The following is a 54,925-nucleotide window of genomic DNA, read 5'->3' on the forward strand; positions in this document are numbered from 1 at the left end:
CATAAATGGCCCCAAGCGATAGGCCGTTGATCAATTGCTGTAGAAAATAATCCATCGCGTCACCCCACCTTCAGCGAGTCGCAAAGGCAGGGCGCCACGACACGGGCACACGCGGCACACCGATCACGCAACAGCAGCCCCCTGTCTGGTCCACCCGCCTATTGAATTGACGGGCCATGATTTTTCGCGTTCGGGACATCCCTCTCACCCCGCCTTGGGCGGAACGGAGGCAAACCCGCGCCTTGTTTCGGTAGTACCAGTCCGGTGGATTTTTGCAAGACAGATTTGTGTGTTGCGCATGCGTCCCGCATTGGCAAAAACGACGAAGGCCCCATCCGCTGGTTGCGGATGGGGCCTTCGTCATCAACAAAAACCTATGAAGAACCCTGATGTCAGCGAACCGCGACGGTCTGCGACGCCGGAATTGCGGCGACCTTTGGCTTTGCCGGAGCCTTGGCGGCGGGCTTGGCCTTCGCCTTGGCCGGCTTCACGGGCTTGGCCGCCGTCGAGGTCCGCGCCTGCGCCACCTGGAACGGGCTGGTGTCGGGAACGCTGACCACCTTCACATCGCACAACGGCTTGCTCGCCAGAAGCATCAGCCCGGCGTTTTTCTCGTCGCTGGTCAGAACGCGCAGATCGTCGGGGGTCAGATCCTTGGCCGCTTGGGAACGGTCAACGAAGGTCTCGCAATATTGCGGAATGCCGATGGTCGCGGCGCGACGGCTGATTTCATTCGCCAGTTCCGTGCGAAACGTGTCGAAATTCTTCGTCGCGCTGGAACCGTTGGTCTTTCTATAATGACCGATCATCGTCGCTTCCGAACCGGACAGCAGAGCGCGATTCTTGACCGAGAAATCCTGATACACGCCGAACGGATTCTTTTCCGGCACGACGTTTTTGCACGTCAGCCCGACGATCATCATCTCGGTGTGCATGCGAATCAATTGCTCCGCCGCGTGCTCGCTGCGGGTGTAGCAGCTTTGCGGCTTGGAGACGGCGGGCTTTGCCCCAGCCGCCATAGCCGCCCCCGACAGGACAAGCGGGGCTGCCAGCGCCACGCCCAGCAGGGCCATGCGGCGCAATGGGGAAGACGACGGGATAAGGGCGGCGCGCAGGCTACTCATCATGTGCTCCGGTGGCGCGGTTCGTTTGAACAGGCGAGCTGGTGAAGAAACAGCCTTTCACGCAGCCAAGGCGACGTTCTACCGCATCGCCCCAGCCGCTCCAAGCGATTTGCCCGGCCCGCGCCATTTGTCCCAACCGCATCGCCTCTCTTGTCACAGGACGGCTTGATGCAAAGCGGCTTCACCGCTATTGCTGCGGTTATGCATCGCATCGGCATTGATCTTGGCGGCACGAAGACCGAGGGCATCGTCCTCGACCGCCACGGCGGCGCGTTGCTCCGGCGGCGGGTTCCGTCGGCGCGCGACGATTACGCAGGCACGATCGCCACCATCACCGCTCTCGTCCAGTCGCTGGAAAGCGAAATCGGCGAACGGGCGACGGTCGGCGTCGGCATTCCAGGGGCCATCTCCCCCGCCACCGGGCTGGTGAAGAACGCGAATTCGACGTGGTTGATCGGGCATCCGCTCGACCGCGACCTGAGCGACGCCCTGAACCGTCCGGTGCGGGTCGAGAACGACGCCAATTGTCTGGCGGTGTCGGAAGCGGCGGATGGGGCTGGCGCCGGGTGCGGCGTGGTCTTCGCCGCCATTCTCGGGACCGGCTGCGGCGCCGGAATCGTCGCCCATGGCCGCCCTTTGTCGGGGCGCAACGCCATCGGCGGCGAGTGGGGACACAACCCGCTGCCCTGGCCAACCGACGCGGAGCGCCCCGGTCCGGCCTGCTATTGCGGGCGTCGCGGCTGCCTGGAAACCCACCTGTCCGGCCCGGCGATGGCCGCCGACCATGCCGCCATGACCGGCGAAACGCTGACCGCCCACGCGATCATCACCCGCGCAAGCGAAGGCGACGCGGCCTGCGCCGCCAGCGTCGACCGGCTGGTGGACCGGCTGGGTCGTGGTTTCGCCAGCGTGGTCAATCTGTTGGATCCCGACGTCATCGTGCTGGGCGGCGGCCTGTCGAACGCCGCCATTCTGTATGAGCGGTTGCCGACGGCCATCGCCCGCTGGGTCTTCAGCGACCGTTTCGACACGCCGGTGCGTCAAGCCTTGCACGGCGATTCAAGCGGCGTGCGCGGCGCCGCCTGGCTGTGGCGGCCCGAGGAACATCCCGACGCCGGGTGATCCGCCGTTGCGCCTGTCGCCCGTCCGTCAGTTCCCCGGACGGGCGTACAGGGTCAAGTGAACCCGCTTGCCGGTGTTGTAGTTGATGCCGGAAATCTCGGCCAGATGGGATGGGCCGTGCAGGCCGAAGGCCGAATCGGCGACGGCGCGGAACGCCGCCTCCTCGCGATCCTCAACCAACGCCAGAGCGCAAGCCGGATCGACCGCCAAATGCGCCGCCGCCGCGCCGCCGCCGCCCAACTTGGTGGATGTGCCGAGCAGAAAGACAAGACTCGGTTCGGAATAGCCCGCCGAGGCGACCACGCTGTTCGGGCAGGGCCGCACCGCCGCCACCGCCTGCGCCGCCTGTCGGCTGATCCAGATTCCGTTGATGGCGGGCAACACCACGCCATAGGTTCCGGCGTAGAGCAGCCCCGCCGCCGCCAGCCCGGCCAGAATGCCGGAACGGTGTTGGCCGTGGAGCAAGCCGCGCGCCGACAGGGCGAACAGCCCGGCCACCGCCGGAACCAGCGCCAAACCAACCGGATCGATGCGTCCATCCACCAGATAGGGAAGCGCCGCCACCGCCAAGGTTAAAGCGCCAAATCCCAAGCCCCCCAAACCAACCGCCATCGCCGTCAGGATCCGGCGGGGATGGTCCTGTTTGCGGCCAAAATGATCCAACAGGGCCGCCGCCGCCAGCGCGGCGATGGCCGGAAAAACCGGCAACGTGTAGTGCAGCAGCTTGGTCGGCACAGCCTCGAACACCAGCCAGCTTGGCGCGATCCAGGCGACGCAGAAGCGCACGGCGTCGCTCCGACGCTTCGCCCACACCCAGGGAACCGCCAGCAGAGCCAGAAACGACCAGGGCGCGAACGTGATCCAGAAGCTGCCCAGATAATAACCCGGCGGCAGCCCCTTGCCCTCCTGCCCGCCCGCGACCTTGCCCAGCATGTCATGCCCGACGGATTCGGCGAAGAAGGCGCCGTTGGTCTTGATGGCGATGGCGACGAGCCAGGGCGCGGCGATGGCCAGCACGATTCCAAGACCGGCCAACGGCTTCAGCCGTTTCATCCAGGCCGCCTCGCGATCCCACAGCGCCAGCGCCAACAACGTGCTGCCCGACACCAGCAAGACAATCGGCCCTTTGATGAGAATGCCCAACCCCGCTGAAACCCAGAAGAGCAGCGGCAGCGTCCAGGCCGCGCGTCCCATCGGCGCGTCCTGGCCGCGCGTCACATAGAGCTGCGCCAACGCCGCCTGCCCGATCACCACGGTGGCGAGCAGCACCGCGTCGGTTTTGGCCATGCGGGCTTCAACGCCCAGAACGACGCAGGACGCCATCATCAGCCCGGTGAGAAACCCGACGGGACCGCCAAACAGCCGCGCTCCGGTCCAGGCGCTGGCCAGAACGGCGAGAACCGCGCCCAGAAAGGACGGGATCCGATACGTCCAGATCACCTTGGAATCGCCGACGACCGCCGACGCAAGGGCGGTGGAGGCGCTTTGCAGCCAGTAAATCCCGACCGGTTTTTTGTAGCGCGTCTCCTCCTGAAACCGGATGTCGACGTAATTGCCGCTGTCGAGCATTTGCGAAGAGGCTTGCGCGAAACGCGCCTCGTCCCGGTCAAAGGGCGGCAGACTGGAAAATCCGGGCAGGAACAGCCCGGCGCTCAGCAGCGCCAGAAGAAGATAGGCGTAGAGCGGCAGGCGGCCCGTCACGCCTCTCCCCCGTTCTTTTTGTTGTTCCAGACAAAATAGAGATTGCGCAGATAAATGATAAGCCCCAACCCCTGGCCAAACATATAAACCGGGTCAACCCGGTAGATGGAGTAGGCCAACAGCAAAACGCCACCGCCGATGGAAAAATACCAGAAAACCTCTGGCATGACGCTTCGCTTCGCGCGCTCACTGGCGATCCATTGAACGACAAAGCGCATCATGAAGAGAAACTGAGCAAAAAAACCCAACCCAATCCAGATCAGATCGGTCGTGCTCTGGTCTTGGAACCAGGCGATGGCGCGTTCGAGCATGTTGGAGTTCCGTGATCGACGATTTTACAAATCTTCAGAAACAGGCGAGCGCTTGGTTCGCCGTTTCAGCCAATAGACCCCCAAAAGATCGACCACGCCGATCAGCCCGCGCCGCCAATTGTTGTATTTCGACACCCCACGTTCGCGCGGGCGATGATTGACCGGAACATAGGCCACCGGGTGGCCGTGCGCCCGGAACAAGGCGGGCAGGAAGCGGTGAATGGCGCCGAAAAACGGCAAATCCAGAAAGGCGTCGCGCCGGAACAGCTTCAGCCCGCAACCGCTGTCGGCGCAGCCATCCTGAAGAAAGGCTTGGCGAACGGCGTTGGCCACGCGCGAGGCCAAGCGCTTGGACAGCGTGTCTTGCCGCTTTTGTCGAATTCCGCCGACCAGAACCGGGGATCCCGCCTGACCATCGGACACCAGGGCGAACAAGGCCGGAATGTCGGCGGGGTCGTTTTGTCCGTCGCCGTCCAACGTCACCACCCACTCGCCGCGCGCCGCCTTCACGCCGGTGCGCACGGCGGCGCTCTGCCCTGACCGGCTGTGATGCCGCAGAACGCGCAAACGTCCCGCCGCGATCGCCGGAGCAAGGCGCGCTTGGGTGTCGTCGTCGGATTGATCGTCAACAAAGATCACCTCGAAGCCGCCAAGCGGCGCCAACGCCCGCTCGATCTCGTCGAGCAGCGGCAGCACATTGTCGGCTTCGTTGAAAACCGGAACGACGACCGACAACCGCACTGGCGGTCGGCCTTCCGAAAAAATGCTCACTGCGGTCATCCCATTCATCGAACGGGCGGCAAAATACTCTCGCGGCGCGGTGAGCGGTAGAGGAAAAGGATGCTGGAATGAGGAGGCCAGACCCGCCCGAACCGCAACGTCGGGCGCGGCGGCTTGCGCGGCCCCGTTTGTCAGGACGCCGCCAGCCCACGCATCTCTGTTTGTTTTCAAATCGCTCTCACCATTGGTGGTTTTTAAATCCATTCACCCGCCATCTGGTGGTGGACCGCAACAAATTCGTGATTCCACGCAAAGTTATGCTGGCGTTTTTGACAAGAGTTTCCGATAGTCATCCGTACCGAAAACATCGCCCGCCAGCGTGAAGCCCGATGATGTTGTCGCACGCGCCCGCGTGTTCCTAACGTCAAAAGCGTGCGATCCGGCGAAACATGCTGACGAATGACTCAAAATTCACTTTGGCAACCGAGCGACATAATGAACGCAGATACCGGGAGCGAACCGGAGTCTCCCAAGAAGCGCGGCCGTATTCCTCAATCGGCCTGGCCGGAAATTCTTGAACGCTACAACGGTGGCGCGACGTTGTCGGCCATCGCGCGTGAGTTTGAATGCACGCCCAGCGCGATTTCTTACATCATCAAAAAGGCGGAAGCCGCCAGCGGTCAGGGTGAATTGAACGTCAGCGACAGCGGCGCGGTCGCGCCGCCCGCGACAGCGGCGGAACCTCAGACCACTCCCGCTCCGGTTTCCCCAGTGGTCGAAGCCGCTCCGGCGGGTGAGGCCGCGCCCTCGACGGCGACGGAAAGCGACGCCTCGGCTGACCGCGCGGCGGGCAACCGACTTCGCCCCCGTCTGACTCGGCCAGAGGCGCGAACCGACGACGCCGGGCCAACTCCAGCGGCTCCGGCCCCTACGGAGACCCTGCGTTTGAGCCGCCCGGAACCCCCGCCGGTGGCCGCGCCGCCCGCCGCCGCCCCGGCGCCGGTTGCGCCGGAGGCCCCCCGTCCAGCGGCGTCGGCCACCGGCCCGGCGCCGCCGGTCGATGCGGTGGAAGGGCGTCTGCGCGACACCGCCAAGGCCTGCATCACCGCCTATCGCGGTTGGCGTCAGCAGCCCAACGAAGCCACGATCCAATCCCTGTCTGAGACCGTGCACGAACTGCGCAAAGCGTTGTCGCGCATTGAAATCGACATGTCGGCCAGCCGCCGGGAGGAGCAGGCCATTCGCCCGATCCCGATCCCGGCTCATCGCGCGTCGCGCCGTCCACAATAACCGTTGGTTCCTTGCGGCCAATGGTCCTTGCAAAGCCCCCGTTCCGTTCGTTCGGATCGGGGGTTTTCTTTGGCTCACGCTTGTGTTGACTCAGGCCAATCCCCGCGCCCATGTGATCTCACGGGGAAAACGCAAAGTGAAACTCGTCCCCATTCCCGATCCGCTGTCCAGACGCACCGTGCCGCGCAGGGTGCGCGTGACCAGGGTGTGGAGAATGTTCAAGCCAAGACCGCTTCCGCCACGATCACGGCAGGTGGTGAAGAAAGGCTCGAACACCCGCGCTTGAATCGTCTCGGGAATTCCTTTTCCATCATCGGCATAGATCAACTCCACAACATCGCCGTCGCAGCGCGCCTCGATGTTCAGATGGCCCGTTTCCTCAGGATCATAGCCGTGAATGATCGAGTTCATCACCAGATTGGTTAGGATCTGGCTGATCGCGCCCGGATAGCTGTCGAGCGTTAAATTCTCCGGGCAGTTCACACGGACAGCGTGGCCAGAGCGACGGATGCGCATGCCAAGACTGCGCAGCACCTCGTGGATGTAATCGTTCAGATCAAAGACCCGGCGCTCCTCGCTGGCTTGATCGACGGCGATCTGTTTGAAACTTTGCATCAAACGAGCCGCCCGCTCGATGTTCAGCAGCATCAGGTGGGTCGCCTCGTCCACGGTCTTCATGAAATCAACAAAATCGCCCCGACGCATCGTTCCAGCGTCGAACAACAGCCGCAGATCGCGCGCCTTGTCGGCCAGCAAGGACGCCCCGCTCAGCGCGATGCCAATGGGCGTGTTGATTTCATGAGTCACCCCGGCGACCAGCGATCCCAGCGCCGCCATCTTCTCCGCCTGGATCAAATGCACCTGGGCCTCTTTCAAATCCTGCAACGCCCGTTCGGCCTCGTCCTTGGCGGCGCGGACCGCTTCGGCGGCGCGAACCCTCTCCGTCACATCCGTGTGGGAGCCGACGATGCGGAAGGGTCGCCCATCCGGGCCGGGAACAGCGATCGACCGTGTGTCGAGATGGATGATGGCGCCTGATTTGTGGAAATAGCGCTGCACCCCCTGGCTTTCCCCCTGCCGTCCCGCCCTCGCATCGCCCAGCAGGGCCAAGGCGGCGGCGCGGTCATCCGGGTGAATCAGTTTTTCCCAACAGGCGCGGCTGTCGCCGTTTTCCACCGCGTCATAACCCAGCAACGCCCACCATTGCGCCGAAAGCCACAGCGTGTCATTGCGCAAATCCCATTGCGAGATCCCTTCGCGCGCGGCTCGGATGGCCAACTCGAACAGTTCGCGACTGGCGGCGAGTTCGCGTTCGGCCTGTTTGCGTTCGGTGATGTCGGTGTAGGTGGTGACGAATCCGCCGCCCGACAGCGCCAGCGTCACCGTTTCGATCACCAGACCATCAGGGTGCATGCGTTCGTTGTAAAAAGGCCAAGAGGCGCCGCGAATGTAGGCCAACCGTTGCCGCACCAGCGTTTCAACATCGCCCGGTCCATAGCCGCCGCGCGTGGCGATGTGACGAACCACCTCCTCATAAGGCTGCCGGTAACGCGGAAAGTTCGGGTCAATCGACAACAAGTCCAGAACCCGGCGATTCCAGGCCACCAACTCCAGATTGCTGTCAAACGCCATCACGCCCTGGCTCATGCATTCCAGAACCAGGCTGGTTTTTTCCCACAACGCGACCGGATCCCCTGTCCCGTTTGGTTGAGGCGCAGGGTGTTGGGGCGCAGGATCGACAGGGCGCGCCGACAGCCAAAGCTCCTCCGCTTCGCCCTGTCCCGCCGACAACCGCGCACGCCCGCCGCCACGCAATGGGTGATCGACAAAGCCGCCTTGGCGCAGCCCACGCGCGCCAACGGCGCCCAGCAACCCGGTGATGGTGACGCCGGAGGACGAAGCGCCGGGCGGCACGCCAAACAATGCGGCGAAGGCCGGATTGCACCAGACCAACCGATCATCGGCGCCAAAACGGGCAAACCCAGTGTCCGTCATGCGCCTGCGCCGCTCCCTCACAGATTCCTGACGTTTCTGTCATCATACGCCAAATCCAGCGCGCGACGTCAGACTTTAACACGTTAAGAGCATTTCTGCGCATTCTTATCCCTCATGGGTTGTTGAGCAAGCGAGATTCGTCGTGTCGTCCAGGGAGCGACGTTTCGTTTTCTCTTGTCTGGGTCCATCTTCCTCGGCTTATGGGGCCGGACCGCCGCAGGATTGAAAAGGCTCCCAACACATGCCGGACGTCGCCGCCTATGTCGGCCTGTTTCTTGCCGCTCTGGTCGCGGCGACCCTGTTGCCCGCGCAATCGGAACTGTTGCTCGTCAGCTTGCATCGGGCAGGCGGTTACAACGACGTCCTGTTGATCGCCGCCGCGACGTTGGGAAACGTCGCCGGATCGGCGTCCAACTGGGCGTTGGGCCGCTTTTTGCTGCGCTTTCAAGACCGCCGCTGGTTTCCGGCGTCTCCGGCGATGGTGGCGCGCGCCACCCGGTGGTTTCAGCGTTTTGGCGTGTGGTCGTTGTTGATGGCGTGGCTGCCGGTGATTGGCGACCCGCTGACGCTGGTGGCGGGAATCCTGCGGGTGGACTGGCGGCTCTTCCTGATTCTGGTCACGGTGGGGAAGGCTGGGCGTTACATAGCGCTGATTGCCGCGTCCAACCACTATCAGTAATACGGCATATTGCGGTGCAATAAGACGCTTGAGGACGGCGGCGCACCGGCGTATCACCTCTGGCTTAAACGCGGATTGTCCGCACACCCCAAAGAAACCGCAACATGATTGTGGTTTTTCTCTTGCGTCCCACTTGATCGTGGTCAATGGGAACGGGATGGCGTGCGCCTATGGTCCGTTTCGCTCATTGACCCGGAATCCAGGCGCCTCGACATGCCAGACGGTAGCATCGTTCAGCCGACGAAGGCCAAGCCGACCCTCAAATCGGCCGCCACGCCCGCCCCAACCGACAAGGTCGTTCTGTTTGAAAGCCAGAAAAAGATCCATCCAAAGGCGGTGAAGGGCGTTTTTCGGCGGTTGAAAACCGCGACCTTCGCGGTTCTTCTGGCGCTGTTCTACCTCGCACCCTGGATAAGGTGGGAGCGTGGCGGCGACGCCCCGGCCCAGGCCGTGCTGTTCGATCTGAACACCCCGCGCTTTTTCATCTTCTGGATCGAGATTTGGCCGCAGGAGATTTACTATCTGACCGGCCTTTTGATCGTCGCCGCGCTTGGGCTGTTTCTCGCCACCGCGCTGGCCGGGCGGGTGTGGTGCGGTTTCGCCTGCCCGCACACGGTGTGGACCGATCTGTTCATCGGAATCGAGCGTTTCTTTGAAGGCGACCGGGCGGAGCGCATCCGGAACGACCGGGCGCCGTGGAGCCTGCGCAAGCTGGCGCGCAAATCCGGCACGCACGCCGGTTGGCTGACTTTGAGCGTCGTCACCGGCTTCGGCTTCGTTTCGTACTTCGCCGACGCGCCGACCCTGGCCCATGAACTGGTCACGTTCAACGCCTCGTATGAGGCCACCAGCTTCTTCGCCCTGTTCACCGGCATGACCTATTTGATGGCCGGTTGGACGCGCGAGCAGATGTGCATGTACATGTGCCCCTGGCCGCGCATCCAAAGCGCGATGCTGGACGAACACAGCCTGGTCGTCACCTACCGCGCCGACCGGGGCGACAATCGCGGGCCGAAGCGCAAGTCGGAAAGCTGGGACGAGCGCCGGGAAAAGGGCTTTGGCGACTGCATAGACTGCGGCCAATGCGTGCAGGTCTGCCCGATCGGCATCGACGTGCGCACCGGCGAGCAGGCCGACTGCATCAATTGCGGCCTGTGCGTGGACGCCTGCGACAGCATCATGATCGCCCAAGGGCTGCCGCCCAAGCTGATCGACTTTGATTCGCTGGCGGCCCACGAAACCCGCGCCAGCGGCAAGACCTATCAGTGGCGCCTGATCCGTCCGCGCACGATCATTTACAGCCTGCTGATGCTGGTGATCGGCGGGGCGATGGCCTGGAGCTTCGCGTTGCGCCCGCGTCTGGACATCACCGTTCTGCGCGACCGCGCCCCCCTGTTCGTCACCCTGTCGGATGGCGGCATCCGCAACGCCTACACCTTCAAGGTCGCCAACAAAACCCGGCAATCGCGCGCCTACGCCCTGACCGTCAGCGGCCTGAACGGCGCTGACATCAAGGTGATCGGCGAGGCCGATGACGCGGAGAGCAAGGACCACGCGGCCACCATCTCCGCCTCCCCCGACAGCGTGGCGACCTACCGCGTTTATGTCACCGCGCCGCGCGGCAACGTGACGGCGGCCTCCACCCCGCTGACCTTCCATCTGTCGGACACCGCCAACGCCGACAAGGACAGCCACGCCAGCGTCTTCCTCGGCCCCGCCACCGGGAACTGACGGGGCGGGAACTGACGGGACGGGACCTGACGGCCAAGCGCGGGCAAGAGCGGATCAAAGGCGGGGAGCTTCGGCCCCCGCCTTTTTCTTGTCCATCGGATGACGAAATCCCTGCCGATGACACGGTTCCGCAATCAAGCGGAGACGAAAACTGTCACACGCCTGCGTCATGGTCGCGTGATTGGATAGGAGCCTGAGACCTGCGACCCCCGACCACGCTTTCACCTTGAGGATGAGCCGGACCATGCGCACGACCATCACCGCCCGCTGCACCTCTCTGATTGGCCGCGCCCGCGCCGCTCTGCGCCGCCCGCTGCGTCGTCCCTTCGCCCGCAACGTCGCCGGTCAGCGCCGCATGCGCATGGAGCATTTGGATCTGGAGCTGTTCCGCAACGATATTGGCGGTTGAGTGCTGAGGCGGCGGGGATCCGTCACCCCCGCTGGGCGGACGAATCGCGGGCCAGCAGATCCCGGATGGCGTTGACCAGCGGTTTCATGTGAAAGGTCGATTCCGGCGACACGGCGACGGTTCCGCCCAGCGCCACGACCGTTTCGGCCACCACCGGACCGACGGCGGCGATGCGGGTGTTGCGGAACCCGGCGCGGAATTCCTCGGCCAGCCCGCAAGCCTCGGCCACCTCATGCAGGCGGCGGACCTGAGGGGAGGCGGTGAAGGCGACGAAATCAACGCGTCCCGCCGCCATGGCGCGAATCGCCGCCTCAACCGCGCCGGTTTCCGAATCCGACGCGTAACGATACGGCGTCACCGCAACCGGCGCCCCGCCGCGCGCCCGCACGGCGTCGAGCAGAATGTCATTCGGATTGCCGGGGTAAAGCTGCACCCCGACCGTGCGCCCGTTCAAATCCTCCTCGGCCAGCGCTTCGATCACGCCGTCGGTGGTCGGCGCCGGAGCGGTTCGATAGGGGCTGAGGCCGATTTCGCGCAACGCCTTCACCGGCTTCGGACCGCGCACGAAAACACGGGTCCGCCCCAACGCGGCGGCGACCTCGGTTTCCCGTCCGTCGGCGCGGGCGACGCTCATCAGGCGCCGCAGCCCCTCGCCGGTCAGCAGGATGACGTCGTTGAAGGCTCCGGCGATCAATTGGTCGAGCCAGTCACGGGCCGGAGCGGGATCGTCGAGATCAAGGATCTTGACCATCGGGCAGCGGATGGTTTCCGCGCCATGCTGCTCCATCATCCCGGCGAACAGATCCAAATCCCGGCTTTCCGGCACCAGAATCCGCCGCCCTGAAAGATCGCCGCCGCCCATGATCTGCTCCCGTCGTTCGCCGCGCGCTGTTGCGCTGGCCCCCTCCCCAGCCCTCCCCCGCTTGACGGCGGGAGAGGGAGCCTTGCCCAATCCCGCGTCATGTTCCCTCTCCCGCGAAGCGGGGGAGGGTTAGGGAGGGGGCAAAACTTGTGCTTGAGGTCAGTCTACCACAACACACGAAACCGTCAGGCCCCTTGGCGACGGCAATGCAGCAGGCTGAACAGGCCAAAGGGCGGCACCGTCTCGACGCTTTGCACCGCCAGGGGCGATCCGTGAAGCAGCGACTCCAGCGTGAAGTCGGGTCGCCAGCCCAACTTCTTCGACAAGGGCGCCAACCAGTTTTCCACCGTGCGGCGGATGCCGGGCCGGGGGGCGGCGAAATGATTGACGATGACGATGTCGCCGCCGGGTTTGCAGACGCGTTCCAGCTCCGCCATCGTGCCTTGCGGGTCGGGCACCACGGTCATCACATACATGGCGACCACCACGTCGAAACTGCCGTCGGCGAAGGCCAGCTTGCCCGCGTCCATCTCCAGCAGCCCTTCAACATGGGCCAGATTTTCCCGCGCCACGCGCTCTTGCGCGACCTTCAGCATGTCGGTGGACAAATCGATGCCGACGACGCTGTTGTCCTTGCGGTAGTCGGACAGCGACAGGCCGGTGCCGACGCCGACCTCCAGAATGCGCAAACCGCCGCGCCGATTGAGCCACGCCACGGCGGCGTGACGGCCCGAAGCCAGCAAGGTTCCGAACACGCGGTCATAAAAACCGGCGTAACGCCGGTAAGCGGCGCGGATGGAAACGGCGTCCATGGCGAAATCCCCTCAGCAACCCGTTGCGGACGGGACCATAGCGGGCTTTGCCCCGTCATGAAAGTGACGCGGAGTCCCGATTGAGCGACGGCGCTGGACAGCGCCCCGCCCGGAACCCTAGGAAAGAGGGCATGCCCCAACCGCCCCGCCCCCACGCCAACAGGCGAGCCAACCGGCTCCGCAGGATTGGCCTTCTCACCCTGGTCTTGATCGTCGTCACCGGGCTGACCGCTTGGGGCGCCCATCGCTGGGCGGAAGCGCTGGCGCTTGATGAATTGACCGTCAATGGCGAGCAGCGCCTGGGCCTCTACGCCAGCAGCATCCGCAACGCGGTCGGACGGTATGATTACCTGCCCGCCCTGACCACCCGCGACCATGATGTGCTCGCCCTGCTGGCCGCCCCGTCGGAAGTTCAGCGCGACGTCGTCAACCGCCGGTTGGAGGAGGCGAACGCCACCGCCGGATCGGCCGCGCTCTACGTCGTCGACGGCGACGGGCTGGCCCTGGCGTCGAGCAACTGGCGCGACCCGGCGCAAAGCTTCGTCGGCCAGCGTTACAACTTCCGCCCCTATGTCCGGCAGGGGATGGAGACCGGCAGCGGGCGCTATTTCGGCATCGGCGTGACGACGGGCCAGCCCGGCTATTTCCTGTCCCACGCCGCCCAGACCGAGCGGGGGGTGATCGGGCTGGCCGTGGTCAAGATCGATCTGGAGCCGTTGCAACGGGATTGGGCGGCGGGCGGCGAACGGGTGCTCGTCACCGACGACAACGGCGTCGTTTTCCTGGCCAGCCACGCCGCCTGGAAATACCGCGCCCTGCGCCCCTTGCCCGCCGAGGTCCGCGCCCGGCTGGCCGAAACCCGCCAGTATGACCGCAGCGATCTGGACGCGCTGGGACTCCGCGAAGGCCCTCTGATGAGCGGCGGCGCCCGGCTGGTCAGCCTGCCCAACCCGGACGGGCCGCGTCACGCCTATCTGATGCAGGACCTCATCCTGCCCGAATTCGGTTGGACCATCCGCTTCCTGTCCGATCTGGAGCCGACGCGAACCCAAGCCAACGCCGCCGCCCTGCTGGCGGCGCTGGCCGTGCTGCTGCTGGCGACCGGCGCGGCGCTGGGCCAGCAACGGCGGCAAACCCTGCGCCTGCAACGCGAATCACACGCCCTGCTGGAACGCCGGGTGGCCGAACGCACCGCCGAACTGGTCGCCGCCAACCGTGTCCTGCGCGAGGCGCAGGAGGAGCTGGTGCAGGCGGGCAAGCTGGCCGCCTTGGGCCAGATGTCGGCGGCCCTGGCGCACGAGATCAACCAGCCGCTGGCGGCGATCCGCACCTTCGTCGCCTCCACCCGCGTTCTGGCCGAACGCGGGGAGGCCGCGCTGGTGCAAAGCAACCTCGCCATGATCGGCGATCTGGCCGAGCGGATGGCGGTGATTTCCGGCCATTTGAAGGATTTCGCCCGCAAGGGTCCGGCGCGGGTCGAAGCGGTGTCGGTCGCCCGCGCGATGAACCACGCGCTGACCCTGCTGGCCCCCCGCCTGCGCGAGGAAGACATCGCGCTGGACATCGACATCCCGCGCGACGCCCTGGTGCGCGGCGACGCGGTGCGGTTGGAGCAGGTCTTCGTCAATCTGCTGCGCAACGCCGCCGACGCCATGGCCGACGCGGAGGACCGCCGTTTGAGCCTGTCCGCCGCGCCGGTCACGGACAACGGCGCGGCGACGTGGGAGATTCGCATCCGCGACCGGGGAACCGGCATCGCCGACGCCGACCAGTTCCGCCTGTTCGACCCCTTTTTCACCACCAAGGAGGTTGGCCAGGGGCTTGGCCTGGGGCTGTCGCTGTCCTATGGAATCGTCCGTGACTTTGGCGGCGCCTTGCGGGCGGAAAACAACCCCGACGGCGGCGCCTGCTTCGTCATCCGCCTGCCGGACGCCAAGGAGCTTTCCTCGCCATGACCACGCCCACCCCCGTCCTGTTCATCGACGACGAACTGGCGATGCGCGTGTCGGTCACGCAATGGCTCCAACTGGCCGGATTCGCGGCGGAGGGGTTCGAGACGCCCGAACGCGCGCTCGACCGGCTGTCGCCGGATTTTCCGGGAATCCTCGTCACCGACGTGAAAATGCCGCGCATGGACGGCATGGCCGTGCTGGCCCGCGCGCTGGAACGCGACGCCGACCTGCCGGTGATCCTCGTCACCGGCCATGGCGACGTGGCGCTGGCGGTGGAGGCGATGCGGCGCGGCGCCTACGACTTCATCGAAAAGCCCTTCGCCCCCGATCATCTGGTCGCCGTCATCCGGCGGGCCTGCGAAAAGCGCCGCCTCGTGCTCGACAACCGGGGCTTGCGCCGTCGGGTCGGCGGCGGCGCGGCGGGGATCGAGGCCCGACTGATCGGCGTCTCCCGCGCCATGGACGATTTGCGGCGGGAAATTCTGGATCTGGCGGCCACCAACGCCAGCGTGCTGATTCACGGCGAAACCGGCGCGGGCAAGGAGCTGGTCGCCCGCTGCCTGCATGATTTCGGCCCGCGCGCCGCCAAGGGCGCCTTCGTCGCGGTCAATTGCGGGGCGATTCCCGACAGCATGGCGGAAAGCGAGCTGTTCGGCCATGAGCCGGGCGCCTTCACCGGCGCCACCCAGCGCCGCGCGGGCAAGCTGGAGCATTCCAGCGGCGGCAGCCTGTTCCTCGACGAAATCGAAAGCATGCCGCTGGCCCTGCAAGTCAAGATGCTGCGCGCCTTGCAGGAACGCACGGTCGAACGGCTGGGATCCAACAAGCCGCTGCCCGTCGATCTCCGCCTGATCGCCGCGACCAAGGTGGACCTGCTCGACCTCAGCGAGGAGGGACGTTTCCGCGCCGATCTTTATTACCGGCTGAACGTCGCCGAGTTGCACATCCCGCCGCTGCGGGCGCGGGCCGAGGACATTCCCCTGCTGTTCGACGCCTTCGTCGCCGACAGCGCCGCCCGCCACACCCGCGACCCGCGCCCGCTGGACGCCGACGATGTGGACGCCCTTCAGGCGCATGACTGGCCGGGCAACGTGCGCGAGCTGCGCAACCTCGCCGAACGCCATGTTCTGTCGGTTGGCCGGGCGGGCGTCGCCGCGCTGCTGCGCCGCCGTCCGGTTGGCGGAGTCGGCGGCGATGGGGCGGCGGCCCGCGCGCTGTCCGATCAAATGGACGCCTTTGAAAAGCGGGTGATCGAACAGGCGCTCGACCGCTGCCGGGGCGACATCAAGGCGGTGATGGATCTTCTGGACATCCCCCGCCGCACCCTGAACGAAAAAATGGCCCGCCACGGCCTGGACCGGGCGCGTTTTTTGCCGCGAGGATAAAGCATGGCCACGATTCACGAAGCCCTGGCGCTGGCGCTCGACCATCACCTCGCCGGACGGGTGGTGGAGGCCGACACGCTCTATGGCCGGATCCTGGAGGTGGACCCGGAAAACGCCGCCGCGCTTCATCTGCACGGCGTGCTGTGCGCGCAGACCGGGCGGTTGACCGACGCGGCGGCGCTGCTGACGTTGGCCGTGCGGCATGGCCCGACAGCGCCCGATCACCATGTCAACCTCGCCAACGCCTTGCGCGCGCTGGGGCGAACCGCCGAGGCCATCGACGCCTATCAGGGCGCGTTGGCGCTGGCGCCGCAGCGGGTGGACGCCGGGTTCGGGCTGGCCGCGTGTCTGGACGCCGTCGGGCGGCGCGAGGAATCCGCCGTCGCCTACCGCGCCCTGCTGGCCCACGCCCCCACCCACGCCGAAGCTTGGAACAATCTGGGGCTGGTCCTGCGGGCGCTGGGCCGCGCGTCCGAAGCGGTGGAGCCGCTGACCGAAGCGGTGCGCCTGACGCCGCTCGACGCCCGAACCCAAACGAACCTCGCCATGACCCTCGACCGGGCGGGCGACGCCGAGGGGGCGATGGCGGGTTACGCCCGCGCGCTGGCGCTGGATCCGGCCTTCGCCTCGGTGTTGACCGGGTTGGCGCGCTGTCGGCTTCGCGTCGGAGACGCCGCCGACGCCGAGCGGTTGAAAGGCTGGAGCTTGCGGCTGCGGCCCGACGCCCCCGATCTGCACGCCGCTCTGGCCCGACTGCGCGCGGATCGCCCCACCCTGGCCGACGCGCATCTGCGCCGCCTGTTGGCCCTGACCCCCGCCGACGCCGAGGCCTGGAACGCGCGCGGCTTGCACGCCCGCCGCGTCGGTCGGGCGCGCGACGCGCTGGCCGCCTTCCGTCGGGCGGTGGTCTTGCGCCCCGATCTGGGCGGCGGGCGGATCAATCTGGCGCTGGCGCAGCGCGACCTTGGCCAGCCCGAACGGGCCATAGCCGAGGCGCGGGTCGCCGCCGCTCTGACCCCCGACGTTTCGGCGGTTCTCAACAATTTGGCCCTGGTCTGCGAAAGTTTGGACCAGCCGGGCGCGGCGGCGGCGCTGATGGCTCGGGCGCTGCGCTTGACGCCGCTCGACGCCGACGGCTGGGCCTATCGCGGGGCGATGCTGCGACGGGCGGGGCGGATCTCCAGCGGCTTGGACGCCTGTAACCGCGCCCTGGCGCTCGCCCCCGCTTTGGTCGGCGGGTTGGCCAACCGGGCGGTGATCCGTCAGGATCTGGGGGACCTCGACGCGGCCATCGCCGACAACCGCCGCGCCGTCGTGACGGCTCCCGACCGCGCCGATCTGCATTCCAACCTGCTGCTGTCCTTGCAATACAGCCCAAAAGTGACGGCAGGAGCCTTGCTGGCCGAACACCGGCTGTGGGACGACCGGCATGGCCGCCCCCACGCCCCGCGCGCGGGCTGGCGCCACCCCAACGCGCCCGACCCGGAGCGCCGTTTGCGCGTCGGCTATGTTTCCGCCGATTTCGGCTATCACCCCATCGGCTACTTCCTGGCCCCCCTGCTGCCCGCCCACGACCGCGCGGCGGTGGAGGTTTTTTGTTACAACGCCAAACCGCGCGAAGACGGCATGACCCGCCGCCTGATCGCCGGGGCCGACCATTGGCGCTCCATCCATGGCCTGGACGACGCGGCGGCGGCGGGGTTGATCGCGGCGGACGGCATCGACATCCTGATTGATCTGGCCGGGCACACCGCCAACAACCGGCTGCCTCTGTTCGCCCGCAAGCCCGCCCCTGTCCAAGCCACCTGGGCCGGTTACGTCGGCACCACCGGCCTGTCGGCGATGGACGCCCTGATCGCCTGCCCGCGCCAGATGCCGCCCGGCAGCGACGCCAGCGTGGTCGAACGGGTGGTCCGCCTGCCCGATGATTACGTGTGCGTCCTGCCACGGGAAAACGCTCCCGCCGTTGGCCCGCCGCCCTGCGACGGCGCTGGTCACGTCACCTTTGGTTGCTTCAACAACCGGACCAAGCTGTCCGAACCAACCTTGGCCCTGTGGGCGCGCCTGCTGAACCGCCTGCCGACGGCAAGGCTGTTGCTGAAAACGCACCAATTCGACGACGCGGGCGTGCGGACCAAGCTGCTGGCCGCCATCGTCGGGTTGGGCGGCGATCCGACGCGGGTGGAGTTGTCGGGAGCCGCCCGGCACGCCGATCTGCCCGGATGGTACAACCGCATCGACGTGGCGCTGGATCCCTTCCCCTATTCCGGCGGGCTGACCACCCTGGAAGCCCTGTGGATGGGCGTTCCGGTGGTGACGCTGGGCGGAGGGGATCGCTTTTGCGCCCGCCACTCCGTGGCCCATCTCACCGCCGCCGGGCTTCCCGAACTCATCGCCGCCGACGCCGACGCCTATCTGGACATCGCCGCCGGGTTGGCGCAGGACCGCGCGGGGTTGGCCCTGTTGCGGGCGGGATTGCGGGATCGGATGGCCGCCTCCCCTGTGTGTGACGGACCACGCTTCGCCCGCCATTTGGAGGAAGCCTACCGGATCTTGTGGCGCGACTGGATTCAATCCGCCCGCTCCTGACGCCCTCCGCAGCCCGAGTCGCGGCGATACGGAGCAAGCGCGGCCTGAGAAATTTTCTGATTCTATGAGTGCGCAAAAATTTCTTTTCCTCTGCAATATCCTTTAGTCGCCCAATATCAAAAACCTCCAATCGGAAACCGGCGCTTTCTATTCGCGCCGAATCCCCTCAATCCACGCGGCAGTAATCACCAGATTTTCAAAATTTGCGATTTGCAGCCATTATTTTACTATCCTAGCTCCTCTGATTTCATCCGCACCTCTTCCCCGGATATTATCCCAGCTATCCCATTTGCCCGCTCCGCTATCCCTCGTGCATGCAGAAATATGCAGGCCATCGCCGCTACACTGGGTTTCAAGATGGTGGTTCGTGAAAGCAACGGATCATCAAGCGCTCAAAACCGGCGCCAGCATCGGTTTTGGATCTGTGTGGTGGAGGGCCGTTCTGATGTTCACGCAAACCGATTGCCTTGTTCATATCGTTGACGGCGACCTGCTGCTGCGCAGCACCTTGGCGCGCGCTTTGGGAGCCGTCGGCATCGCCTGCCGCGTTCACAGCACCGGGGCCGACGCGTTGTCCGTCCTGGGGACCGGCTCGGCCTGTCTGGTCGTGCGCAGCGAGCTGCCCGACATGACCGCTCAGGAACTGATCGCCGAAGCCGGACTGCACGGCCATGATCTGCCGGTCCTCGTCATCACCGACCATGGCGATGTGGACGCCGCCGTCAGCGCCATGAAGGCGGGGGCCACCGACTGCCTGGCGCACCCCTTCGCCACGCCGACCTTCCTGGATCGGGTCCGCGCCTGTCTGGCGACCGACAGCCCCTACGCCCAACAGCGCGACCGGAGCCGCGACGCCGTTCGCCGTTTGACGCTGTTGAGCCGCCGCGAGGCCGAGGTTCTGCGCCTGATCGTCGAAGGCAAGCAGAGCAAGACCATCGCCTGGGATCTGGGCATCAGCATCAAGACGGTGGAGGTCCACCGCGCCCGCATCATGGAGAAAACCGGCTGCCGGTCGATCGTCGGTTTGGGCCGACTCTGGGAAGCGGCGGAAATGCTGCGCGCCCACAGCATCCCACGCTCGATCCCCATGATGCCCGCTATGGTCGAAGTGGTCGCCCCCTGATCCATCCCCCAAGCGAGAGATTGGGGGTGAAAAACGGTGTGATGCTAGGGTTGTCGTCCATATGGCAGGCTAACGCTTGGGTTAGCGCCGCCGCTGGCCTTACACTCCCGCGCGTTGATCCCACACCGTGTTCAGTGGAGCCTTCTTATGTTGCCCACGCATTGCCATCATCGTGTTGATGTCGCGTCAACCGCCGACATCAACACGGCGCGACGCTGTGCGATGCGCTTGGCGGAGGGGCGGCTCTTCGACATTGACCGCCAACGTCTGGACGCCGTGGTGGCGGCGCTGGGCGAGCGCGCCAGTCTTTTATCCGGCGGAGGCACGTTTTTGATGCGTCGCTGGGGCGCCGAAGGGGTGGAGTGCCTCACCTTCGACCGAAACCCGCCCGCCAACTCCACAGACGCCGATCCTGGCGCCGCCGCGCTGGCGGCGGCCCGCGCGCAAGCCGACCAGTTCACAACACACGCCACCCCCTTCGTCGGCAGCGCCCATTTGGCGCGGATCTGGCCCATGAACGCCGCCGACGCGCCATTTCCCGGATCCGTGGTCGATGTCGGGGCGGTGATGGTCGCCCGCCCCGGCGCCGAGGCCTGTGGCGACGGCTGGTATTTTCGGTGCGACAACCCCAACAACGGCGTGGCCATGGTCGTCGATGGCATGCCGGGCGCCAGCGCCAGCGCCCGCCGCGTCGAAGCGGTGGTTGCCGCGACCACCCCCGGCCTGTCGCCGCAGATGGTGATTGGCGCCATCCGGCGCGACATCGCCGACACGCAGACCGGCACCGTCGCGGTGTTGCGAATCAGCGGAGAGGCCGTGGATTACACCGCGTTGGGCACCGTCGCCGGAGCCGTCATCCGCGACCGCAAAGTCACGTCGCTCGCCGCGCGCTGGGCCATGGTCGGCTACAACCCGCAAATTCCCGCCTGCGTTCATCTTGTCTGGACGGCGGGCGATCACGTCATCCTGCACAGCGACGGGTGCGCCCGCCTGCCGGTGCTGTTCATCGAACGCAACTTGCACAACGTGGATCCGACTCTGGCCGCCGCCGTCCTGCTGCGCGATGGGACGGCGGCGGACGACGATCAGACCATCTTGATCCTGCGCAACACCACCCACCCAACAACCGATCAAGCCGATGGGACGACCGAGCCGGGAACCGTCTGACCGAACGGCTCCCCGCTGGATCATCCGACGAGCGTCATCACACGGCGGGCGGAGTCGTCACCATGTCGCGGATGCTGCTTTTCAACAGCTTGCCGGTGGCGGTGTGCGGCAGCGACTCGACAAAGCGGACGTCGTTGGGGATGGACCATTTGGCGATTTTGCCGTCGAAGACCGCCAACAGCTCCTCTTTGGTCAGGCTGGCGCCTTCTTTCACCACGACGACCAGCAACGGGCGCTCGCCCCATTTTTCATCGGGGATGGCGACGGCGGCGGCCTCCTGCACGGCGGGGTGGCCGACGGCGATGTTTTCCAGATCAATCGAACTGATCCACTCGCCGCCCGATTTGATGACGTCCTTGGTGCGGTCAACGATCTGCACATAGCCGTCGGCGTCCATCGTCACCACGTCGCCCGTCTCGAACCAGCCGGGGACGGTCTCGTGCGCCGGGCTGGAGTCCAGGCCGAAATAAGACGAGCAGACCCAGGAGCCGCGCACCAGCAACCGACCAAAGCTTTTGCCGTCGCGCGGCACGTCGTTTCCGTTGCTGTCCAGAACGCGGAACTCGATGCCGCAAATCGGACGCCCTTGCTTGGAGGCCAGCGCCAGCGCGTCCTCAGCGCTCATTCCGGCGTGTTTGCCCTTGGGCATGTTGGCGAGGCCAAGCGGGCTGGTTTCCGTCATGCCCCAAGCGTGCAGAACCTCGACCCCATGCTCCTTGAAGCGCTGGATCATGATCGGCGGGCAGGCGGAACCGCCGATGGCGACGCGGCGCAGCCCCCCCAGCCCCTTCTTGTTGGCGTCCAACCAGTTCAGCAACGCCAACCAGACCGTCGGCACCCCGGCGGTGTTGGTCACGCCTTCGCTCACGAACAGCTCATGCAGGCTGGCGCCGTCCAGCTTGGCGCCGGGCAGCACCAGCTTGGCCCCCACCATCGGCGCGGCGTAGGGAATGCCCCAGGCGTTGACGTGGAACATCGGCACCACGGGCAGCACGACGTCGGACGCCGACAAATCGAACACGTCGGGCAGGCAGGCCGCCAACGCGTGCAGCATGGCCGAACGATGGCTGTACATCACCCCCTTGGGGTGGCCGGTCGTGCCGGAGGTGTAGCACATGCTGCACGCGGCGTTCTCGTCCAGCTCCGGCCAATCGAACTGGTCGGGCTGGTCCGCCAGCAGATCCTCATAACACAGAAGGTTGGGCAGGCTGGAGGTCGGCATGTGGGCGGCGTCGGTCATCACGACGACGGCCTTCACCCCGGCCAGATGCTCGGCCAGCCCCTCCAGCAACGGGATGAAGGTCAGATCGGCGAACAGCACGCGGTCTTGCGCGTGGTTGACGATGTAGGCGATCTGTTCGGGGAACAGGCGCGGGTTGATGGTGTGGCAGACCATGCCGGAACCGCCGATGGCGTAATAGCATTCCAGATGGCGATAGCCGTTCCAGGCCAACGTGCCGATGCGGTCGCCCGGCTCCAGCCCCAGTTTCGCCAGCGCGTGGGCCAGCTTTTGCGCGCGCGCCCAGGCGTCGGCGTAGCTGTAGCGATGGATCGGCCCTTCGGTGGTGCGCGACACGATTTCCGTGTCGGCGTGGTACAGCGCGGCGTGGCGCAACGCCGTCGTCACCAAAAGCGGCACGCCCATCATCAATCCACGCAGCATCGGTTTCTCTCCCAGTTCTTTGATTCGTTTCGGTTTGTTCGTTTGATTGTGCGCTCAATCGGCGGCCAGCGCCGGTTCACAGGCGGCCAGACGCCCTTCGGCGTCCTGCTCCATCGCTTTCAACTCGCCAACGATCTCGGCGATTTCCGTCTGCATTCGCTCCAGCGCCGCCAGCCGGGCGCGGATTTTCGTCAGCCCGTCGAGGTATTGCCGCGCGCTGGGCCGACCGGAACGGTAATGGGCCAGATACTCGGCGATCTGCTCCAACGAAAAGCCGACGCGGCGGAATTTCAAAATCAGAATCAGCCGCGCCCGATCACGGTAGGTGAAGACCCGCCGCCCGCCCGCCCGTTGCGGCGACAGCAGCCCCTTTTCCTCGTAAAAACGCAGCGCCTGCGGCGTCAAATCGAACTCAGCCGCCAGTTCGGTGACGCCGTACACCCGGTTCTTGTCGGTCATGGACCCCCTCCCCACGCCGACGATTCCGCCATGGACAATTTGCAAAGTCAACTTTAATGATCTAAAGCGCGCTTTATGTGGGGCGCGTGACGACAGACTGCGACGTTCCGTCACAGCGCCGCCTCGTCAAGCTTGACCGGCCCATCAATCCAACCGACGCTGAATCAGCGCCTCGATCTGGTTGGCCAGTTCGGCGGCCGTCCGTTCGGCCCCCGGATCCGCGCCGACCCGCAGCATGGCGCGGATGGCCAGCAGATGCAGACGAATGATTCCCGGATCGGCCGCAACCCGCGCGGGATCGGCGATCAAACGCTGCAAGGATCCGATGACCCGCCCCGCCGAGGACGGCATCCGATCCAGCGCGCCGCGACGAAACCGCTCCAGCGGCTCGCCCATGCGCGACAGCGTGTCGGCGCAACGGTCCAGCGCGCTCAACGCCTCGCTGACCAGCCGGTCCAGATCCTCACGGACGGCGACGGCGTTGGCGGCGGCGATCATCCCCGCCGTCGAACGCTCCTGCGGCGGCGACGCCAGCGCGCGCAGAATCGACACCCGGCTTTGCAAGGCGCGCTTGACCGCCATCTCGTCGCCCGACACCTTCGCCATCAGCAACCCGTCGGGCGGCAGCAGAACGACGTCGGACGCCGGAGCGTCAAGCGCGCGGCGGTCCTGCGCCACCGGTCGGTCCAGCCGTCGCCGATCCGGCCCCTTGTAGCCAGGGGCGGACACGAAGCCGCGCGGACGGCTGACCACGTCGAGAATCCGGTCACGGATGCGCGCCGGGGCGAGCGGCTTGACCAGAAAATCGGTCGCCCCGGCGTCGCGGCCCGTCTTCACATACTGCCGGTCGCCATGCGCGGTCAGCAGAATGATCGGCAGCGTCGGATCGGGCGATTCGGGATGGCTGCGGACGATGCGGATCAAATCAAGGCCGCTGGCGCCCGGCATGTCCCAGTCGGTGAAAACCAGATCGGGACCGATTTCCTTGATGATCTCCAGCGCTTCGGTCGTGCCGCTCGCCTCGGTGACGCGGGCAAAGCCCAGGTGACGCAGAATCGCCCGCAGAATCTGTCGGGTGTTCGCAATGTCGTCGACGATGAGGATCTCAAGAGCGCCATAACCGGACGGAAGCATGTCGGACGTCAGACTCACTCAAATCACCTGCGTGATGGGCACCATAAAGCCCCATGCTCAACAAATCGTAACGATTGGCGCTCTGCGAAGAAAAACCCAGAGTAGGGTTGCCCCCCAGACGATGGAAGAGGCGAACGACCGTCAGCGTCGGCGGGGGTGGAAATCTCCCCTTTCTGGCGGCCCAAGCCCTGGTCTTCGGCCTCGTGCTCGCCCTGCCCCAACTGGTCCACATGGCCGAACCCAACGACCCCACCGCCGCCCGCGCCGGAGGGTGTTTCGGCACGCATCAACATGAAAATGGATTTACAGAAATAGGCGATTTGTGTAACTGAGTAATCCATCGCTGGTGACACCTCACGAACCGAGACGCCGACGCATGGACCAGCCCACCCCACCCGCCGCGACCGAATCCCTGCTGATGCGGATGCAGCAGCACCAGACCCGGTTGCCCCCGGCGCTGGCCAAGGTCGGGGCCTGGGCGTTGGCCTACCCGTTCCGCACCGCCACCTTGAAAATCGGCGAATTGGCCGCCGCCGCCGAGGTGTCGGTCGCCTCGGTCAACCGCTACGCCACCGCGCTGGGGTATGAGGGGTATCCCGAATTCCGCGACGATCTGCTGCGCGCCTTTGAATCCACCTTCGCCCCGGTGGAAAAGCTGCGGGCGGCGGTGTCGCGCGACACCTCCAACGCCGAAATCATGCGGGAATCGCTGGCCTGCGACGCCGCGAACATCGCCCGCACCCTGGATCTGCTGCAACCCGAGCAGTGCGAAGAGGCCATCCGCCTGATCCGCAGCGCCAAGCGCGTCTACACCTGCGGCATGGGCGACAGCGCCTATATGGCGACTTTTTTGGCCGACATGCTCGACCCCTATGTGGATTGCGCCAGCGCGGCGGTGGAGTTCGCCGGGCCGGAACGCTCGATCCGCCGCTTGATGAAGGTTCAGCCCGGCGACCTGATGATCGCCATCACCACCCCGCGCTATTCGCGCCGCACGGTGGAGCATGTCCAGCATTGCCGGGAACAGGGCGCGCGCACGCTGGCGCTGACCGACTCCCCCGACTCCCCCGTCGTGCCGCTGGCCGACGTCACTCTGCTGGCCGGGGCCGATCATGGGGTTTTGCACAGCTCGACCACCGGCATGATGGCGTTGATTATGGCGCTGGGCGCGGCGCTCGCCCGCAGCGGCAACAACACGGTGGACCGCGCCGCCGACATGGCCGAGCGCATTTTGCCCTATCTGCACGTCGTCCCCAAACCGGGCCGGGGGGAGCGATGACGCGCCGCTCCGTCGCTCCCCCGACCGCCGTTTTCCTTCGTTTCAACCAGGGCTGAAACCGATGACCATCTCTTACTGGAACGGGCGTTACCTGCCGCTGGATCAGGTTCAGGTGTCGCCGCTTGATCGCGGCTTTCTGTTCGCCGACGGTCTGTATGAGGTCACGGCGGCCTACAACGGGCGCCTGTTCGAGGCCGAGGCCCACGTCGCCCGCCTGCAACGCGGTCTGGCGGCCCTGCGCATCGAAACCGGGATGAGCGACGGCGATTGGCTGGCCATTCTGGAACGGCTGACGGCGGAGTCCGGCGTCAACGGCGATCTGACCGTTTATCTGCAAGTCACGCGCGGCGCGGCGGCGGCCCGCGCCCACGGCTTTCCCGCCGGGGTGACGCCCACCGTCTTCGGCATGGTCAGCCCGCTGAAGCGCCCGCCCGATTCCTGGCGCGAGCAGGGCGTCGCCGCCCTGACCATGCCCGATATCCGGTGGGGCCGCTGCGATCTGAAGAGCATTGCTTTGTTGGGCAGCGTGCTGGCCCAGCAGGCCGCCACCGACGCCGGTGTGACCGACGCCATCCAGATCCGCGACGGCTTCGTCACCGAAGGCGCGGCGACCAACGTCTTCGTGGTCAAGGACGGCGTCATCGCCACCCCGGTCGCCGATCACCGCATCCTGGTCGGCATCACCCGCCAAGTGATTCAGCGTTTGGCCGCGACGGCGGGCCTGCCCTTTGTCGAGCGCGACGTCCGCGCCATCGAACTGGCTGCGGCGGACGAGGTGTGGATCGCCAGCACCACCAAGGAAATCACCCCCGTCACCACCATCGACGGTCGTTTGGTCGGAACCGGCAAGCCCGGCCCGGTGTGGAGCCGCGTCGCCGCCCTCTTCGCCGAAAGCCAGGGCCGATGAACGCGCCCGCCGACAACCGCCTTCTGTCGGTCGAAGGGCTGTCGGTCGCCTTTCAGGGCGAACATGGCCCGATCACCGTGGTCGATGACGTCAGCTTTTCGGTGGCTCCGGGCGAAACGGTGGCCATCGTCGGCGAATCCGGGTCCGGCAAATCCGTCACCTCGCTGTCGCTGATGCGGCTGGTCGATTACGCGGGCGGGCGGATCACCAAGGGGGCCATCCGTTTCCGGGGCCGCGACGGGCGGGAACGCGATCTGGCGCTTCCCCCGGCGGAAGAGTTGACCGGCATGCGCGGCAACGACATCGCCATGATCTTTCAGGAACCGATGACGTCCCTGAACCCGGTCTTCACCATCGGCGACCAGATCGCCGAGGCGGTGATGCTGCATCAGGGCGTGGACCGCAAGGCCGCGCGCGCCGAGGCGCTGCGCATGCTGGAACGGGTCCGCATCCCCGAACCGGCCCGCCTGCTCGACCGCCACCCGCACCAGCTTTCCGGCGGCATGCGCCAGCGGGTGATGATCGCCATGGCGTTGTCCTGCCGCCCGTCGTTGCTGATCGCCGACGAGCCGACGACGGCGCTGGACGTCACCATCCAGGCGCAAATTCTGCGCCTGATCCGGCTGTTGCAGCGCGACATGGGCATGGGCGTGATCTTCATCACCCACGACATGGGCGTGGTGGCCGAGGTCGCCGACCGCGTCGTCGTGATGTGGCGCGGCCAAAAGGTGGAGGAAGGGACGGTCGAACAGATCTTCGCCGCCCCCAAACACCCCTACACCAAGGCCCTGCTGTCGGCGGTGCCCAAGCTGGGCGCGCTGCGCGGCCAGGATTTGCCCGCCCGCTTCCCCCTGCTGGTGGTGGACGACGCCGGCAAAAGCGATGGGGCGAACAGCGACACAGCCCCCGCCATCCACCAACAGGACACGGTGCGGCACGCCGCCGCCCCGCTGCTGGAGGTGTCCAACCTCGTCACCCGGTTCGACGTCCGCAAGGGTGTGTTCGGCACGCTGAAGGCCCGCGTCCACGCGGTGGAGCGGGTTAATTTCTCGGTGCGTCCGGGCGAAACGCTGGCGCTGGTCGGGGAATCGGGCTGCGGCAAATCCACCACGGGCCGCACCATCATGGGGCTGCAACGCTCGACCGCCGGGGCCATCCGCTTCGACGGGACGGACACGGTGGCGCTCGATTCCAACGGTCAGGCCAAGCTGAAGGAGAAGATCCAATACATCTTCCAGGATCCCTTCGCCTCGCTGAACCCGCGCATGACCGTGGGATTCAGCGTCGCCGAACCGATGCTGGTCCATGATTACGTCCCCAACGGCCGCCCCGGCCTGTCGCGCCGCCGCGCCATCGAGGAGCGGGTGGCCGATCTGCTGACCCAGGTCGGCCTGAAGCCGGAACACGCCCACCGCTACCCGCACGAATTTTCCGGCGGCCAGCGGCAGCGCGTCTGCATCGCCCGCGCGCTGGCCTGCGATCCCAAACTCATCATCGCCGACGAGGCGGTGGCGGCGCTCGACGTGTCGATCCAGGCGCAGATCGTCAATCTGCTGATGGATCTCCAGGCCAAGCGCGGGCTGTCCTATCTGTTCATCTCGCACGACATGGCGGTGGTGGAGCGGATCAGCCACCGCGTCGCCGTCATGTATCTGGGGCAGATCGTTGAAATCGGCCCGCGCCGGGCGGTGTTCGAGAATCCCCAGCACCCCTACACCCGCCGCCTGATGGCGGCGGTGCCAGTCGCCGATCCCAGCCGACGCACGGGAGAGCTGACGCTGTTGACCGGCGAAATCCCCAGCCCGATCCGCAACCTCGGCGACGAGCCGCAGGTCCAGCCGCTGGTCGCGGTGGGGAATGACCACTACGTCGCCCGCCACGCGGTCGGCGGCGATTTCTGATTCTGAATCAAAAAAACGGGAGAGTTCACGTGACGCGCTTCGCCCTTCCCCTGGTCGCCGGTCTGCTTTGCTGCACCGCGCTGACCAACGCCGCCTTCGCCGCCAAGGATCTGGTCGTCGGCGTTCCCGACAATTTGACCACCTTGGATCCCGCCGACGTCAACGACACCCTGTCGCAGTCGGCCACCCGCACCATGCTCCAGGGCCTGTTCGCCTTTGACAAGGACATGAAGCTGATTCCGCAACTGGCGGAAAGCTTCACCGTCAACGACACGGCGACCGAATACACCTACAAGCTGCGCAAGGGCGTCGTCTTCCACGACGGCACGCCGTTCAACGCCCAGGCCGTGAAGACCAGTTTCGACCGTCTGTCGAACCCGGCCAACAAGCTGAAGCGCCAGAGCCTGCTGTCTATGCTGGCCGAAACCGTGGTGGTGGACGATCACACCATCACGTTGAAGCTGTCGCAACCCTTCGGCGCGCTGAACAACAACCTCGCCCATCCCGGCGCCATGATCCACAGCCCCAAGGCGCTGGAAACCTATGGCAAGGACATCGGTCGGCACCCGGTCGGCACCGGCCCCTTCAAGTTCGTGAGCTGGCAGGCCGACACCATGCTGGCGGTCAAGAACACCAATTATTGGAAGCCCGGCCTGCCCAAGGTGGACAGCGTGACCTTCCGCAGCGTGCCGGAAAACGGCAGCCGCATCGCCATGCTGCAAACCAACGAGGCGCAGTTCGTCTATCCGCTGCCGTCCGAAATGACGCCGATGGTGGAAAAGAACCCGGCCCTCAGCGTCATCAGCGGTCCGTCGATCATCGCGCGCTATGTGGCGATGAACACGATGAAAAAGCCCTTCAACGACGTCCGCGTTCGTCAGGCGTTGAACTACGCCATCGACAAGAACGCCTGGGCCAAGATCGTCTATCGCGGCTACGCCGGGCCGCTGCCCTCGCCGCTGCCGCCCAAGCTGGGCTTCCACGTCCCGCAAGCCCAACAATATGATTATGACGTGGCCAAGGCCAAGGCGCTGCTGGCCGAGGCTGGCTACCCGAACGGCTTTGAAGCCGAGATGTTCGGACGCAACAACACGAACTTCATTCGCGGCATGCAGTTCGTCCAGCAGCAATTGTCCCTGGTCGGCGTCAAGCTGACGGTCACGCCGCTGGAAGCGGGCGTCGAAACCGCCCGCGTCTGGGGCGTGGAAAAGCCGGAGGACGCCACCGTGCAGATGCAGTATGGCGGCTGGTCGGCCTCGACCGGCGACGCCGATTGGGGTCTGCGTCCGCTGCTGTGGGGCAAGGGCTTCCCGCCCAAATTCTTCAACGTCGCTTATTACAAAAACGAGACGGTGGACGCCGCGATTGAGGCGGGCATCGCCACCGCCGACACCGCCAAGCGCGCCGAAGCCTACCGCGTCGCCCAGGAGCAGATCTGGAAGGACGCCCCGTGGCTGTTCCTTGGCGTTGAAAATCTGCTGGCCGCCCAGACCAAGAGCCTGACCGGCCTCAATCAGGTCGCCGACGGCGGCTTGCAGATCGAAGACGCCGACATCCAGTGAGCGCCAGCGGGACGCGCCCGGCCAAACGGTCGGGCGCGTCCCGCGCCTTCTTTTCCGGGACGATTGCCCCATGCTGAAATATCTTGTCGGTCGCGTCGCCGGGATCATCCCGGTGCTTCTGGTGATTTCCGTCTTCGTCTTTGGCTTCGTCCATCTGCTGCCCGGCGATCCGGCGCGGCTGGTGGCGGGCAGCGACGCCAGCGCCAGCGACATTGAACTGGTGCGCCAGGATCTCGGCCTCGACAAGCCCCTGTGGGTCCAGTATGGCCGCTTCCTCGGCAACGCGGTCCAGGGCGAGTTCGGACGGTCGATGAAGACCAAACGGACGGTCGCCGAAGAGATCGGCAGCCGCTTCCTGCCCACCTTGTATCTGACCGGCGCGGCGATGGCCTGGGCGACGTTGGCGGGGCTGTTGATCGGCGTGGCGTCGGCGACCAAGCGCGGGCGCTGGCAGGATCACGTCGGCATGTTCGTCGCGGTGTCGGGCATCGCCTTTCCGTCCTTCTGGCTCGGTCTGTTGATGATCGACCTGTTTTCGGTGCAACTGCGCTGGCTGCCGACCAGCGGCTACGGCACATGGCAACATTTCGTCATGCCGTCGCTGACGCTGGGGTTGGGGGTGGCGGCGGTTATGGCGCGCTTCACCCGCTCCGCCTTCATCGACATCGCGCGCGAGGATTACGTCCGCACCGCGCGGGCCAAGGGCGTGCCGTCGCGGCTGGTGGTGTGGAAACACACGCTGCGCAACGCCATGATTCCGATCATCACCATGGTCGGCCTGCAATTCGGCTTTCTGCTGGGCGGATCCATCGTCGTCGAAACGGTGTTTTCCTGGCCGGGGCTGGGGCGGCTGCTGGTGGACAGCGTGTCCTACCGTGACTACACGGTGATTCAGGCGGAAATCCTGCTGTTTTCGTTGGAATTCATCCTCATCAACCTGCTGGTCGATGTGTTGTACGCGCTGGCCAACCCCGAGATTCGCTACTCATGAGCACGACCGCGCAGGCCGCGACGGCCACCGATTCCATTCGCTCTCCGCTGGGCGAGTTCTGGCGCAAGTTCCTGCGGCGGCGCACCGCCGTGGTCGCCGGGCTGAGCCTGCTGTTGCTGGCGCTCGCCGCCGCCGCCGCGCCCTGGATCGCCCCCTACGACCCGGCGGGCTTCGATTACGACCGGGTGCTCGAAGGGCCATCCTGGGCGCATTGGGCCGGGACCGATTCCTATGGGCGCGACATCTTCAGCCGCATCCTGTGGGGCGCGCGGATTTCGCTGTCGGTCGGGCTGCTGTCGGTTCTGCTCGGCGGGATCGTCGGCATCACGTTGGGCCTCATCAGCGGCTTTCGCGGCGGGTTCATCGACTCGTTGATTATGCGGCTGTGCGACGTGCTGCTGGCCTTCCCCGGCATTCTGCTGGCCATCGGCATCGTCGCCGTTCTGGGGCCGGGGATTGAAAACGTCGTCTACGCCGTCGCCATCTTCTCCATCCCGGTCTTCGCCCGGCTGGTGCGCGGTAGCACGCTGTCGTTGAAGCAAGCGGTCTATGTCGACGCCGCCCGCGCCATCGGCGTGCGCGACCGCATGCTGATGCTGCGCCACATCCTGCCCGGCACGCTGCCCAGCGTGATCGTTTACCTCTCCATGCGCATCGGCACCTCGATCCTGACGGCGGCCAGCCTGAGCTTCATCGGGCTTGGCGCCCAGCCGCCCAGCCCGGAATGGGGGGCGATGCTGGCCGATGGGCGCAGCTACATCGGCGTCGCCAGCCACGTCACCTTTTATCCGGGTCTGGCGATCTTCCTCACGGTGCTGGCCTTCAACCTGCTTGGCGACGGATTGCGCGATGCCCTCGACCCCAAGCTGCGCTGACGCCGCCGCCCCGCGCCGCGCCCGCGATCTGGGGCTGGCCTGCGGGCGGTTGAAACCGGGGCCGCGCAACGCCATCACCGACGTTCCCGGCGTGCGCGTCGGCCATTGCACGCTGAGCGACGGCGCGACGCAAACCGGCGTCACCGCCATCCTGCCGCACGGCGGCAACCTCTACCGCGACAAGCCGGTGGCTGCCGCCGACGTGCTGAACGGCTTCGGCAAAAGCGTCGGCCTGACGCAGGTGGAGGAGTTGGGGACGCTGGAAACACCGATCCTGCTGACCAACACCCTGTCGGTCGGCACGGTCGCCACCGCGCTGATCCGCCACGCCATCACCGCGAATCCCGACATCGGTCGGACCACCGCGACCGTCAACCCGGTGGTGATGGAGTGCAACGACGGTCCCCTGAACGACATCCAGGCGATGGCGGTGACGGAGGCGCACGCCGCCGCCGCGCTGGCCGAGGCCCTGGCCTCCCCCGACGGGTCGGCGGTCGCCGTCGGTTCGGTCGGGGCCGGGCGCGGCATGTCCTGTTTCGGCTTCAAGGGCGGAATCGGCACAGCGTCGCGTCGTTTGAAACTGGACGGCGAACGCTGTCACCTGGGCGTTTTGGTGCTGGCGAATTTTGGGCGGGCGGGCGAGTTGCGCCTGCCCGACGGGCGGCGCGTCGGCCCGCCGCCGCAGGACTCCGATCCGGAAAAGGGATCCGTCATCGTCATCGCCGCCACCGACGCGCCGTTGGACCATCGGCAATTGCGCCGGGTGATCCGCCGCGCCGGGGTGGGGTTGGCCCGCGTCGGCTCCTTCTGGGGCCATGGCAGCGGCGACATCGCCTTGGGCTTCACCACCGCCAACCGGATCGACCATGACGAAACCGCCGACAGCATCCCCTTCCGCGTCTTGAACGAACGCCGCATCGACGCCCTGTTCGAGGCGATGGCCGAGGCGACGCAGGAGGCGGTTCTCGACGCGCTGGTCGCCGCCGCCCCCGTGACCGGACGGGACGGCGCGACCCGCCCCTGCCTGTCCGCCCTTTTGACCACATCATTCTGATCGCCTTATGCTGACCGCTGGGAGCCTGCCTTTGAAGATCTACATCTCCGCCGACATCGAGGGCGTCGCCGGGGTGGTCGCCCCCAACCAGGTGACGCCGGGCAACCCGGAATATGAGCGCGCCCGCCGCCTGATGACCGCCGAGGTCAACGCCGCCATCGAAGGCGCGCTGGCGGGCGGAGCCACCGAGATCCTGGTGAACGACAGCCACGGCCCGATGCTCAATCTGCTGCCCGACGAGTTGCACCCCGCCGCCGACCTTATTTTGGGCCGTCCCAAGCCCAACGGCATGTTCGCCGGGTTGGAGCCGGATTTCGCGGGCGTGCTGTGTCTGGGTTTCCACGGGTCGGCCCGCCGCGCTGGGATTCTCGCCCACACCACCAACAGCTTCGCCTTTGGCCGGGTCCGCGTGAACGGGCTGGAACTGGGCGAGGCGGGCTGTTACGGCGCGTATGCGGGCGAACTCGGCGTGCCGGTGATCCTGCTGTCGGGCGACGACCGCTTCGCCGAGGAGATCGAACCGCTGTTCCCCGAGGCTGAGCGGGTGGTGGTCAAACAGGCGTTGGGCCAACGCGCCGCCCGTTCCGTCGCGCCCATGATCGCGCGCGACCGACTGCGCGCGGCCAGCCGCCGCGCGGTCGAACGCGCGGCGCGCGTCACGCCCTTCCGCATCCCGCCGGAAAGCGTCGGCGCCCCCTACCGCCTTGAAATCGAAATGAACAGCCCGGCGCTGGCCGATCTGGCGGCGCTGATTCCCGTCGCCGTCCGCCTCGACCCCGTCACCATCCGCTTGACCGCCGACCGGATGGCCGGGATCCTCGGCTGGATCAACAGCCTGTCGGCCATGTCGGCCTCCCTCCGTTGAGCGCAGAATCATGACCCATGACGACACCCCGCAGCCCTTCGCGCTCGCCATCCATGGCGGGGCCGGTACCATCGACCCGGCCCAACTGACGCCGGAGTTGGAGGACGCCTATCACGCCGGATTGCGCGTGGCGTTGAGCGCCGGGCGCGACGTGCTGGCCGCTGGCGGCGCGGCGCTCGACGCCGTCACCGCCGCCGTCATGGCGTTGGAGGATGAACCGCTGTTCAACGCCGGACGCGGCGCGGTCTTCACCGCCAACGGAACGCAGGAGATGGACGCGGCGATCATGGACGGGCGGACCCGCGCGGCGGGCGCGGTGGCCGGTCTGTTCGGCCCGCGCAACCCGATCCTCGCCGCCCGCGCCGTCCTGGAACGCACCGACCATGTGCTGTTGATCGGCGACGGCGCGCTGGATCTGTGCCGCCGCGCCGGGTTGGCGATGGAGGAGGCGCCCTATTTCTTCACGCAAGCCCGCTGGGACGCCCTGCAAGCGGAACTCGCCTTCCGCCGCTCCGGCGCGCCCGACGATGGGAACGAGCAGCGCCGCCACGGCACCGTCGGCGCCGTGGCCCGCGACGTCCATGGCGACGTCGCCGCCGCCACCTCGACCGGCGGCATGACGGCCAAGGCGGCGGGCCGGGTCGGCGACAGCCCGTTGATCGGGGCGGGAACCTACGCCGACAACGACACTTGCGCGATTTCCGCCACCGGCCATGGCGAGCATTTCATCCGCCACGTCGTCGCCCACGAAATCGCCGCGCGGATGCGCTGGGGCGGGCAATCGCTGTTCGAGGCCGCCGACGCGGTGGTGGTCGGCCAGCTTGGCCCCATCGGCGGGTCGGGCGGTCTGGTCGCCGTGGACCGCGAGGGCCGGGTGTCGCTGCCCTTCAACTGTTCGGGCATGTACCGGGGCATCGCCAAGGCCGACGGCCCGCTGCTGACCGCCATCCACCGCGAGGATTACCGGGTCAGCCGGTGAACGGCGGAAAGATCGCCGTTACGGCAGCGCGTCGAGCCGTTCGGCTTCGTCCAGCTCGTCGCCGTTGACGGTGACGGCCTGCACCAAGATCCCGCTGCCGGGTGGCCCTGGCAGCAGGATGACCGTCAACACCCGGCGGTAGGCCGGGAAGGACAGCCCCTCGATCAGTTCTTCCTCGATCTCGACGCTGTAGGCGCCGGGCGGCTGCACGCCGTCGACGCTCGACAAGCGGAAAGGTTTGGTGAAGGTCAGAGTGCGTTGGCTTTTGCGTTCAAACATCGGTCGTGACTCATACCTTTTCCGGGCTGGCGAGCTGGCGCAGGGCTTCTTTCAGCCACGGGGCGCGGATCGTGCGATCACGCTGCGCCCATGGCGCCTTCGTCGCGTTTTCCGCCTCATACAGGCTTTGCGCCAGCGTTTCGACGGCCATCTGCCCGCCAAGCTGGCTTTCCCGCGCCACCCGTTCGCGCCCGCTTTCCAACCCCTTGACCCGGTATTGATACTCGCCCGCGTCCGGCGGCAGGAAACGTTCGACCCGGTGGTCGCCGCGCGGGGCGCCGCGCTTCACCTCCGGTTCGGCGAAATGGACGATCTGGCCGACATGGTATTTCTGGCCATTCATGGCGCGTCTCCAGCCGTGCGGACACAACTTGCAAGGGGCCGCCGCAAGACAATCATGCGGGGCGGACAGCGGCGGCGGCTTTCCGCTTCAAGGTGGCCGCGCTTTTCGGTGGAGCCGCCGCGATCTTCTTGGCCAGCCGCTCGGCGATTTCCGCCTGGATGGCGGGCAGAACCGCCTGCGCCGAAGCCTTTTGCTTGGGCGTGCCGGTCAGGGCCAGCCGTTCGGCGTTGACGCCCAGGGTGCGAAGGTCGTCGTCGCCCATGCCCGGCAGTCGTTCGATCATGTCCATCGTCAGGTCGCTTTCCAGTCGGATCGGTCGGGGAACGGGCGAGAGCTTCACGGCGATGCGGACGCGCCGGGGCGGAGAAGGAGCCGCCTCGCCGTCGTGAGCCTGCCAGCCGGCGAACCAGCCCTGCGCGGACAGGCTGCCCAGCGGATGCGGATTCGCTTCCCGCGCCGAACCGACGCTCGCCGCCAGTTTGCCGGTGAGAAACGCCACCCGCTCCCACCGTTCATCCTTGCCGCGCGAGGCGAAGGGCGTCTCTTTGCCGTTTGTCATCGCCGATTCAGTTGTTTTCAAAGATATTTCATCACTATGGGCGCAATTCGGTGAATTTCAAAACACTATCAAACCGAATGGCATGAAATATTTTTCAGAAGAATTTCTGAATTTTATCAGTCAACTCATGCGGAAACATTGAAATTTATCCTCAACAGGCCTAGGTTCAGGTGACGATGACATTACGAAACACCATCCTTTTTTCGGGTTGCCTGATGTTCGCCGTGGTTGGCGGCGTCCTGCTGTTCAATGGCGTCCCCCGGTCCGGGTCGGATGAGGCCATCGCCGCCGCCCAACAGGCGCAAACCGCCTGGGCGCAGGAACGATCCCGCGATTTGATCGCGCAACGGCCCTGGAATGGACAATCCCGACCACCCGACGCCCCCGGCGCCCCGGCGAATCCGTTGATGTTGGTCGGCGGAGCGGGCGCGCTGCTGATCGCGGCGTGGCTTGGCGTCCGCGCCGCGCGTCACCCCTGGATTTGATGAAAGACCCAACCCGATGTTCGTCGTCGATGACGCCATGGCCGCCGCGATCCGCACCGCCTACACCGAAAGCGGGGTGACGGCGGCGGTGCTGATTCTGCGACGGCACATCCCCGGCCTGGACAACGACGACGAGGCGGGGCGCTGGGCGCGCACCATCGCCGGGTGGCGCCCACTGCCCGCCGATCTGACGCCCCCCGCCAAAAAGCCGCGCGCCCCGCGCAAATAACCCCGCCCCGTCCAACCGAAATTTCAGCCCGGAATTTCGTCGGTCCAGACGCGGAAGCCGGTCAGCGTGTTGGGGCCGAAGGTGTGGGTCAGCGGCACGTCGGCGGCGTCGCGCCCCTGCGCGATCAAAACGCGGCCAATCCGGCGGGCGTTGTTGCGCGGGTCGAACACATGCCAGCGCCCGCCCAAATAGACCTCCATCCAGGCCGCGAAATCCCCCGCCGAATAAGGCGGCGGCGTGCCGATGTCGCTGATGTAGCCGGTGCAGTAGCGCGCCGGAATGTTCATGCAGCGGCAGAAGGCGACGGCCAGATGAGCGTAGTCCCGGCACACGCCGCGCCGCTCCGCGTAGGCTTCCACCGCCGTGCGGGTCGGGCGCGAATGCTCGTAACCGAAGACGATGTGGTTGTGGACGAAATCGCAAATCGCCTGCACCCGCGCCCAGCCCGGCGGCGTCGCGCCGAACAGCCGCCACGCCTCGTCCGCCAGCACGTCGGTTTCGCAATAGCGGCTGCCCAACAGGAACAGCAGCGCGTCCGTCGGCAAATCCTCCACACGGTGCTGAATCGCGTTCACCACGATGGGATCGGGCTGACCATCGTCCCGGATGACGCTGTCCGTGGTCAGGGAAAAAAGACCGGCGGGCGCGACCAGACGGCTGCACCAATTGCCGAAGCTGTCGCGGTAGCCCTGAATGGGAACCGGCGGGTTGGGCAAAATGTGATCGGGGCTTTCCAGACCGGCGACCCGCGAATAATGCACGTTCAGCAGGACGATCATCGGAGTCGGGGCGGCGAAGGAATAGGTCAACTCGTAGCCCAGACGAATGCGCATGGAACAGTCTCCACAGGAAAGGCCCGGCGCTGAAGCGGGCGAAGGGGGACCGGGCTGACCGGAACAACAGGGGGCGACAGCCCCCGACGCGACGATCATGGCACGCGGTTCAACCGACCAGCCACCATTGATTCGTCACGGAACCACCCTGCGATGAGAAAAAGGCGCCTCCCCACGCGAGAACACGGGAAGCGCCTGAAAAATAATCCGTATTTGCCCATTTCGCGCGCAATCGCGCGCCGTCAGCGCTGCGGACGGATGAAGGTCGCCCGCGCCCGTTCGGCCTCCGCGCGGATGGCGCAGCCTTCGGCGTGGTCGTTGACCAGCCCCATCGCCTGCATGAAGGCGTAGACCGTGGTCGGCCCGACGAACGCCCAGCCACGCTTTTTCAAATCCTTCGACAGCGCGACCGACGCCGCCGAGGTGGAGACGGTTTGCGGCGGCGGCAGATCGGCGGGGGACGGCTCGAAACTCCACACATAGGCGGCGAGCGAACCTTCCTGCCGAACCAACTCCTGGGCGCGGCGGGCGTTGTTGACGACCGCCGCGATCTTTCCCCGATGACGGACGATGCCCGCGTCGGTCAAGAGGCGCGCCACGTCGTCGTCCGTGAAAGCGGCGATCCGATCCATGTCGAAGCCGTGGAAGGCGGCGCGGAAATTCTCCCGCTTGGCCAGAATGGTCCGCCAGCTCAAACCCGATTGAAAGCCTTCCAGACACAGCTTTTCAAACAGACGCCGGTCGTCGCCGACGGGAAAACCCCATTCGGCGTCGTGATAGGCGAAAAACTCGGGCGCCGCCGCGCACCAGCGGCAGCGGGGTCGGCCATCCGGGCCGGGAATCGTCGCGTTCATCGCTCACCCCATCAGAAAGGCCAGACGCGGATCGACGCGGCCCGGCGCGATGTCCAGAATCTCCGCCCGCACCACGTCGGCGGCGACGAAAGGATCATCGGCCACGCGGGCCTCAAGATCCGCACGGGTGACGCCGTGGGCCAGGACCGCGCCCCCCGCGCCCGTCTCAAGACCGCCGGTCAGCAGGAACACCCCGTCGGCGAAGCCGCGCTGGATCCAGGCGTTGTGCGCGTCCATAAGCGTCCGCGCTTGCACCTTGTTGGCGGAAAATCGCAGCGTCACGACAAACATACGTGCTCCTCCTGATCGTTGAGACAAAAGAATCGTCAGCGGGCCGAGGCGTGATCGGGGCGCTGGTCGTCCAGCCACGCGCACAGATCCGCCACCTCTCGCTGAACAAAGGCGTCGTCGTGAAAGGCGTTGGCCAGCACGGCCACGCCTTGACTGCGGGCAAGCAGGCTCATGGCCAGATCCTCGGCCTCTTCCGCGCGGCCAAGGGCGGCGAACTGCCGCGACAGCCAGTCACGGAACAGGATGAAAAGCCCCGCCGCCGCGACCTGCGCCGGGTGTTCGAGCTTCGCCAACTCGCCGCACAGCGTGCCAATCGGGCAGCCACGACGCATGATCGCCGTCTGATTCGTCACCAGGATGCCGATGAAGCGGCGGATGCGGTCGGCGGGGGAAGCGCCCTCGCTCTCCCATCGCTCCAGCGTTTGCTGAACGTTGGCGCGACGTCGGGCGATGACCGCGTCGAGAATCTCGTCCTTGGTCTTGAAATGATAATAGAAATTGCCGCGCGAGATCCCCACGGCGGCGGCGATGTCGGCGAAAGACGCATGGTCAAATCCCCGTTCATGGAACAGCCGGTCGGCTTCTTCGACGATCTGTTCGCGGGTGGTCGCGCCGTTCATTCCTGCCCCTTGGTTTGACCAAGCTCTCGGACAATTGTCCCAATCGAACAATAGGACAATCGTCCGAGAGAGGTCAAGACCGATCAGGCGGCGGCTTGCGCCGTTTCAGCGGCGACCAGATCGGCGATGCTGACGATGGGCAAGCCATGCTCGCGGGCGAAGACCACCAGATCGGGCAACCGCGCCATGGATCCGTCCAGGTTCGTCACCTCGCACAGCACCCCCGCCTCTGTCCGTCCGGCCCACCGCATCAGCGCGATGGTCGCCTCGCTGTGGCCCCGGCGGACGGCAAGACCGCCGGGATGGGCGCGGATCGGAAAGACATGGCCGGGGCGGGCCAGATCCTCCGGTCGGCAATCGTCGGCCACCGCCGTTTTGACGGTGACGACCCGGTCGGCGGCGGACACCCCGGTGGTCACGCCAACCCGCGCCTCGATCGACACGGTGAAGGCGGTGCCAAAGCGCGAGGAGTTGGACGCCACCATCGGCGGCAACTCCAATCTTTTCAGACGCTCGTCGGTCAGGATCAGGCAGACGATCCCCGAACAGGTTCGGATCAGCAGGGCCATCTGCGCGACCGTCAGGCTGTCGGCGGGAAAGATGACGTCGCCTTCGTTTTCGCGGTCCTCATCGTCCACGACGATGACGCCGCCGCCGTTGCGGACGGCCTCGACCGCGCGGGCGACCCGCTCCTGCGGATCGCCGAAGGGGCTGAGCAGGCTGTCTTGGTGGTTGATCTGATTCATGTCACTCACTCCTGGATTGGGCGAGCCTGAATCAGGGCGCAAAAGAGGGTTCGGCGCGCCAAGGTTGAGGCCCCGGAACGCCGCGCGCGGATCCGCGACGACGCCCACGCGCAGCTGCGCGGACGCCTTCGAGATCAGCTCATTCTCTTCCATCCAGACTGTGACTGTCGGCCCCGGCGTCGCACCGGATCTGCTGACCCCACCGCCACGGGGGCGATGGGCGCTCGCGGGCTGCCCGTTCGGAAGAACGGAATACCGCCGGTCGGGAATTTCACCCTGCCCTGAGAACAAGCGTATGGACGCCGCCCCACAAGGGACGGCACCCTTGCGTAACCGGACGGCTTGGCGCCTGTCAACGGTTCGACGACGCGCGGGAGCATGGCGGAAAACGGATGACGACGCCGATCTACCTTGACCATCTGGCCTCGACGCCGCTCGACCCGCTGGTGTTGGACGCCATGCTGCCGTGGTTTTCCCCGGCGGCGGTCGGCAACCCGCAGGCCACGCACCGACCCGGCTGGCGCGCCGCCGACGCCATCGAAACCGCGCGGGCGGAGGTCGCCGCCCTGATCGACGCGCCGCCGGGCGCGGTTCTCTTCACCTCCGGCGCGACGGAGGCCAACGCGCTGGCCCTGCTGGGCGGCGCGGCGCCGGGCGCGGCCTGTCTGGTTTCCGCCGTCGAGCACGCCAGCGTGTTGGGCTGTTTGCCGGAATTGCGGCGGCGGGGTTGCCCGGTGACGATCCTGCCGGTGGATTCCGACGGGCGCCTCGCCCCGGCGACGCTGGATGCGGCGCTTGAGAGCGCGCAGGGCCGCGCGCCCGGCCCGGCGCTGGTCTCCGTGATGGCGGCGAACAACGAGGTTGGGACGCTCCAACCCTTGGCGGAATTGGCCGCCGTCGCGCGGGCGCGCGGCGCGCGGATCCACAGCGACGCGACCCAGGCGGCGGGCGGCGGCGGGCTGTCGATGGACGGGCTTGGCCTGGATTTTCTCAGCCTGTCCGGCCACAAGCTGGGCGGCCCGATGGGGATCGGGGCGCTGGCGGCGCGCGACGGGGCGGCGCTGCGCCCGCCATCGGCGGGGGGCGGACAACAGCGGGGCTTGCGCCCCGGCACGCTGCCGACGGCGCTCTGCGTCGGGTTGGGCGCGGCCTGCCGCTTGGCCCGCGACCGCGCGGCGGAGGACTCCCGGCGGATCGCCTGGTTGCGCGAACGGCTGTGGTTCCTCCTGTCCGCCGCCTTGCCGGGGCTGCGCCGCAACAGCCCGGCGGATGGGCTGCCGGGTTGCCTGAGCGTCACCCTGCCCGGCCTGGACGCCGCCGATCTGCTGCTCGGCCTGCCCGATCTGGCCTTGTCCACCGGATCGGCCTGCCACAGCGACGCGGCGGAACCCTCGCACGTCCTGCTGGCGATGGGCCGGTCGGTAGAGGAGGCGCACGCGACCTTGCGCTTCGGTCTGGGCCGCACCACCACGGCGGACGAGGTGGAGCGCGCCGCCGCTCTGCTGATCGCGGCGATTATGGCCGATTGAGCCAGCGACCTTTCAGCCCCTTCCCCCCGCACGGGAAACGGGTAGGCTGATGGGACGACATCACCCTGGAAGGCGTTCCGCCATGACCGACAGCCCGGCCTTTCCCAAAGATTTCCTGTGGGGGGCCTCGACCTCCGCCTATCAGGTCGAAGGCGCGGCGAAGGAGGATGGCCGCGCGCCCAGCGTCTGGGACAGCTTTTGCAACCTGAAAGGCCGGGTGGACAATGGCGAGAACGGCGACGTCGCCTGCGACCATTACCACCGTTACGCCGACGACGTCGCCCTGATGGCCGGTCTGGGGTTGGACGCCTACCGCTTTTCGGTGTCCTGGCCGCGCGTTCTGCCGCGCGGGCGCGGCGCGCCCAACGAGAAAGGGTTGGATTTTTACGACCGGCTGATCGACCGATTGCTGGAATCGAAGATCGAACCCTGGCTCTGCCTGTATCACTGGGATTTCCCCCAAGCTTTGCAGGATTTGGGCGGCTGGTCGAACCGCGACAGCGTCGGCTGGTTCGCCGATTACGCCGCGCTCTGCGCCAAGCGCTACGGCGACCGGGTGAAGCGCTGGGCGACGGTGAACGAATTTTCCGTCTTCACCCTGTTCGGCTACGCCTTTGGCTGGGGGGCGCCCAGCGTCGCCGACCGGGCGGTTCATCTGAAGGTCATCCACCATGTCAATCTCGCCCATGGCGCGGCAGTGGATACTCTGCGGGCGCTGGTTCCCAACGCCTCCATCGGCGCGGTGCACAGCGTCCAGCCGATGCGCCCGGAAACCGACAAGCCGGAGGATGTCGAGGCCGCCGCCCTGTTCGACGAGCATTGGAATTGGGCCTTCCCCGATCCCCAACTGCGCGCCCATTACCCGCCGCGCGTCGCCGCCGCCATCGAACCCTACGTCCAACCCGGCGACATGGCGCGCATCGCCCGCCCGGTGGATTGGTTCGGGCTGAATCACTACGCCCCGGTCTATGGCCGCAAGGACGACAGCCTGATCTGGGGCTTCGGCTTCGGCTCGCCGCCGCCCGAAATGCCGCGCACCGACGTCGGTTGGCCCTATGACCCCAGCGCCTTCCGGGATGTTCTGCTGGATCTGACCAAGCGTTACCGGCTGCCGATCTATGTGACGGAAAACGGCTTTGGCACGAAGGCCGACGAGACGCCCGACGCCGACGGGCGGGTGATCGACGACGCGCGCGTCGCCTATCTGCGCGACTGTATCGGCATGATGGGCCGGGCGCGGGCGGAGGGGGCCGACGTGCGCGGTTACTTCGTCTGGTCGCTGCTGGACAATTTTGAATGGGGCGGCGGTTACGGCACGCGGTTCGGCATCGTCCGCGTCGATTACGCGACGCAGGCCCGCATCCCCAAGGAGTCCGCCCGCTGGTACGCCGATCTGATCCGCCAATCCCGCAATCCGGGGTAGACCTCTCGCGCCGCACGCCGAAGCGCGCATGATTTTTGCGCGCACTGCCAACAATCCGCATCGCCATGCCCAGATGACCGCCAACCCGGCCCCAACGCGCACAATCCTTCGCGCGGGTTCGGCGCACACTCGGTTCAACGCACCAAAGAACCGAGGGACGAGACATGGACGGCATGGCGGGCGGCGGCCTGTGGGACGAACCGGCGCGCATCGACCAGAGCTATCGCCTGGACGACCGTTACACCCGCGCGCAAGGGCAAGTGTTCCTGACCGGCACGCAAGCGCTGGTGCGCCTGCTGTTGCTCCAACGCGACCGCGACCAGCGGGCCGGGCTGAACACCGCCGGATTCGTCAGCGGCTATCGCGGCTCGCCGCTTGGCGGGCTGGACATGGCGCTGTGGCAGGCGCGCCCGCATCTTGACCGCCACGCCATCACCTTCGTTCCCGGCGTCAACGAGGATCTGGGGGCCACCGCCGTGATGGGCAGCCAGCGGGTGGAATCCTCCGGCGAGGCCACCGTCGATGGCGTGTTCGGCCTGTGGTACGGCAAGGGGCCGGGGGTGGACCGGGCGGGCGACGTGCTGAAACACGCCAACGCCTATGGAACCTCCCCGCGCGGCGGCGTGCTGGCCATCGCCGGGGACGATCACGGTTGCGTGTCGTCGAGCATGCCGCACCAAAGCGATCTGGCGATGGTCGCCTGGTCGATGCCGGTCCTCAACCCGTCGGGCGTGCGCGAGTATCTTGATTTCGGCCTCTACGGCTACGCCCTGTCGCGCTTTTCCGGCTGCTGGGTCGGCTTCAAGGCGATTTCCGAAAGCGTCGAGAGCGGGGCGACCGTCCAGCTTCCTCCGCTCGACGCCGCTTTCGCCCCGGTTGATGTCACCCCGCCGCCGGGCGGCCTGCACAACCGCTGGCCCGACCTGCCCAGCCTGCGGATTGAGGAGCGTTTGACCGCCAAGATCGCGGCGGTGAAGGCCTTCGCCCGCGTCAACCGCATCGACCGGACGGTTCTGGGCCGGGGTGGCTGGCTGCGCGTCGTCACCACCGGCAAGGCCCATCTTGATCTGATGGAGGCCCTGCGCCTGCTGGGGATCGGCGAAAATGAGGCGGCGGAGATCGGCCTGTCGGTTTACAAGATCGGCCTGTCCTGGCCGCTGGAGCCGGACGGCGCCCTGGCCTTCGCGCGCGGGGCCGAAGAGATTCTGGTGGTCGAGGAAAAGGCCCCGCTGGTCGAAGGGCAGCTCAAGGATCTGCTCTACCATCTGCCCGACGGCGAGCGCCCGCGCGCGCTGGTCGGCAAAACCGACGAGGCGGGCGCGCCGCTGCTGCCCGCCACCGGGGAGCTTCGCCCCTGGATCGTCGCCAAGGCGCTGGTCGAACGGCTGCGCCGCCGTGTCCCCGACCATCCCGTCGTCGGCCATGCGACCGACCGTCTGGCCGCCCTCCTGCCCGCCGACGCCATCGCCAAGCCGCCCGCCATCCGCACCCCCTATTTCTGCTCCGGCTGCCCGCACAACACATCGACCAAGTTGCCCGACGGCAGCCAGGCGTTGGCCGGGATCGGCTGCCATTTCATGGCCTCCTGGATGGACCGCGACACCGTCGGCCTCGCCCAGATGGGGGGCGAGGGGGTGAGCTGGGTCGGGCAGGCCCCCTTCTCCACCCGCCCGCACATCTTTCAAAATCTGGGCGAAGGCACCTATTTCCATTCCGGCAGTCTGGCGATCCGGCAGGCCGTCGCCGCCAACATCAACATCACCTACAAAATCCTGTTCAACGACGCCGTCGCCATGACCGGCGGCCAGCCGGTGGACGGCCCGATTTCCGTGGACGCCATCACCCGGCAATTGAGCGCGGAGGGCGTGACCCGCATCGCCCTGGTCAGCGACGCGCCGGAACAATACGGTCCACGCTCCGGCCTCGCCCCCTTCACCACCATCCATCACCGCGACGATCTCGACGCCGTGCAGCGCGAGTTGCGGGCGATCCCCGGCGTCACCGCGTTGATTTACGAACAGACCTGCGCGGCGGAAAAACGCCGCCGCCGCAAGCGCGGCACGCTGGAGGATCCCGCCCGCCGTCTGGTCATCAACGACCGGGTGTGCGAGGGTTGCGGCGATTGCGGGAAGAAATCAAACTGCCTGTCGGTGCTGCCCAAAGCCACGGAGTTCGGCGTCAAGCGCCAGATCGACCAATCCAGTTGCAACAAGGATTACTCCTGCGTCGATGGCTTTTGCCCCAGCTTCGTGTCGGTGATGGGCGGACGTCTGCGCAAGCCCGACCCGGCGGCGGTCGCCGCCCGCTTCGCCGACGCGCTGGCCGCTCTGCCGCCCCCCTTGCCGGTCGCCGCCGATGACCCGGCGGAGATCCTGATCGTCGGCGTCGGCGGCACTGGCGTCGTCACCATCGGCGCGCTGCTCGCCATGGCCGCGCATCTGGAGGGCAAGGCCTCGTCGGTGTTGGATTTCATGGGCTTCGCGCAGAAGGGCGGCGCGGTGTGCAGCTTCCTGCGGGTGGCGCGCAATCCGGCGCGGCTGCATCAGGCCCGCATCGACCCGGCTCAGGCGCAATTGGTGCTGGCCTGCGACACCATGGTCGCCGCCGCGCCCGACGCGCTGCGCACGGTGCGGTTGGGGCGGACGCGGGTGATCGCCAACGCCTATGTCGCGCCGACGGGGGCCTTCACCCGCGATGGCGCCAAACTGCCCGACGCCGACGCCCTGCTGCGCGCCCTGCGCCGCGCCGCCGGGCCGGATCGGGTGGAGGTGGTGGACGCCAACCGCCGCGTCGCCGCGCTGTTCGGCGACAGCATCCTCGCCAACGTCTTCCTGCTCGGCTACGCCTTTCAAAAGGGGCTGTTGCCGGTTGGGTTGGAGGCGCTGACCCGCGCCATCGAGTTGAACGGAACCGGCGTCGCCGCCAACCAGCGCGCCTTCGCCTTTGGCCGCCTCGCCGCCCACCAGCCCGCCGCCTTGGCCGATCTGGGCGCGGCGGAGGAGCCGCCCGCCGCCGATCTGGCCAGCCTGATCGAACGCCGCGCCGATTTCCTCACCGCTTATCAAGACCGCGCCTACGCCGACCGTTACCGGGCGTTGGTCGAACGCGCCCGAAGGGCCGAGGCGCGCGTCGCCCCCGCCTCCACCGCGTTGGCCGACGCGGTGGCGCGCGCCGCCTTCAGCCTGATGAGCTGCAAGGACGAATATGAGGTGGCCCGCCTGCACGGCGACCCCGCCTTCCTCAAAAGCCTGCACGACCAATTCGAGGGCGATTGGACCCCGGTCTTCCACCTCGCCCCGCCGCTGCTGTCCCGCGCCCGCAACGCGGCGGGCGAGCCGCGCAAGCTGGCGTTCGGGCGCTGGATCCTGCCGGTCTTCCGGGGGCTGGCCCGCTTGAAACGGCTGCGCGGCACCGTCTTCGACCCGTTCGGCCATACGGACGAACGCAAGATGGAACGCGCCCTGATCGCCCGCTATGAAGCGACGGTGGCCGACATCGCCGCCACCCTGACAGCGGATCGCCTGCCGCTCGCCGTGGAGCTTGCCGCCCTGCCGCTGGAGATCCGAGGCTTCGGCCCGGTCAAACAGCGCGCCGTCGCGGCGGTGGAACCGCGCTGGCGGGAATTGACGGAACGGCTGCGCGCGGGAGGGGAGAAGGCGGCGGCGTGAGCCAGAGTCTCGGCGGCGCCCAAAAAGTACGGGAAACCCGTATAGTGATGTTGATCGCAGTACGGAAAGCCCGTATGATGGGGCGTCAATACGGAATGTCGTCATGTTCTGCTGGGATGAAACGAAGTATCTGAGCAATATTGAAAAGCACAAGGTCAGCTTTGATCTTGCTTCTTTGCTGTTCAAGAACATCGTCGCGGAATTGGACGACACCCGGAGCGAGTATGGGGAACGACGGATCAACGCCTTTGGCTACGTCGATGGGCGGATGTTCGTCTGCACCTACACCCCTCGGGCAGGGTGGCGGCATATCATCTCGCTGCGCAAGGCCAGCAAGAAGGAGGTCAAGGATCATGGCTGACAAGGATCTGACGGATCGGGAGCGCGCCGCTATTGCGGCGACCGATTGGGCTGCGATTGACGCGATGACCGACGACGACATTGCGCGCCAGATTGCCGAGAACCCCGACGCGGCGCCCGATCTGTCGGACGCCCCCCCCTCGGCCATTCGGCCGGTCCACCCAGCGGGCGGAGTGAACGTGCGCGGCATTCGGTTCAAGCTCCGTCTGACGCAACGCGAGTTCGCCGAACGCTTCGGGTTCACTTTGGGCGCGGTGCGCGATTGGGAACAAGGCCGCTTTCAACCCGACTCGGGCACTCGCACGCTCCTGCTGCTGATCGAGGAAAACCCGGATTTGGTGGCGTCGGTCGTAGCGCGCGCGGCTGCCTGATTTTCTTCTGGCGTCAAACATCCGTAACAGGAGCCGCTGTCGCGAAAGGGAGAGGGAAAATCCGCCAATTCAGCCCCCTCACCCGCCGCGATAGCGCCAGGGCGTGCCCAGGGCGGCGGCGTCGCGGTCGCGCAGGAGGGCCACGGCGGCGTGGGAGGGGGAAAGTTCGCACACCGGGTCGGCGGCGCCGGCGTCGCCCGCCAGCGCCAGCGCCTGACAGCGGCAGCCGCCCCAATCCTCTTCCCGGTCATCGCAGGATTGGCAGGGTTGCGGCATCCAGGCGGTGCCCCGGTAATGGGCGAAGGCCGGGCCGTCGCGCCAGATGTCGGACAGGCTGCGGTCGAACACCGTCTCAAAGCTCAGGCCGGGGATGGTTTCCGCCGCGTGGCAGGGCAGAACGCGCCCGCCCGGGGTGACGTTCATGAAACGCCGCCCCCAGCCGCCCATGCAGGATTTCGGGCGGCGGGCGTAGTAATCGGGAACCACGTAATCGACGACCAGCCGCCCGGCCAGTTCCGGCAACCGGGCGCGCACGGCGGCGTCCATGGTCAAGAGCTGCTCGCGCGAGGGCATCAGCGCCGCGCGGTTTTCCAAGGCCCAGCCGTAATATTGGACGTTTGCGATCTCGATCCGCCCGGCGCGCAGTTCCAGCGCCCGGTCGATGAAGGCGTTGACCCGTTCGATGTTGTGACGGTGCAGAACCGCGTTGATGGTCAGGGCCAACCCGCCGTCCACCACCCGCCGCGCCGTGTCCAGCTTGCGGGCGTGGCCGCCGCGATAGCCGCCGATCCAGTCGGCCCCCTCCGCCTCGCTGTCCTGCAAACTGATCTGGACATGCTGCAACCCGGCGGCCTTCAGCCGCGCCAGCCGTTCCGCGTCGAGCAGCACGGCGGACGTGATGAGGTTGCTGTACAGCCCGGCCTCGGTCGCGTGGGCGACCAGCTCCTCCAGATCCTTGCGGACGCAGGGTTCGCCGCCGGAAAAATGCACCTGCAAGGCCCCGGCGTCGGCGGCCTCGTCCAGCACCCGTTTCCAGGTGGCGGTGTCCAGCTCCGCGCTCGCCGGTTCCAGCGTGACGGGGTTGGAGCAATAGGCGCATCGCAGCGGGCAACGGTGCGTCAGTTCGGCCAGAACGGCGAAGGGCGGCGCGGGTTCGGCGGCGGTCGCCAGGGACGGCAGGGCGCAGGTCATGCGGCGACATACCCCTTGTTGCGCAGATCGTTGAGCAGGTCGAGCACGTCGGCGGCGATCTCGCCGCGCGGGGCGTCATACTCCGCCGCCAAGCGGTCGATGGCGCCGCCCACATCATCCTCGGCCCCCGTGCAGGCGCGCAGCACGGCCAGCGCCATGTCGTCCAGCACCAAAAGCCGTTCCGGGGCCATCAGCATCCATTGGCCGCGCCGACGGTCATGCCGCAGCATCACCCCCGCCGCCAGCCGAACGCGCGCCGCCTCGTCGATGAGGGCGGCGGCGCTCACCGCCGGTACTCGGTCGGCGCCATGTCGTCGGGAACGAAGGCGCCAGGCGGAATCAGGTTCGGCGTGACGTAGGCGTGGTGCAGCGCGTCCAACTGCGCCCACAACAGTTCGGTCTTGAAGCGCAGGGCGCGCAGGCATTGTTGCTGCTGTTCGGCGGTGCGCGCGTTGGTCAGCACGTAATTCAGGCCGAACTCGACGTCGCGCGGCGCTTCGTCCAGCCGCTTGCGGAAATAGGACAGCGTGCTGTCGTTGGCGAAGGCGTAATTCTGCTCGAACCCGGCGATGCGCTCGCGGTGGATGGCCGGGGCGAACAGCTCGGTCAGGGAAGACGCCACCGCCTCCAACAGCGAATGGTCGCGCACGAAATGGACGTAGGCGTCCACGGCGTAGCGGGTGGCCGGAAGCAACCCGTCGAGCGAGCGCACGTAATCGCGGTCCAGCCCCAGCCCGTCGGTCAGCCGCAACCACCGTTCGATGCCGCCGACCTTGGTTTCGTCCAAGGCCCCGGTCTGGGTCAGCCCGTCATGGTCCAGAACCCGCTGCATCCAGGCCCGGCGCAAAGCCGGATCGTCCATCCGCGCCATGATCGTCAGATCCTTGCGCGGGATCGACACCTGATAATAGAAGCGATTCAGCGCCCAGGCCTGGATCTGCCCCTTTTTCAAACCGCCGCCGTGCAGCAATTGATGAAAGGGGTGCAGGTCGTGGTATTGCCGCGCGCCGATGGCGTGCAGGGCATCGCGGAAGGCGTCAACCGACAGGAAATCGCTCATAACGTCAGCTCCAGCCCATCCTGGGCGATGCGCCAGCCCGCCGCTTCCGCCTCCCGCCGTTCGGGCGAGTCCTCCAGCAGCGCGGGGTTGGTGTTGTTGATGTGGATGTAGATTTTCCGGGCGATGTTCAGGGGCGCGAAGGCGGCCAGACTGCCGTCCGGCCCCGACATCGCCATGTGCCCCATGCGGGCCGCCGTCTTCACGCCGGCGCCGCTGCGGATCATCTCGTCGTCAGTCCAGGTCGTGCCGTCGAACAGCGCCAGCGGCGCGCCGTAAAGCCGGTCGGCCAGCCAACCCGGCAGCGCGGCGCAGCCGGGAATGTAGAAAAACCCCTCGCTCGACCCGTCCGTCGGGCGGACGCGCAGAGCCACCGTGTCTTCGGCCACCGACCCGAAGGAGGGACCGGCGGCCTCATCCTCCAGATACAGCGCCACCTTGCCGGGAACGGCGAAGGCCTCGATCTCCAGCCCCAGCGGAACGCCGTCGGCGTCGGCGGGCTGAAAGGGCGCGCCAAGGGTCATGACCCGGCGCGGGACCAGGGCCGGGTTCAACACGTTGAACACCGAATTGGCCGCCAGAACGCTCTGAACCCGCGCCGTGGCGTAAACCGCGAAGGGGTGGGATTCCCGCAGGGTCAACAGCCCGGCGACATGGTCGATGTCGGCGTTGGTCAGCACCGCCGCCGCGATCGGGTTGCCGCGCGTATGAGGAAGCGGCGGATGCAGCGCGGGCGAGGCCAGCAGTTGCGCCCCCAGATCGGGCGAGGCGTTCAGCAGCGCCCAACGCTCGCCGTCGGCGCTGACCGCCAGCGAGGATTGCGTGCGCGGCTTGGCCGCCGGGTCGCCGGATCGGGCGCGGCGGCAGCCGACGCAACCGCAATTCCACTGCGGAAACCCACCGCCCGCCGCCGAGCCAAGGACGAGAATTTTCATGGGAGCGGCCTTTGAAACCGGCGTGTTGGGGGAGCGCGCGAAGAGGGGTGGACGCCGCGTCCGGTTCCAGCCGGAAAGCCGGTCACAGCGTCCGTGTCATCCGGCTGTGGTTACAGCGCGGCGCAGGCGTAGGCGTTGATTTCCGTGCCGACGGCGATCTCGGTGGTCTTCGGTTTGCGCCAGGACTTCATAGCGGTTTCTCCCACGATCTGACTGTTGCCGACCAGGATGATTGGTCGGTCGTCATACTAGTGGGCGGGGGCCGGATCCCGCCATGATACCATGGTGCAATAGGGGGCTTTAGGGGCCGTTTTCAGGGGCCGGGAAGCGGCGTCGCCTCCTCGCTCGGCAGACCGGCTTCCAGCCAGCCGTCGATCCCGGCGGGGAACCAGTAAACCCGCGTGTGGCCCAGGGACAGCGCGCGTTTGGCGGCGTTCCAGGACAGCCAGCAATCCGACAGGCAATAGAACAGCAGCCCGCGCGCCCGGTCGCCGCCGCTCAAACGGTCGAGATGCTGTTGAAACCACGCCAAAGTGGCCGGATCGGGCGCGCCCAGCCCGACGTTGGGCAACCAGACGCCGCCCGGTATCTGGCGGTAGGGCTTCGACAGCAGCCAAGGCGCGCCGGGCAAGGTCGGGCTGCGGTCCAGCCGTTGGACGAACAGCGGCAGCGCCTCCCCCCGCTCCAGCAGGGCGCGCACGCCGTCGGCGTCGAGCGTCACGGCGCCCGTCAGCCCGGCGGGGGTTGGCGCGCGGTAATCGGACAGGCGGTAGCCCGTCGGCTCCTCCACCGGCGCGGCGCGGGCGGGCGGGACCGCCGCCAGCGCCAGAACCACGCACGCCGCCCGGCCCATGACCTGAATTGGCCATCCAGCAACCATCACCCATCCCCCCTGAGAGTCACGTCACGCCAACAGACGAAAAACGGGGTCGGCGCGCGCCAGCAGATCGGCGCGCAGCGCCTCGATCATGGCGTCGTCGCGGGCGGCGCGCGGCGTGGCGATGGGGATCTCCGCCGCCACCCGGCCCGGCGCCGGGGCCAGAATCAGCAAACGGTCGGCCAGCGCCAGCGCCTCGCGCAGATTGTGCGTGACCAGCAGCGCGGTTCTGGGCCGCCCGTCCAGCACCCGCGCCAACAACGCGCGCAACCGCTGGGCCGTCACCTCGTCCAGCGACACCAGCGGCTCGTCCAGCAACAGCAAATCGGGATCGACGACCAAGGCCCGCGCCAGCGCCGCCCGCCGCGCCATGCCCAGCGACAAATGCCCCGGAAAACGGTCGGCCAACGCCGACAGATCCAGCAACGCCAGCGTGGCGTCGATCCGGGGATCGCGGCGCAACGCGCGCGGCAGGGCCAGCGCCAGATTTTGCCGCACCGTGCGCCAGGGCAACAGGCGCGGCTCCTGAAACACCATGCCAATCCGGGGTGGACGCCCGTCAGGGCTGGGCGCGACGCTCAGCGTTCCGGCGAAATCACGATCCAGCCCGGCGACGATGCCCAGCGCCGTGGTCTTGCCGCAGCCGGACGGGCCGACCAGGGCGACCACCTCCCCCCGCCCGGCGGTCAGGGCGAAATCGCGCAGCGCCTCCACCGCGCCGAAGCGTTTGGAGCGGATCTCAAGCCTCAGCATGCGACCGCCGCCAGCGCGAACAGCGCCGCTCGATGGGCTGCAAGACGCCATATTCCAGAAGCAGGATGACGGCGACGAAAGCGACGCTGTAGGCGAGGATTCCGGCGACGTCGAAGGTCTGGAACAGCAGATTGATCTGGAACCCCACACCGTCGCCGCGCCCCAGCAGCTCGACCACCAGCACGATCTTCCAGATCAGCGCCAACCCCGACCGGGCGGCGGCGGCGATGGTCGGGGCCAGATGGGGCAGCAGCACATGACGCAGCCGGTCCAGGCGCGACATGCGGTAGACGCGCGCCATCTCGATCAGCCCCTCGTCGATGGTTCGCGCGCCCGCGCGGACCAGAACGATGGTGTTGGGGATCTTGTTGACCGCCACCGCGCCCACCGCCGCCGCTTCGGTCAAGCCGAACCAGACATAGGCCAGAACGATCACCACCAGCGCCGGAAGATTGAGGAAAAACACCAGCCACGGCCCGAACAGCCGGTCGCACAGCGGCGAACGCCCCATCGGCACGCCCAGCGCCACCCCGACCGACAGGGCCAGAACGAAGGCGGCGAGAACCCGCAGCAGGGTGACGCCCAGATGATGGAGCAGCGCGCCGCTTTCCGCCTCGCGCGCCAAGGCCAAGGCCACCGCCCCCGGCGTGGGCAACACCCGTCCGCCGCCCCAAAGCGCGGCGACCTCCCACAGCCCCAGCAGCAGGGCGAGCGACAGCGGGGGAAACAGGGCGCGCGGCACGCTCATGGGCCAAGGTTGGGCCAGAAAACCCCGTCGGCGATGACCGGCGAATCGCCGACCAGATCGCGCCCGCCCAAACCGGCCAACAGCGTGTAAAGCCGGGCCGCCGCCGCTTGCTCCTCCGCGCCCCAGCGGCGGGGAATCCCCTCGCGGTAGCGGTCGCGCAGACGCAGGCGCACGGTTTCGTTTTCCGCCTGCATCAGCGGAGTCAGCCGGTCCCAAGCGGCGTCGGACTCGGCCAACAGGGTTTTGGCCCGCGCCGTCGCCCGTTGGAATCCGGCGAGCGCCGCCGGGTTCTTCACCGCCCACGCCTCGCGGAAGACATAGCCCAAGGCGGGAACCTCCGCCGACAGGCCCAGCGCCGCCAGCAGATCGGCGACGTTCGCCACCACCCGCATGCCTTCGGCCTCCAGCCGCGCGGCGAAGGGCCAGAAGGTCAGCACGGCGTCGAACTCGCCATCGGCCAGCTTGCGGTTCAGCAAGGGCGGGGCGGCGAAAAAGGCTTGCGCATCGCGTTCCAGCGCCAAACCATGCCGGTCGCGCGCCGCCGCCTTCAACAGCAGCCAGCTTTTGTCCAGCGGACTGCCCGCAACGCCGACGCGCTTGCCCTTCAGATCGCCCACCGTTCGGATCGACGACGCGTTGGGAACCACCAGCGCGCCGACCGCCGTCGAATAGGGGATGAAGGACAGCGCGGTTCCCGCCGCCCGCATCCGCGAGGCCCACAGCCAATCCGACACGATGACGTCCACCGCCTCGGCCTGAAGCGCCACCTGCGTCGCCGGGTTGCCCGCCAGTTCGACCAGTTGCAGGGTGATCCCCGCCTCGTCGTCGAAATGATTGGCGCGAACGGTGTCGAGTTCCCATGTCGCCGTGCCGAACTTCAACACGCCGACGCGAACCACAGGCCGATCCGCCGCGCCCGCCGGGCCGACGCGCAACGACAGGACGACGAGCAACAACGCCGCCACGCCCACCAGCCAACGCGCCCGCGCGGGGATCCTCATGCCGTCACGCCCGATCCAACCGAAGCCGCTCAATCATCGTAGGTTCCGGCCCCGACGATGTAACCGCCGTCGCGGGTGACGTAGGAATGCTTGTGCTCGACCTTGTTGGTCTGGCGGTTCAGCCAAACATAGTCGATCACCGCGTTCGGCTTGTCCTTGGTCTCGGCGATCATCGCCTGGACGATGGGCTTGCCTTCGGCGTCCTTCAGGTTGGCGGCGTCGGTCCCGGCCAGACGCGGGTTGCCGCCCGAGGCGACGTAGCGCCCGGCCCCGTCAAAGACGAAGACATACAGCTCGCCCCGGCGGAAATTGCCCTTGGCGTCGTGAAAGGCCTTGGTCGCTTCCTCCGGCCCCTTGGCCTTCAGATAGGCGACGGCCTCGGCCACCAGCGCCTTGGCCTGTTCGGGCGTGGCGTGGTCGGCGGCGTGGACCGCCGACGCGCCCATCAGAAGGGCGAGCGACAGCGCGGCGGGGGCGAGGCGGGAAACGGCTTTGCGAAGCATGGCGAACCCTTTCAAAAACAGACGGTCGGATCGGTCGGCGCGCGGCGTCAGTCGGCGCGCACGGTGTCGAGCCAGGAGCGGATCGACCACAGCGCCTCTTGCCCCAGCGCGTCGCCGAATTGCGGCATGTAGGTCACGCCGTTGCGGATCGAGCCGTTGATGACCCGTTCCTTGAACCATTCGTCCCCGGCGTCGTCCTTTTCCAGATAGCGCAGGTCCGGCGCGATGCCGCCCGACACCGCGCCCAGCCCGTGGCAGCGCGCGCAATTCTGGTTGAAGGCCGACGCGCCGATTTCGATGGCGCGCGGGTTGCCCCGATAGGGGTTGCTGTCCTTCCATTTGGCCCCAAGCTTATCAAGCCCGGTGGTGTCCACCGCCTGCGGCGTGACGTCGCCATGGGCGAAAACTGCGGTCGAGGCGCTCGCGCCAATCAAGAAGGCGGCAACGGCGATCTGGCAAAGCCGGGTGTTCATCGGTCTGGCGTTCCTTGTCGTGCGTGGTCGCTTTTCAGCGGTCAGGATCATGTCCAGAATTTACCAGCGCCACGGTCTTTTCTTAATTGGACTATGGTATGATTTTCCGTTCATCGGATAATTCTTGTTCTTTTCATGCGTTGCGGCGGACCGAAC

The 54,925-nt window shown here is 66.9% G+C and carries 55 protein-coding genes and 1 riboswitch; of the genes, 26 read left to right on the plus strand and 29 right to left on the minus strand.

Translation table 11 applies throughout. The features are described from left to right. Positions 1 to 392 precede the first annotated feature (392 nt). Positions 393 to 1,127 carry a hypothetical protein gene (locus ACODS4_RS05955; RefSeq protein ID WP_488861661.1) on the minus strand — a complete coding sequence of 245 codons (735 nt, stop codon included), beginning with the start codon at positions 1,125 to 1,127 and terminating at the stop codon, positions 393 to 395. A 165-nt stretch (positions 1,128 to 1,292) separates the two neighbouring features. Here ACODS4_RS05955 and ACODS4_RS05960 point away from each other — a divergent pair, with 165 nt between their 5' ends. Next, on the plus strand, positions 1,293 to 2,246 hold the full coding sequence (locus ACODS4_RS05960; protein WP_488861663.1) for an ROK family protein: 954 nt from the start codon (positions 1,293 to 1,295) through the stop codon (positions 2,244 to 2,246). A gap of 27 nt (positions 2,247 to 2,273) precedes the next feature. On the opposite strand, the gene ACODS4_RS05965 is transcribed toward ACODS4_RS05960, so the two are convergent. Genes ACODS4_RS05965 through ACODS4_RS05975 form a run of 3 tightly spaced genes read right to left on the minus strand, consistent with a single transcriptional unit; the run spans position 2,274 to position 5,038 of the window. Further along, positions 2,274 to 3,947, minus strand: a complete 1,674-nt coding sequence (locus ACODS4_RS05965) for an ArnT family glycosyltransferase (protein WP_488861664.1) — start codon at positions 3,945 to 3,947, stop codon at positions 2,274 to 2,276. Continuing rightward, positions 3,944 to 4,258 (minus strand): lipid-A-disaccharide synthase N-terminal domain-containing protein, encoded by a 315-nt coding sequence (locus ACODS4_RS05970; RefSeq protein WP_488861666.1) that lies wholly within the window; start codon positions 4,256 to 4,258, stop codon positions 3,944 to 3,946. The genes ACODS4_RS05965 and ACODS4_RS05970 overlap by 4 nt, the downstream gene beginning before the upstream one ends. A 24-nt stretch (positions 4,259 to 4,282) precedes the next feature. Further along, on the minus strand, positions 4,283 to 5,038 hold the full coding sequence (locus tag ACODS4_RS05975) for a glycosyltransferase family 2 protein (protein ID WP_488861668.1): 756 nt from the start codon (positions 5,036 to 5,038) through the stop codon (positions 4,283 to 4,285). Positions 5,039 to 5,473: 435 nt separating this feature from the next. Between ACODS4_RS05975 and ACODS4_RS05980 the strand changes: the two genes are divergently transcribed. Beyond that, complete coding sequence (locus tag ACODS4_RS05980) at positions 5,474 to 6,268, plus strand: hypothetical protein (RefSeq protein WP_488861670.1); 795 nt, start codon at positions 5,474 to 5,476, stop codon at positions 6,266 to 6,268. Positions 6,269 to 6,358: 90 nt separating this feature from the next. Here ACODS4_RS05980 and ACODS4_RS05985 read toward each other — a convergent pair whose 3' ends face one another. After that, positions 6,359 to 8,263: a PAS-domain containing protein gene (locus ACODS4_RS05985; RefSeq protein ID WP_488861672.1), complete on the minus strand. Its 1,905-nt coding sequence runs from the start codon at positions 8,261 to 8,263 to the stop codon at positions 6,359 to 6,361. A gap of 241 nt (positions 8,264 to 8,504) precedes the next feature. On the opposite strand from ACODS4_RS05985, the gene ACODS4_RS05990 reads away from it, so the two are divergent. From ACODS4_RS05990 to ACODS4_RS06000, 3 genes are all read left to right on the plus strand, one after another. After that, positions 8,505 to 8,942, plus strand: coding sequence for a YqaA family protein (locus ACODS4_RS05990; RefSeq protein WP_488861674.1), 438 nt, complete (start codon positions 8,505 to 8,507; stop codon positions 8,940 to 8,942). Between the two features lie 213 nt (positions 8,943 to 9,155). Continuing rightward, positions 9,156 to 10,673, plus strand: coding sequence for a cytochrome c oxidase accessory protein CcoG (gene ccoG / locus ACODS4_RS05995; RefSeq protein WP_488861676.1), 1,518 nt, complete (start codon positions 9,156 to 9,158; stop codon positions 10,671 to 10,673). A gap of 244 nt (positions 10,674 to 10,917) precedes the next feature. Further along, the gene (locus ACODS4_RS06000; protein WP_488861678.1) at positions 10,918 to 11,082 is read left to right on the plus strand and encodes a hypothetical protein; all 165 of its coding nucleotides are present in this window, start codon (positions 10,918 to 10,920) and stop codon (positions 11,080 to 11,082) included. A gap of 22 nt (positions 11,083 to 11,104) precedes the next feature. Here ACODS4_RS06000 and ACODS4_RS06005 read toward each other — a convergent pair whose 3' ends face one another. Then, positions 11,105 to 11,944, minus strand: coding sequence for a uroporphyrinogen-III synthase (locus ACODS4_RS06005; RefSeq protein ID WP_488861680.1), 840 nt, complete (start codon positions 11,942 to 11,944; stop codon positions 11,105 to 11,107). Positions 11,945 to 12,129: 185 nt separating this feature from the next. After that, a complete protein-coding gene (locus tag ACODS4_RS06010) occupies positions 12,130 to 12,756 on the minus strand; it encodes a class I SAM-dependent methyltransferase (protein ID WP_488861682.1) in 627 nt (208 codons plus the stop codon). Positions 12,757 to 12,887: 131 nt separating this feature from the next. On the opposite strand from ACODS4_RS06010, the gene ACODS4_RS06015 reads away from it, so the two are divergent. The 5 genes from ACODS4_RS06015 (at position 12,888) to ACODS4_RS06035 (ending at position 20,972) form a co-directional block, all read left to right on the plus strand. After that, positions 12,888 to 14,711 (plus strand): sensor histidine kinase, encoded by a 1,824-nt coding sequence (locus tag ACODS4_RS06015; protein ID WP_488861684.1) that lies wholly within the window; start codon positions 12,888 to 12,890, stop codon positions 14,709 to 14,711. Continuing rightward, positions 14,708 to 16,093 (plus strand): sigma-54-dependent transcriptional regulator, encoded by a 1,386-nt coding sequence (locus tag ACODS4_RS06020; protein ID WP_488861686.1) that lies wholly within the window; start codon positions 14,708 to 14,710, stop codon positions 16,091 to 16,093. Before ACODS4_RS06015 ends, ACODS4_RS06020 begins: the two co-directional genes overlap by 4 nt. 3 nt (positions 16,094 to 16,096) lie before the next feature. Beyond that, a complete protein-coding gene (locus ACODS4_RS06025; RefSeq protein ID WP_488861688.1) occupies positions 16,097 to 18,682 on the plus strand; it encodes a tetratricopeptide repeat protein in 2,586 nt (861 codons plus the stop codon). A 445-nt stretch (positions 18,683 to 19,127) separates the two neighbouring features. Continuing rightward, a complete protein-coding gene (locus tag ACODS4_RS06030) occupies positions 19,128 to 19,805 on the plus strand; it encodes a response regulator transcription factor (RefSeq protein ID WP_488861690.1) in 678 nt (225 codons plus the stop codon). Between the two features lie 147 nt (positions 19,806 to 19,952). After that, entirely contained in the window at positions 19,953 to 20,972 is a 1,020-nt protein-coding gene (locus tag ACODS4_RS06035) for a hypothetical protein (protein ID WP_488861692.1), read from the plus strand. Positions 20,973 to 21,009: 37 nt separating this feature from the next. Here the strand turns inward: ACODS4_RS06035 and ACODS4_RS06040 are convergent, their stop codons facing one another. From ACODS4_RS06040 to ACODS4_RS06050, 3 genes are all read right to left on the minus strand, one after another. Next, complete coding sequence (locus tag ACODS4_RS06040; protein WP_488861694.1) at positions 21,010 to 22,635, minus strand: 3-(methylthio)propionyl-CoA ligase; 1,626 nt, start codon at positions 22,633 to 22,635, stop codon at positions 21,010 to 21,012. A 54-nt stretch (positions 22,636 to 22,689) separates the two neighbouring features. After that, positions 22,690 to 23,094, minus strand: coding sequence for a MerR family transcriptional regulator (locus tag ACODS4_RS06045; protein WP_488861696.1), 405 nt, complete (start codon positions 23,092 to 23,094; stop codon positions 22,690 to 22,692). 144 nt (positions 23,095 to 23,238) lie between these two features. Then, complete coding sequence (locus ACODS4_RS06050) at positions 23,239 to 24,246, minus strand: response regulator (RefSeq protein ID WP_488861698.1); 1,008 nt, start codon at positions 24,244 to 24,246, stop codon at positions 23,239 to 23,241. Positions 24,247 to 24,604: 358 nt separating this feature from the next. Here ACODS4_RS06050 and ACODS4_RS06055 point away from each other — a divergent pair, with 358 nt between their 5' ends. The 9 genes from ACODS4_RS06055 (at position 24,605) to ACODS4_RS06095 (ending at position 34,641) form a co-directional block, all read left to right on the plus strand. Next, the gene (locus ACODS4_RS06055; protein WP_488861700.1) at positions 24,605 to 25,507 is read left to right on the plus strand and encodes a MurR/RpiR family transcriptional regulator; all 903 of its coding nucleotides are present in this window, start codon (positions 24,605 to 24,607) and stop codon (positions 25,505 to 25,507) included. A gap of 61 nt (positions 25,508 to 25,568) precedes the next feature. Beyond that, positions 25,569 to 26,414 (plus strand): D-amino acid aminotransferase, encoded by an 846-nt coding sequence (locus tag ACODS4_RS06060; RefSeq protein WP_488861702.1) that lies wholly within the window; start codon positions 25,569 to 25,571, stop codon positions 26,412 to 26,414. Then, positions 26,411 to 28,315: an ABC transporter ATP-binding protein gene (locus ACODS4_RS06065; RefSeq protein ID WP_488861704.1), complete on the plus strand. Its 1,905-nt coding sequence runs from the start codon at positions 26,411 to 26,413 to the stop codon at positions 28,313 to 28,315. The genes ACODS4_RS06060 and ACODS4_RS06065 overlap by 4 nt, the downstream gene beginning before the upstream one ends. A gap of 29 nt (positions 28,316 to 28,344) precedes the next feature. Continuing rightward, positions 28,345 to 29,877 (plus strand): glutathione ABC transporter substrate-binding protein, encoded by a 1,533-nt coding sequence (locus ACODS4_RS06070; protein ID WP_488861706.1) that lies wholly within the window; start codon positions 28,345 to 28,347, stop codon positions 29,875 to 29,877. Between the two features lie 70 nt (positions 29,878 to 29,947). Next, on the plus strand, positions 29,948 to 30,868 hold the full coding sequence (gene gsiC / locus ACODS4_RS06075; RefSeq protein ID WP_488861708.1) for a glutathione ABC transporter permease GsiC: 921 nt from the start codon (positions 29,948 to 29,950) through the stop codon (positions 30,866 to 30,868). Further along, positions 30,865 to 31,743 carry an ABC transporter permease subunit gene (locus ACODS4_RS06080; RefSeq protein WP_488861710.1) on the plus strand — a complete coding sequence of 293 codons (879 nt, stop codon included), beginning with the start codon at positions 30,865 to 30,867 and terminating at the stop codon, positions 31,741 to 31,743. Before gsiC ends, ACODS4_RS06080 begins: the two co-directional genes overlap by 4 nt. Continuing rightward, positions 31,718 to 32,797: a DmpA family aminopeptidase gene (locus ACODS4_RS06085; RefSeq protein WP_488861712.1), complete on the plus strand. Its 1,080-nt coding sequence runs from the start codon at positions 31,718 to 31,720 to the stop codon at positions 32,795 to 32,797. Before ACODS4_RS06080 ends, ACODS4_RS06085 begins: the two co-directional genes overlap by 26 nt. Before the next feature lie 7 nt (positions 32,798 to 32,804). Further along, positions 32,805 to 33,662 (plus strand): M55 family metallopeptidase, encoded by an 858-nt coding sequence (locus ACODS4_RS06090; protein ID WP_488861714.1) that lies wholly within the window; start codon positions 32,805 to 32,807, stop codon positions 33,660 to 33,662. A gap of 10 nt (positions 33,663 to 33,672) precedes the next feature. Further along, positions 33,673 to 34,641 (plus strand): isoaspartyl peptidase/L-asparaginase family protein, encoded by a 969-nt coding sequence (locus tag ACODS4_RS06095; protein ID WP_488861716.1) that lies wholly within the window; start codon positions 33,673 to 33,675, stop codon positions 34,639 to 34,641. Between the two features lie 18 nt (positions 34,642 to 34,659). On the opposite strand, the gene ACODS4_RS06100 is transcribed toward ACODS4_RS06095, so the two are convergent. The 3 genes from ACODS4_RS06100 to ACODS4_RS06110 are packed head-to-tail and all read right to left on the minus strand — an operon-like array spanning position 34,660 to position 35,822. After that, complete coding sequence (locus tag ACODS4_RS06100; RefSeq protein ID WP_488861718.1) at positions 34,660 to 34,920, minus strand: hypothetical protein; 261 nt, start codon at positions 34,918 to 34,920, stop codon at positions 34,660 to 34,662. Positions 34,921 to 34,930: 10 nt separating this feature from the next. Continuing rightward, positions 34,931 to 35,263, minus strand: a complete 333-nt coding sequence (locus tag ACODS4_RS06105) for a hypothetical protein (protein ID WP_488861720.1) — start codon at positions 35,261 to 35,263, stop codon at positions 34,931 to 34,933. Positions 35,264 to 35,315: 52 nt separating this feature from the next. Beyond that, positions 35,316 to 35,822, minus strand: a complete 507-nt coding sequence (locus ACODS4_RS06110) for a hypothetical protein (protein WP_488861722.1) — start codon at positions 35,820 to 35,822, stop codon at positions 35,316 to 35,318. A gap of 215 nt (positions 35,823 to 36,037) precedes the next feature. Between ACODS4_RS06110 and ACODS4_RS06115 the strand changes: the two genes are divergently transcribed. Next, positions 36,038 to 36,307, plus strand: a complete 270-nt coding sequence (locus ACODS4_RS06115) for a hypothetical protein (RefSeq protein WP_488861724.1) — start codon at positions 36,038 to 36,040, stop codon at positions 36,305 to 36,307. Between the two features lie 16 nt (positions 36,308 to 36,323). Further along, entirely contained in the window at positions 36,324 to 36,536 is a 213-nt protein-coding gene (locus tag ACODS4_RS06120; protein WP_488861726.1) for a hypothetical protein, read from the plus strand. A 23-nt stretch (positions 36,537 to 36,559) separates the two neighbouring features. Here the strand turns inward: ACODS4_RS06120 and ACODS4_RS06125 are convergent, their stop codons facing one another. The 5 genes from ACODS4_RS06125 to ribB form a co-directional block, all read right to left on the minus strand. Then, the gene (locus ACODS4_RS06125; RefSeq protein WP_488861728.1) at positions 36,560 to 37,369 is read right to left on the minus strand and encodes a transglutaminase-like domain-containing protein; all 810 of its coding nucleotides are present in this window, start codon (positions 37,367 to 37,369) and stop codon (positions 36,560 to 36,562) included. A gap of 242 nt (positions 37,370 to 37,611) precedes the next feature. After that, complete coding sequence (locus tag ACODS4_RS06130) at positions 37,612 to 38,223, minus strand: DNA-3-methyladenine glycosylase I (protein ID WP_488861730.1); 612 nt, start codon at positions 38,221 to 38,223, stop codon at positions 37,612 to 37,614. Positions 38,224 to 38,226: 3 nt separating this feature from the next. Further along, positions 38,227 to 38,514 carry a YciI family protein gene (locus ACODS4_RS06135; RefSeq protein ID WP_488861732.1) on the minus strand — a complete coding sequence of 96 codons (288 nt, stop codon included), beginning with the start codon at positions 38,512 to 38,514 and terminating at the stop codon, positions 38,227 to 38,229. Between the two features lie 35 nt (positions 38,515 to 38,549). Further along, positions 38,550 to 39,134 carry a TetR/AcrR family transcriptional regulator gene (locus tag ACODS4_RS06140; RefSeq protein WP_488861734.1) on the minus strand — a complete coding sequence of 195 codons (585 nt, stop codon included), beginning with the start codon at positions 39,132 to 39,134 and terminating at the stop codon, positions 38,550 to 38,552. An 83-nt stretch (positions 39,135 to 39,217) separates the two neighbouring features. Beyond that, positions 39,218 to 39,880, minus strand: a complete 663-nt coding sequence (ribB, locus tag ACODS4_RS06145) for a 3,4-dihydroxy-2-butanone-4-phosphate synthase (RefSeq protein WP_488861736.1) — start codon at positions 39,878 to 39,880, stop codon at positions 39,218 to 39,220. A gap of 137 nt (positions 39,881 to 40,017) precedes the next feature. After that, positions 40,018 to 40,173: riboswitch (FMN riboswitch) on the minus strand. 99 nt (positions 40,174 to 40,272) lie between these two features. On the opposite strand from ribB, the gene ACODS4_RS06150 reads away from it, so the two are divergent. The 5 genes from ACODS4_RS06150 (at position 40,273) to ACODS4_RS06170 (ending at position 47,231) form a co-directional block, all read left to right on the plus strand. Beyond that, positions 40,273 to 41,409, plus strand: coding sequence for a cysteine desulfurase family protein (locus tag ACODS4_RS06150; RefSeq protein ID WP_488861738.1), 1,137 nt, complete (start codon positions 40,273 to 40,275; stop codon positions 41,407 to 41,409). An 82-nt stretch (positions 41,410 to 41,491) separates the two neighbouring features. Next, positions 41,492 to 42,832 carry a GH1 family beta-glucosidase gene (locus tag ACODS4_RS06155; protein WP_488861740.1) on the plus strand — a complete coding sequence of 447 codons (1,341 nt, stop codon included), beginning with the start codon at positions 41,492 to 41,494 and terminating at the stop codon, positions 42,830 to 42,832. Positions 42,833 to 42,996: 164 nt separating this feature from the next. After that, positions 42,997 to 46,500 (plus strand): indolepyruvate ferredoxin oxidoreductase family protein, encoded by a 3,504-nt coding sequence (locus ACODS4_RS06160; RefSeq protein WP_488861742.1) that lies wholly within the window; start codon positions 42,997 to 42,999, stop codon positions 46,498 to 46,500. 103 nt (positions 46,501 to 46,603) lie between these two features. Beyond that, the gene (locus tag ACODS4_RS06165) at positions 46,604 to 46,861 is read left to right on the plus strand and encodes a BrnT family toxin (protein ID WP_488861744.1); all 258 of its coding nucleotides are present in this window, start codon (positions 46,604 to 46,606) and stop codon (positions 46,859 to 46,861) included. Next, positions 46,854 to 47,231, plus strand: a complete 378-nt coding sequence (locus ACODS4_RS06170; protein WP_488861746.1) for a helix-turn-helix domain-containing protein — start codon at positions 46,854 to 46,856, stop codon at positions 47,229 to 47,231. The genes ACODS4_RS06165 and ACODS4_RS06170 overlap by 8 nt, the downstream gene beginning before the upstream one ends. Before the next feature lie 78 nt (positions 47,232 to 47,309). On the opposite strand, the gene pqqE is transcribed toward ACODS4_RS06170, so the two are convergent. The 11 genes from pqqE to pedF all read right to left on the minus strand — a co-directional run bounded on the left by pqqE (position 47,310) and on the right by pedF (position 54,769). Then, complete coding sequence (gene pqqE, locus ACODS4_RS06175; protein ID WP_488861748.1) at positions 47,310 to 48,422, minus strand: pyrroloquinoline quinone biosynthesis protein PqqE; 1,113 nt, start codon at positions 48,420 to 48,422, stop codon at positions 47,310 to 47,312. Beyond that, positions 48,419 to 48,709: a pyrroloquinoline quinone biosynthesis peptide chaperone PqqD gene (gene pqqD, locus ACODS4_RS06180; RefSeq protein WP_298376377.1), complete on the minus strand. Its 291-nt coding sequence runs from the start codon at positions 48,707 to 48,709 to the stop codon at positions 48,419 to 48,421. The genes pqqE and pqqD overlap by 4 nt, the downstream gene beginning before the upstream one ends. After that, a complete protein-coding gene (gene pqqC / locus ACODS4_RS06185; RefSeq protein ID WP_488861751.1) occupies positions 48,706 to 49,482 on the minus strand; it encodes a pyrroloquinoline-quinone synthase PqqC in 777 nt (258 codons plus the stop codon). The genes pqqD and pqqC overlap by 4 nt, the downstream gene beginning before the upstream one ends. Beyond that, positions 49,479 to 50,414 (minus strand): pyrroloquinoline quinone biosynthesis protein PqqB, encoded by a 936-nt coding sequence (pqqB, locus tag ACODS4_RS06190; RefSeq protein WP_488861753.1) that lies wholly within the window; start codon positions 50,412 to 50,414, stop codon positions 49,479 to 49,481. The genes pqqC and pqqB overlap by 4 nt, the downstream gene beginning before the upstream one ends. Before the next feature lie 110 nt (positions 50,415 to 50,524). Continuing rightward, positions 50,525 to 50,605, minus strand: coding sequence for a pyrroloquinoline quinone precursor peptide PqqA (pqqA, locus tag ACODS4_RS06195; protein ID WP_119831334.1), 81 nt, complete (start codon positions 50,603 to 50,605; stop codon positions 50,525 to 50,527). A gap of 122 nt (positions 50,606 to 50,727) precedes the next feature. Further along, the gene (locus ACODS4_RS06200) at positions 50,728 to 51,294 is read right to left on the minus strand and encodes a rhodanese-like domain-containing protein (protein WP_488861755.1); all 567 of its coding nucleotides are present in this window, start codon (positions 51,292 to 51,294) and stop codon (positions 50,728 to 50,730) included. A gap of 24 nt (positions 51,295 to 51,318) precedes the next feature. Beyond that, a complete protein-coding gene (locus ACODS4_RS06205; RefSeq protein WP_488861757.1) occupies positions 51,319 to 52,044 on the minus strand; it encodes an ATP-binding cassette domain-containing protein in 726 nt (241 codons plus the stop codon). Continuing rightward, on the minus strand, positions 52,031 to 52,792 hold the full coding sequence (locus tag ACODS4_RS06210) for an ABC transporter permease (protein ID WP_488861759.1): 762 nt from the start codon (positions 52,790 to 52,792) through the stop codon (positions 52,031 to 52,033). The genes ACODS4_RS06205 and ACODS4_RS06210 overlap by 14 nt, the downstream gene beginning before the upstream one ends. Continuing rightward, a complete protein-coding gene (locus ACODS4_RS06215) occupies positions 52,789 to 53,793 on the minus strand; it encodes an ABC transporter substrate-binding protein (RefSeq protein ID WP_488861761.1) in 1,005 nt (334 codons plus the stop codon). The genes ACODS4_RS06210 and ACODS4_RS06215 overlap by 4 nt, the downstream gene beginning before the upstream one ends. A 29-nt stretch (positions 53,794 to 53,822) precedes the next feature. Then, positions 53,823 to 54,296 (minus strand): cache domain-containing protein, encoded by a 474-nt coding sequence (locus tag ACODS4_RS06220; RefSeq protein WP_488861763.1) that lies wholly within the window; start codon positions 54,294 to 54,296, stop codon positions 53,823 to 53,825. A 47-nt stretch (positions 54,297 to 54,343) separates the two neighbouring features. Beyond that, positions 54,344 to 54,769: a cytochrome c-550 PedF gene (pedF, locus tag ACODS4_RS06225; protein WP_488861765.1), complete on the minus strand. Its 426-nt coding sequence runs from the start codon at positions 54,767 to 54,769 to the stop codon at positions 54,344 to 54,346. Positions 54,770 to 54,925: the final 156 nt, after the last annotated feature.

It is taken from the genome of Azospirillum sp. FG154 (assembly GCF_057809575.1).

Excerpts from the sequence above, each read along its gene's own strand:
- ACODS4_RS06090 (WP_488861714.1), top strand. The coding sequence starts at position 32,805 with ATGCTGACCGCTGGGAGCCTGCCTTTGAAGATCTACATCTCCGCCGAC.
- ACODS4_RS05970 (WP_488861666.1), bottom strand. The coding sequence starts at position 4,258 with ATGCTCGAACGCGCCATCGCCTGGTTCCAAGACCAGAGCACGACCGAT.
- ACODS4_RS06210 (WP_488861759.1), bottom strand. The coding sequence starts at position 52,792 with ATGAGCGTGCCGCGCGCCCTGTTTCCCCCGCTGTCGCTCGCCCTGCTG.
- ACODS4_RS06055 (WP_488861700.1), top strand. The coding sequence starts at position 24,605 with ATGGACCAGCCCACCCCACCCGCCGCGACCGAATCCCTGCTGATGCGG.
- ACODS4_RS06165 (WP_488861744.1), top strand. The coding sequence starts at position 46,604 with ATGTTCTGCTGGGATGAAACGAAGTATCTGAGCAATATTGAAAAGCAC.
- ACODS4_RS06110 (WP_488861722.1), bottom strand. The coding sequence starts at position 35,822 with ATGACAAACGGCAAAGAGACGCCCTTCGCCTCGCGCGGCAAGGATGAA.
- ACODS4_RS06105 (WP_488861720.1), bottom strand. The coding sequence starts at position 35,263 with ATGAATGGCCAGAAATACCATGTCGGCCAGATCGTCCATTTCGCCGAA.
- ACODS4_RS06140 (WP_488861734.1), bottom strand. The coding sequence starts at position 39,134 with ATGAACGGCGCGACCACCCGCGAACAGATCGTCGAAGAAGCCGACCGG.
- ACODS4_RS06040 (WP_488861694.1), bottom strand. The coding sequence starts at position 22,635 with ATGCTGCGTGGATTGATGATGGGCGTGCCGCTTTTGGTGACGACGGCG.
- ACODS4_RS06170 (WP_488861746.1), top strand. The coding sequence starts at position 46,854 with ATGGCTGACAAGGATCTGACGGATCGGGAGCGCGCCGCTATTGCGGCG.
- pedF (WP_488861765.1), bottom strand. The coding sequence starts at position 54,769 with ATGAACACCCGGCTTTGCCAGATCGCCGTTGCCGCCTTCTTGATTGGC.
- ACODS4_RS05980 (WP_488861670.1), top strand. The coding sequence starts at position 5,474 with ATGAACGCAGATACCGGGAGCGAACCGGAGTCTCCCAAGAAGCGCGGC.
- ACODS4_RS06020 (WP_488861686.1), top strand. The coding sequence starts at position 14,708 with ATGACCACGCCCACCCCCGTCCTGTTCATCGACGACGAACTGGCGATG.
- ACODS4_RS06095 (WP_488861716.1), top strand. The coding sequence starts at position 33,673 with ATGACCCATGACGACACCCCGCAGCCCTTCGCGCTCGCCATCCATGGC.
- ACODS4_RS06160 (WP_488861742.1), top strand. The coding sequence starts at position 42,997 with ATGGACGGCATGGCGGGCGGCGGCCTGTGGGACGAACCGGCGCGCATC.
- ACODS4_RS06205 (WP_488861757.1), bottom strand. The coding sequence starts at position 52,044 with ATGCTGAGGCTTGAGATCCGCTCCAAACGCTTCGGCGCGGTGGAGGCG.
- ACODS4_RS05960 (WP_488861663.1), top strand. The coding sequence starts at position 1,293 with ATGCAAAGCGGCTTCACCGCTATTGCTGCGGTTATGCATCGCATCGGC.
- ccoG (WP_488861676.1), top strand. The coding sequence starts at position 9,156 with ATGCCAGACGGTAGCATCGTTCAGCCGACGAAGGCCAAGCCGACCCTC.
- ACODS4_RS06015 (WP_488861684.1), top strand. The coding sequence starts at position 12,888 with ATGCCCCAACCGCCCCGCCCCCACGCCAACAGGCGAGCCAACCGGCTC.
- ACODS4_RS06150 (WP_488861738.1), top strand. The coding sequence starts at position 40,273 with ATGACGACGCCGATCTACCTTGACCATCTGGCCTCGACGCCGCTCGAC.
- ACODS4_RS06080 (WP_488861710.1), top strand. The coding sequence starts at position 30,865 with ATGAGCACGACCGCGCAGGCCGCGACGGCCACCGATTCCATTCGCTCT.
- ACODS4_RS06025 (WP_488861688.1), top strand. The coding sequence starts at position 16,097 with ATGGCCACGATTCACGAAGCCCTGGCGCTGGCGCTCGACCATCACCTC.
- ACODS4_RS05955 (WP_488861661.1), bottom strand. The coding sequence starts at position 1,127 with ATGATGAGTAGCCTGCGCGCCGCCCTTATCCCGTCGTCTTCCCCATTG.
- ACODS4_RS06045 (WP_488861696.1), bottom strand. The coding sequence starts at position 23,094 with ATGACCGACAAGAACCGGGTGTACGGCGTCACCGAACTGGCGGCTGAG.
- ACODS4_RS06030 (WP_488861690.1), top strand. The coding sequence starts at position 19,128 with ATGTTCACGCAAACCGATTGCCTTGTTCATATCGTTGACGGCGACCTG.
- ACODS4_RS06005 (WP_488861680.1), bottom strand. The coding sequence starts at position 11,944 with ATGGGCGGCGGCGATCTTTCAGGGCGGCGGATTCTGGTGCCGGAAAGC.
- ACODS4_RS06035 (WP_488861692.1), top strand. The coding sequence starts at position 19,953 with ATGTTGCCCACGCATTGCCATCATCGTGTTGATGTCGCGTCAACCGCC.
- ACODS4_RS06200 (WP_488861755.1), bottom strand. The coding sequence starts at position 51,294 with ATGGTTGCTGGATGGCCAATTCAGGTCATGGGCCGGGCGGCGTGCGTG.
- ACODS4_RS06060 (WP_488861702.1), top strand. The coding sequence starts at position 25,569 with ATGACCATCTCTTACTGGAACGGGCGTTACCTGCCGCTGGATCAGGTT.
- pqqA (WP_119831334.1), bottom strand. The coding sequence starts at position 50,605 with ATGAAGTCCTGGCGCAAACCGAAGACCACCGAGATCGCCGTCGGCACG.
- ribB (WP_488861736.1), bottom strand. The coding sequence starts at position 39,880 with ATGAATCAGATCAACCACCAAGACAGCCTGCTCAGCCCCTTCGGCGAT.
- ACODS4_RS06010 (WP_488861682.1), bottom strand. The coding sequence starts at position 12,756 with ATGGACGCCGTTTCCATCCGCGCCGCTTACCGGCGTTACGCCGGTTTT.
- ACODS4_RS05990 (WP_488861674.1), top strand. The coding sequence starts at position 8,505 with ATGCCGGACGTCGCCGCCTATGTCGGCCTGTTTCTTGCCGCTCTGGTC.
- pqqB (WP_488861753.1), bottom strand. The coding sequence starts at position 50,414 with ATGAAAATTCTCGTCCTTGGCTCGGCGGCGGGCGGTGGGTTTCCGCAG.
- ACODS4_RS06000 (WP_488861678.1), top strand. The coding sequence starts at position 10,918 with ATGCGCACGACCATCACCGCCCGCTGCACCTCTCTGATTGGCCGCGCC.
- pqqE (WP_488861748.1), bottom strand. The coding sequence starts at position 48,422 with ATGACCTGCGCCCTGCCGTCCCTGGCGACCGCCGCCGAACCCGCGCCG.
- ACODS4_RS05985 (WP_488861672.1), bottom strand. The coding sequence starts at position 8,263 with ATGACGGACACTGGGTTTGCCCGTTTTGGCGCCGATGATCGGTTGGTC.
- ACODS4_RS06155 (WP_488861740.1), top strand. The coding sequence starts at position 41,492 with ATGACCGACAGCCCGGCCTTTCCCAAAGATTTCCTGTGGGGGGCCTCG.
- ACODS4_RS06215 (WP_488861761.1), bottom strand. The coding sequence starts at position 53,793 with ATGAGGATCCCCGCGCGGGCGCGTTGGCTGGTGGGCGTGGCGGCGTTG.
- ACODS4_RS06085 (WP_488861712.1), top strand. The coding sequence starts at position 31,718 with ATGCCCTCGACCCCAAGCTGCGCTGACGCCGCCGCCCCGCGCCGCGCC.
- gsiC (WP_488861708.1), top strand. The coding sequence starts at position 29,948 with ATGCTGAAATATCTTGTCGGTCGCGTCGCCGGGATCATCCCGGTGCTT.
- ACODS4_RS06220 (WP_488861763.1), bottom strand. The coding sequence starts at position 54,296 with ATGCTTCGCAAAGCCGTTTCCCGCCTCGCCCCCGCCGCGCTGTCGCTC.
- ACODS4_RS06130 (WP_488861730.1), bottom strand. The coding sequence starts at position 38,223 with ATGAACGCGACGATTCCCGGCCCGGATGGCCGACCCCGCTGCCGCTGG.
- ACODS4_RS06125 (WP_488861728.1), bottom strand. The coding sequence starts at position 37,369 with ATGCGCATTCGTCTGGGCTACGAGTTGACCTATTCCTTCGCCGCCCCG.
- ACODS4_RS06120 (WP_488861726.1), top strand. The coding sequence starts at position 36,324 with ATGTTCGTCGTCGATGACGCCATGGCCGCCGCGATCCGCACCGCCTAC.
- ACODS4_RS06100 (WP_488861718.1), bottom strand. The coding sequence starts at position 34,920 with ATGTTTGAACGCAAAAGCCAACGCACTCTGACCTTCACCAAACCTTTC.
- pqqC (WP_488861751.1), bottom strand. The coding sequence starts at position 49,482 with ATGAGCGATTTCCTGTCGGTTGACGCCTTCCGCGATGCCCTGCACGCC.
- ACODS4_RS05975 (WP_488861668.1), bottom strand. The coding sequence starts at position 5,038 with ATGACCGCAGTGAGCATTTTTTCGGAAGGCCGACCGCCAGTGCGGTTG.
- ACODS4_RS06115 (WP_488861724.1), top strand. The coding sequence starts at position 36,038 with ATGTTCGCCGTGGTTGGCGGCGTCCTGCTGTTCAATGGCGTCCCCCGG.
- ACODS4_RS06065 (WP_488861704.1), top strand. The coding sequence starts at position 26,411 with ATGAACGCGCCCGCCGACAACCGCCTTCTGTCGGTCGAAGGGCTGTCG.
- ACODS4_RS06135 (WP_488861732.1), bottom strand. The coding sequence starts at position 38,514 with ATGTTTGTCGTGACGCTGCGATTTTCCGCCAACAAGGTGCAAGCGCGG.